35 protein-coding genes are annotated in these 45,049 nt (G+C 60.3%); 16 read left to right on the top strand and 19 right to left on the bottom strand.

Annotation, left to right across the window (positions count from 1 at the left end; all coding sequences use genetic code 11):
- Positions 1 to 118: 118 nt before the first annotated feature.
- The 3 genes from AC1D06_RS27885 to AC1D06_RS27895 form a co-directional block, all read right to left on the bottom strand.
- A complete protein-coding gene (locus AC1D06_RS27885) occupies positions 119 to 7,234 on the bottom strand; it encodes a cadherin-like domain-containing protein (RefSeq protein WP_477989061.1) in 7,116 nt (2,371 codons plus the stop codon).
- 84 nt (positions 7,235 to 7,318) lie between these two features.
- On the bottom strand, positions 7,319 to 8,278 hold the full coding sequence (locus AC1D06_RS27890; protein WP_477989062.1) for a hypothetical protein: 960 nt from the start codon (positions 8,276 to 8,278) through the stop codon (positions 7,319 to 7,321).
- A gap of 146 nt (positions 8,279 to 8,424) precedes the next feature.
- Positions 8,425 to 9,378: an AraC family transcriptional regulator gene (locus AC1D06_RS27895; protein ID WP_477989063.1), complete on the bottom strand. Its 954-nt coding sequence runs from the start codon at positions 9,376 to 9,378 to the stop codon at positions 8,425 to 8,427.
- A gap of 371 nt (positions 9,379 to 9,749) precedes the next feature.
- Between AC1D06_RS27895 and AC1D06_RS27900 the strand changes: the two genes are divergently transcribed.
- From AC1D06_RS27900 to ilvD, 7 genes are all read left to right on the top strand, one after another.
- Positions 9,750 to 10,394 carry a protein-L-isoaspartate O-methyltransferase family protein gene (locus AC1D06_RS27900; protein ID WP_477989064.1) on the top strand — a complete coding sequence of 215 codons (645 nt, stop codon included), beginning with the start codon at positions 9,750 to 9,752 and terminating at the stop codon, positions 10,392 to 10,394.
- A 313-nt stretch (positions 10,395 to 10,707) separates the two neighbouring features.
- Complete coding sequence (locus tag AC1D06_RS27905) at positions 10,708 to 12,120, top strand: TolC family outer membrane protein (RefSeq protein ID WP_477989065.1); 1,413 nt, start codon at positions 10,708 to 10,710, stop codon at positions 12,118 to 12,120.
- A gap of 189 nt (positions 12,121 to 12,309) precedes the next feature.
- Positions 12,310 to 13,068, top strand: coding sequence for a PopZ family protein (locus tag AC1D06_RS27910; protein ID WP_477989066.1), 759 nt, complete (start codon positions 12,310 to 12,312; stop codon positions 13,066 to 13,068).
- Positions 13,069 to 13,193: 125 nt separating this feature from the next.
- Entirely contained in the window at positions 13,194 to 16,025 is a 2,832-nt protein-coding gene (locus AC1D06_RS27915; protein ID WP_477989092.1) for a valine--tRNA ligase, read from the top strand.
- A 380-nt stretch (positions 16,026 to 16,405) separates the two neighbouring features.
- Positions 16,406 to 17,200, top strand: coding sequence for an exopolysaccharide production regulator ExoR (gene exoR / locus AC1D06_RS27920; protein WP_477882902.1), 795 nt, complete (start codon positions 16,406 to 16,408; stop codon positions 17,198 to 17,200).
- A gap of 85 nt (positions 17,201 to 17,285) precedes the next feature.
- On the top strand, positions 17,286 to 17,642 hold the full coding sequence (locus AC1D06_RS27925) for a hypothetical protein (RefSeq protein ID WP_477989067.1): 357 nt from the start codon (positions 17,286 to 17,288) through the stop codon (positions 17,640 to 17,642).
- Between the two features lie 153 nt (positions 17,643 to 17,795).
- On the top strand, positions 17,796 to 19,637 hold the full coding sequence (ilvD, locus tag AC1D06_RS27930; protein WP_477989068.1) for a dihydroxy-acid dehydratase: 1,842 nt from the start codon (positions 17,796 to 17,798) through the stop codon (positions 19,635 to 19,637).
- A gap of 72 nt (positions 19,638 to 19,709) precedes the next feature.
- On the opposite strand, the gene AC1D06_RS27935 is transcribed toward ilvD, so the two are convergent.
- The 5 genes from AC1D06_RS27935 to AC1D06_RS27955 all read right to left on the bottom strand — a co-directional run bounded on the left by AC1D06_RS27935 (position 19,710) and on the right by AC1D06_RS27955 (position 25,563).
- Positions 19,710 to 21,155 (bottom strand): hypothetical protein, encoded by a 1,446-nt coding sequence (locus AC1D06_RS27935; RefSeq protein ID WP_477989070.1) that lies wholly within the window; start codon positions 21,153 to 21,155, stop codon positions 19,710 to 19,712.
- Positions 21,156 to 21,302: 147 nt separating this feature from the next.
- Entirely contained in the window at positions 21,303 to 22,073 is a 771-nt protein-coding gene (locus AC1D06_RS27940) for an amino acid ABC transporter ATP-binding protein (RefSeq protein WP_477989071.1), read from the bottom strand.
- 15 nt (positions 22,074 to 22,088) lie between these two features.
- Positions 22,089 to 23,243: an amino acid ABC transporter permease gene (locus tag AC1D06_RS27945; RefSeq protein ID WP_477989072.1), complete on the bottom strand. Its 1,155-nt coding sequence runs from the start codon at positions 23,241 to 23,243 to the stop codon at positions 22,089 to 22,091.
- A gap of 1 nt (position 23,244) precedes the next feature.
- Entirely contained in the window at positions 23,245 to 24,438 is a 1,194-nt protein-coding gene (locus AC1D06_RS27950) for an amino acid ABC transporter permease (RefSeq protein WP_477877045.1), read from the bottom strand.
- A 96-nt stretch (positions 24,439 to 24,534) separates the two neighbouring features.
- On the bottom strand, positions 24,535 to 25,563 hold the full coding sequence (locus AC1D06_RS27955; protein ID WP_477989074.1) for an amino acid ABC transporter substrate-binding protein: 1,029 nt from the start codon (positions 25,561 to 25,563) through the stop codon (positions 24,535 to 24,537).
- A 321-nt stretch (positions 25,564 to 25,884) separates the two neighbouring features.
- Here AC1D06_RS27955 and AC1D06_RS27960 point away from each other — a divergent pair, with 321 nt between their 5' ends.
- The gene (locus AC1D06_RS27960; RefSeq protein WP_477989075.1) at positions 25,885 to 27,075 is read left to right on the top strand and encodes a cystathionine beta-lyase; all 1,191 of its coding nucleotides are present in this window, start codon (positions 25,885 to 25,887) and stop codon (positions 27,073 to 27,075) included.
- Between the two features lie 30 nt (positions 27,076 to 27,105).
- On the opposite strand, the gene AC1D06_RS27965 is transcribed toward AC1D06_RS27960, so the two are convergent.
- Both AC1D06_RS27965 and AC1D06_RS27970 read right to left on the bottom strand, forming a co-directional pair.
- Entirely contained in the window at positions 27,106 to 28,260 is a 1,155-nt protein-coding gene (locus tag AC1D06_RS27965) for an FAD-dependent monooxygenase (protein ID WP_477877042.1), read from the bottom strand.
- A 43-nt stretch (positions 28,261 to 28,303) separates the two neighbouring features.
- Positions 28,304 to 28,549, bottom strand: coding sequence for a zinc-finger domain-containing protein (locus AC1D06_RS27970; protein ID WP_477877041.1), 246 nt, complete (start codon positions 28,547 to 28,549; stop codon positions 28,304 to 28,306).
- 126 nt (positions 28,550 to 28,675) lie between these two features.
- Here AC1D06_RS27970 and AC1D06_RS27975 point away from each other — a divergent pair, with 126 nt between their 5' ends.
- The 7 genes from AC1D06_RS27975 (at position 28,676) to AC1D06_RS28005 (ending at position 35,043) form a co-directional block, all read left to right on the top strand.
- Positions 28,676 to 29,461 carry an alpha/beta fold hydrolase gene (locus tag AC1D06_RS27975; protein ID WP_477989077.1) on the top strand — a complete coding sequence of 262 codons (786 nt, stop codon included), beginning with the start codon at positions 28,676 to 28,678 and terminating at the stop codon, positions 29,459 to 29,461.
- Positions 29,462 to 29,588: 127 nt separating this feature from the next.
- On the top strand, positions 29,589 to 30,410 hold the full coding sequence (cysE, locus tag AC1D06_RS27980; RefSeq protein WP_477989079.1) for a serine O-acetyltransferase: 822 nt from the start codon (positions 29,589 to 29,591) through the stop codon (positions 30,408 to 30,410).
- 105 nt (positions 30,411 to 30,515) lie between these two features.
- Positions 30,516 to 30,719: a DUF3126 family protein gene (locus tag AC1D06_RS27985; RefSeq protein WP_477877038.1), complete on the top strand. Its 204-nt coding sequence runs from the start codon at positions 30,516 to 30,518 to the stop codon at positions 30,717 to 30,719.
- A gap of 222 nt (positions 30,720 to 30,941) precedes the next feature.
- Positions 30,942 to 31,325: a phasin family protein gene (locus AC1D06_RS27990; protein WP_477877037.1), complete on the top strand. Its 384-nt coding sequence runs from the start codon at positions 30,942 to 30,944 to the stop codon at positions 31,323 to 31,325.
- 233 nt (positions 31,326 to 31,558) lie between these two features.
- Entirely contained in the window at positions 31,559 to 31,912 is a 354-nt protein-coding gene (gene clpS, locus AC1D06_RS27995; protein WP_477877036.1) for an ATP-dependent Clp protease adapter ClpS, read from the top strand.
- 10 nt (positions 31,913 to 31,922) lie between these two features.
- Positions 31,923 to 34,385, top strand: a complete 2,463-nt coding sequence (gene clpA / locus AC1D06_RS28000) for an ATP-dependent Clp protease ATP-binding subunit ClpA (RefSeq protein WP_477989081.1) — start codon at positions 31,923 to 31,925, stop codon at positions 34,383 to 34,385.
- Positions 34,386 to 34,527: 142 nt separating this feature from the next.
- The gene (locus tag AC1D06_RS28005; protein WP_477989083.1) at positions 34,528 to 35,043 is read left to right on the top strand and encodes a DMP19 family protein; all 516 of its coding nucleotides are present in this window, start codon (positions 34,528 to 34,530) and stop codon (positions 35,041 to 35,043) included.
- Here AC1D06_RS28005 and phnN read toward each other — a convergent pair.
- From phnN to AC1D06_RS28045, 8 genes are all read right to left on the bottom strand, one after another.
- Positions 35,015 to 35,617, bottom strand: a complete 603-nt coding sequence (phnN, locus tag AC1D06_RS28010; RefSeq protein WP_477989084.1) for a phosphonate metabolism protein/1,5-bisphosphokinase (PRPP-forming) PhnN — start codon at positions 35,615 to 35,617, stop codon at positions 35,015 to 35,017. The two genes, AC1D06_RS28005 and phnN, sit on opposite strands and share 29 nt — an antisense overlap.
- Complete coding sequence (locus AC1D06_RS28015; protein ID WP_477877032.1) at positions 35,614 to 36,747, bottom strand: alpha-D-ribose 1-methylphosphonate 5-triphosphate diphosphatase; 1,134 nt, start codon at positions 36,745 to 36,747, stop codon at positions 35,614 to 35,616. The genes phnN and AC1D06_RS28015 overlap by 4 nt, the downstream gene beginning before the upstream one ends.
- 1 nt (position 36,748) lies before the next feature.
- Positions 36,749 to 37,456: a DUF1045 domain-containing protein gene (locus AC1D06_RS28020; protein WP_477989085.1), complete on the bottom strand. Its 708-nt coding sequence runs from the start codon at positions 37,454 to 37,456 to the stop codon at positions 36,749 to 36,751.
- A gap of 73 nt (positions 37,457 to 37,529) precedes the next feature.
- Positions 37,530 to 38,864 (bottom strand): phosphonate ABC transporter, permease protein PhnE, encoded by a 1,335-nt coding sequence (phnE, locus tag AC1D06_RS28025; protein WP_477989086.1) that lies wholly within the window; start codon positions 38,862 to 38,864, stop codon positions 37,530 to 37,532.
- 10 nt (positions 38,865 to 38,874) lie between these two features.
- Positions 38,875 to 39,861: a phosphonate ABC transporter, permease protein PhnE gene (gene phnE, locus AC1D06_RS28030; protein ID WP_477877029.1), complete on the bottom strand. Its 987-nt coding sequence runs from the start codon at positions 39,859 to 39,861 to the stop codon at positions 38,875 to 38,877.
- Positions 39,862 to 40,014: 153 nt separating this feature from the next.
- Positions 40,015 to 40,920 carry a phosphonate ABC transporter substrate-binding protein gene (gene phnD / locus AC1D06_RS28035; protein WP_477877028.1) on the bottom strand — a complete coding sequence of 302 codons (906 nt, stop codon included), beginning with the start codon at positions 40,918 to 40,920 and terminating at the stop codon, positions 40,015 to 40,017.
- 85 nt (positions 40,921 to 41,005) lie between these two features.
- The gene (gene phnC, locus AC1D06_RS28040) at positions 41,006 to 41,845 is read right to left on the bottom strand and encodes a phosphonate ABC transporter ATP-binding protein (protein ID WP_477989087.1); all 840 of its coding nucleotides are present in this window, start codon (positions 41,843 to 41,845) and stop codon (positions 41,006 to 41,008) included.
- Between the two features lie 176 nt (positions 41,846 to 42,021).
- Positions 42,022 to 43,143: an LLM class flavin-dependent oxidoreductase gene (locus AC1D06_RS28045; RefSeq protein WP_477989088.1), complete on the bottom strand. Its 1,122-nt coding sequence runs from the start codon at positions 43,141 to 43,143 to the stop codon at positions 42,022 to 42,024.
- 112 nt (positions 43,144 to 43,255) lie between these two features.
- On the opposite strand from AC1D06_RS28045, the gene AC1D06_RS28050 reads away from it, so the two are divergent.
- The gene (locus tag AC1D06_RS28050) at positions 43,256 to 43,810 is read left to right on the top strand and encodes a winged helix DNA-binding protein (RefSeq protein ID WP_477877025.1); all 555 of its coding nucleotides are present in this window, start codon (positions 43,256 to 43,258) and stop codon (positions 43,808 to 43,810) included.
- 13 nt (positions 43,811 to 43,823) lie between these two features.
- Here the strand turns inward: AC1D06_RS28050 and AC1D06_RS28055 are convergent, their stop codons facing one another.
- A complete protein-coding gene (locus AC1D06_RS28055) occupies positions 43,824 to 45,008 on the bottom strand; it encodes an NAD(P)/FAD-dependent oxidoreductase (RefSeq protein ID WP_477989090.1) in 1,185 nt (394 codons plus the stop codon).
- Positions 45,009 to 45,049: the final 41 nt, after the last annotated feature.

The following is a 45,049-nucleotide window of genomic DNA, read 5'->3' on the forward strand; positions in this document are numbered from 1 at the left end:
GCCTGAGCGACAGCCTCACCATACATCAGCCCGAGCACCTGCGCGCGATCCAATTCCGCGGCCTTGCCCGTATGGATACCCTGAGGCCGCAACATGCTTCAGATATTCTCCACATCGATCACAGCACGAAGTCCCCTTGTTTGAGAGCCATGGCGTCATCGAGCATGATGGCGAAATCGGCCTTATGGTCGCCGTCGGTATCGGCCTGGATGAGTGTATGGCCGGATTTCGACTCGAAACGCAGCTCGCCAGCGTGGCCATCGAACTGATCCGTGCCGATGAACTTGAACGATTGGTTGCCGCTCTTCGTCTCGTCAGCGTCGATCAGATGCAGGTCGATCTGATCGTGCTGATGATGGGAGAAATCGAGGATGAGGTCACGGCCGCCAGCCTTTACCGTGCTTTCGGCGATGTCGCGGAACAGGAATGTATCGGCACCCTTGCCGCCGCTCAGCGTGTCGGCGCCGAGGCCGCCCCACAGCGTGTTGTCCGTCTTGTTGCCAGTCAGGAGATTGGCAAGCCTGTTGCCGTTGGCATCTGTGGCGGCTGATCCGGTCAGCTGCAGCCTTTCGATATTGTCGCCGAGCGTGAAGCTGACCGATGCCTTGACGAGATCCGTGCCCGCACCCTTGGCTTCCGAAACATTGTCCTTTTTGTTGTCGACGACATAGACGTCATTGCCCTTGCCGCCACGCATATCGTCGGCGCCGGTGCCGCCATCGATTAGGTCGTTGCCGCCCAGGCCGTAGACAATGTCGTCGCCATGGCTGCCGGTCAGGGTTTCCGCAGCATCCGTGCCCCTGAACACATCCGGTGAAACGCCGTTGACGGTGATGGTGATCGTCTCGGAAGTGTGTTCACCATGGCCATCGGAGACCGTATAGCTGACCTTGACCTGGCGGCTTTCGCCCGCGTCGATATTCTGGTTGGGCGCCGTCGTCGGATCATAGACCAGTTTACCGCCCACGATTGATACGGAGCCGAAACCGGAGGTGACGCCGGCAGAAATGATCGTCAGCGTATCGCCGTCAACATCGGTGGCGTCGGCGAGCACATTCATCGTCACAGCCTTGTTCTCGAATGTCGAAGCCGAATCGAAGTCCAGCACCGGCGCGTCATCGACAGCGGTGACATCAAATGTGAGCGTATGCACGGTACTGGTGTCGTTGCCGCCATGCGCCGTGCCGCCATTGTCACTGACCGTGAATGTCAGGCTGGCAAGGCCCGTGCCGTGGGCATTGGCCGCCGGCGTCCAGACGAGGCTGGAAATATCGGCGGCAGTGATGTGCTGATTGGCGGTCACGGCGACGCCGTCGAGCGTCAGCGTGCCGGACGCAGGCAGAGCCGTGATCGTCACATAGTCGAGGCTGTTGCCATCGGTGCTGTCCGAGAAGCCGAAATCGGCAACCGAGAAGGCATGGGAGCCATCCTCGAGCAGGGACAGGGTATTGTTTGATGCCGTCGGGGCATCGCTGACAGACGTGACATTGAACGTGATGGTGTGGGCGCTGGACGTATCGAAGCCGCCGCTCTCGGTGCCGCCGTCATCGACCACCTTGAAGGTCAGGCTGGCGAGACCGGTACCATTGGCATTCGCAGCGGGCATATAGAGAAGCTTGCCGGCGGCGATGTCGCTCGCATCGATGGAATCCCCTGCATGCACGGTGACGCCATTGAGCTTGAGCGTACCGGAGGTCGGCAGCGCGGAGATGATCACCGCCGACAGAGTGTCATGGCGATCGATTGCGTCGGCAAAGCCAAAGTTGACAATCGAGAAAGTGTAGGCCGTATCCTCGAGCGTTGTCAGCGTCACATCGGCGGCAGTCGGGGCATGGTTCGTGCCGTAGATCTGACCCTCCGCATCATAGCGCTGCTGATATACGCCATAGCTATTGCCGTGCTGGCCATTGGACGCCCAGGTGACCACCCAGCCGCCATCGACAAGCGCGGTGATCTGCGGAGAAAGTTGGCTGCTGGCCGTATAGGTATTGACTCGGGTCTCGCCCCCCTGCGTGGTGCCATCTGCATTGTAGGCCTGCTGGTAGACGCCGTCGCTGCTGCCGTCCTGACCCGTGGACGTCCAGGTGACCACCCAGCCGCCATCGGCAAGCGCTGTGATCTGCGGAGAACCTTGATAGCCGGTCGTATAGGTATTGACCTGGGTCTCGTCTCCTAGCGCAGTGCCATCGGCATTATAGGCCTGTTGGTAGACACCGTAGCCATCGCCGTCCTGGTCGATGGTCGTCCAGGTGACTGCCCATCCGCCATCGGCAAGCGCGGTGACGTGCAGGGAATCTTGAGAGCCGGTCGTATAGGTGTTGACTCGGGTTTCGACCCCCTGTGTGGTGCCGTCGGCATTATAGGCCTGCTGGTAGATGCCGGTGCCACTGCCGTCCTGGCCGTTGGACTCCCAGGTCACCACCCATCCGCCATCGGCAAGCGCTGTGATCTGCGCAGAGCCTTGAGAGTCGGTCATATAGGTGTTGACCCGGGTCTCGCCCCCTTGCTTGGTGCCATCGGCGTTGTAGGCCTGCTGGTAGACGCCGGCGCCGCTGCCGTCCTGGAGATAGGATTGCCAGGTGACCACCCAACCGCCATGGGCAAGCGCGGTGATCTGCGGAGAACCTTGATCGCCGGTCGTATAGGTATTGACTCGGGTCTCGTCACCTAACTTGGTGCCGTCGGCATTGTAGACCTGCTGGTAGACACCGTAGCCATTGAGGAGCTGTTGATAGACGTCCGAGCTATCACCGTCCTGGCCATAGGACTCCCAGGTGACCACCCAGCCGCCATCGGCAAGCGCGGTGATGTGCTGGCTGTCTTGATATCTGGCGGTGTAGGTATTGACCCGGGTCTCGACACCTAACGTGGTGCCGTCGGCATTGTAGGCCTGCTGGTAGATGCCCTCGTCGTCGCCGTCCTGGCCATAGGACTGCCACGTGACCACCCAGCCGCCATCGGCAAGCGCAGTGATCTGCTGGAAATCCTGATAGCTGGTCGTATAGATATTGACCTGGGTCTCGTCACCCAGCGTCGTCCCATCAGCATTGTAGGCCTGCTGGTATATGCCGGCGGCACTGCCGTCCTGGCCGTTGGACTGCCAGGTGACCACCCATCCGCCATCGGCAAGCGCGGTGATCGTCTGGTTGAATTGCGCGCTGGCCGTCTCGGTATTGACCTGGGTCTCRGCGGCGGGCACCGCGACGACATCGAAAGTGATCGTGTGGCTAGCAGAGGTATCGGTGCCACTGGCGCCGCTATCGTCGACGACCTCAAAGGTCAGGCTGGCAAGGTCGCGCCCACTAGCGTCGGCGGGCGGCACATAGGTGAGCTTGCCGGCGGCGATGTCGCTCGGATCGATCGAATCCCCTGCATGCACGGTAACGCCGTTGAGCGTCAGCGTGCCGGAGGCCGGCAGTGTCGTGATGATCACCGCCGACAGGCTGTCGCCGTCGACATCCGAAAAGCCGAAGTTGGAAATCGCGAATGTATATGAACCGTCTTCGAGCATCGAGACGGTGTGGTCCGATGCTGTYGGGGCATCGCTGACGGACGTGACGTTGAAGGTGATGGTGTAGGAGGCAGACGTATCGAAGCCGCCGCCCTCAGTGCCGCCATTGTCGACGACCTCAAAGGTCAGGCTGGCGAGGCCTGTGCCATGCGCATTGGCGGCAGGCACATAGACCAGTTTGCCGGCGGCAATGTCGCTGGCATCGATCGAATCGCCTGCATGCACGGTGACGCCATCGAGCTTGAGCTTGCCGGAGGCCGGCAGCATCGTGATGATCACCGCGGACAGATGGTCGCCATCGATTGCATCGGCAAAGCCGAAATTGGCGGCCGAGAAGGTGTAAGAGGTATCCTCGGTCGTTGTCAGCGTCGCATCAGCTGCCGTCGGGGCATGGTTCGTGCCATAGATCTGGCCCTCCGCATCATATCGCTGCTGGTAGATGCCCCTGCCGCTGCCGTCTTGGCTGTCGGAATTCCACGTCACCACCCAGCCGCCATCGGCAAGCGCGGTGATCTTCGGGCTCTCCTGCGAGCCGGCTGTATAGGTGTTGACCTGGGTCTCGTCACCCCGTGTGGTGCCGTCGGCATTGTAGGCCTGCTGGTAGACGCCATAGCCGTCGCCGTCCTGGCCATAGGAGATCCATGTGACCACCCAGCCGCCATCGGCAAGGGCGGTGACCGGCTGGTTCTCCTGCGAGCTCGCCGTTTCAGTATTGACGCGCGTCTCGCTGCCATGCGTGGTGCCGTCGGCGTTGTAGACCTGCTGGTAGACACCGTAGCTGTTGCCGTCCTCGCCAAAGGACGTCCAGGTGATCACCCAGCCGCCATCGGCAAGCGCGGCGATCTGCGGATTGTACTGGTAGCTGTCCGTATAGGTATTGACCTGGGTTTCGACACCATAAGCGGTGCCATCGGCATTATAAGCCTGCTGGTAGATACCGTAGAGATCGCCGTCCTGGCCATCGGATATCCAGGTGACTACCCAGCCGCCATCGGCCAAAGCGGTGATCTGCGGGTCGTGTTGATTGCCGGTCGTGTATGTATTGACCCGGGTCTCGTCACCCAGCGCGGTGCCGTCGGCATTGTAGGCCTGCTGATAGGTATCACTGGTGGTCCATGTGACCACCCAGCCGCCATTGGCCAGCGCGGTGATCTGCGGGTCCTCCTGACTGTTGGTCCATTGGGTATTGACCCGGGTCTCAACCCCTTGCGTGGTGCCGTTGGCATTGTAGACCTGCTGGTAGATGCCTCCGTCATCTCCGTCCTGGTCACGGGAGCCCCAGGTGACGACCCAGCCGCCACCGGCAAGCGCGGTGATCTGCGGGTCGGTTTGATCGTCGGTGATGTATGTATTGACCCGAGTCTCGACACCCTGCATGGTGCCGTCGGCATTGTAGGCCTGCTGGTAAATGCCGGTGCCGCTGCCGTCCTCGTATTTGGAAGTCCAAGTGACCACCCAGCCCCCATCGGCAAGCGCCGTGATCTGGGGATTATCCTGGGAATCGGCCGTCACTGTGTTGACGCGCGTCTCGTCTCCCAGCGCGGTGCCGTCGGCATTGTAGGCCTGCTGGTAAATGCCGGTGCCGCTGCCGTCCTGGCCGTAGGATATCCACGTCACCACCCAGCCGCCGTCGGCCAGCGCGGTGACATGCTGGTCGTACTGATCGCCCGTCGCGTAGGTGTTGACCTCAGTTTCAACGGCAGGGACCCCGACGACGTCGAAGGTGATCGTGTGGCTGGCGGACGTATCGACACCGCCATTGGCTGTGCCGCCGTCGTCGACGACCTCGAAGGTCAGGCTGGCAAGATCGCGGCCGTTGGCGTCGGCGGCCGGCACGTAGACCAGCTTGCCGGCGGCGAGATCGCTCGCATCGATGGAATCACCCGCCTGGACCGCAACGCCATTGAGCGTCAGCGTGCCCGACGCCGGCAGCGTCGTGATGATCACAGCCGACAGGTGGTCGCCCTCGCTATCCGAAAAGCCGAAATTGGACGTCGCGAATGTATAGGAGCCGTCCTCAAGCAGTGAGACGGTGTGGTCTGATGCGGTGGGTGCATCGTTAACCGCGGAGACATTGAAGGTCAGCGTGTGGGAGGTGGAGGTATCGTGACCGCCGTCCCTGGTTGTGCCATCGTCGACAACCTCGAAGGTGAGGCTAGCGAAATCGTCGCCGTGGTCATTTGCCGTGGGCGTATAGACAAGCTTGCCGGCGGCGATGTCGCTCGCACTGATCGAGGTGCCTGCAGTCACGGCGACGCCATCGATGGTCAGCGTGCCGGAGGCCGGCAGCGTCGTGATGATCACCGCTGACAGACTGTCGCCATCGGTGCTGTCCGAAAAGCCGAAATCGGAAGCCGAGAACGTGTAAGGCGTATCTTCCAACGCGGTTAGTGTGGCATCGGATGCTGTCGGGGCCTGATGCGGATCGTAGATATGACCGTCCGAGCTGTATCGTTGCTGGTAGATCTGGGCGCCGCTTATCCAGGTGACCACCCAGCCGCCATCGGCAAGCGCAGTCATTTTCGGACTGTATTGATCGCCGGCGGTGAATGTATTGACCTGGGTCTCGCCACCCAGTGTGCTGCCATCGGCATTGTAGGCTTGCTGGTAGATGCCGCTGCCATCGCCGTCTTGCCCGCCGGATACCCAGGTCACCACCCAGCCGCCATTGGCAAGCGCGGTAATCTGCTGGCCGGATTGGTCGCCGGTTGTGTATGTATTGACCTGGGTTTCGCCGCCTTGCGTGGTGCCGTCGGCGTTGTAGGCCTGCTGGTAGATGCCGTTGCCATCGCCGTCTTGCCCGGCGGACACCCAGGTCACCACCCAGCCGCCATCGGTAAGCGCGGTGACATGCTGGTCGGATTGCGCGCCGGTCGTATAGGTATTGACCTGGATTTCGACACCCCGTGAGGTGCCGTCGGCGTTATAGGCCTGCTGATAGACACCATAGACATCGCCGTCTTGGTAGTCGGAACGCCACGTCACCACCCAACCACCGTCGGCAAGCGCGGTGATTTGCGGGCTGTCTTGCTCAACGAAGGTGTATGAGTTGACCAGCGTCTCGACACCTAACGTGGTGCCGTCGGCATTATAGGCTTGCTGGCGAATGTCGTAGATGCTGACGCCTAAGCCGTAGGAGCGCCACGTCACCACCCAGCCGCCATCGGCAAGCGCGGTGATCTGCTGGCCGGATTGGTGGCCGGTCGTAAATGTATTGACCCGGGTCTCAACACCCTGTGTGGTGCCATCGGCATTATAGGCCTGCTGGTAGATACCGTAGTAACTGCCATCTTCTCCGTTGGATTGCCACGTCACCACCCAGCCGCCATCGCTAAGCGCGGTGATCTGTGGGGTGTCTTGCGAGTCGGTGACATATGTGTTGACGAGAGTTTCGCCACCCAGTGTGGTGCCATCGGCATTGTAGACCTGCTGGTAGACGCCGAAGGGGGCGCCACCGTCCTGGCCCCAGGCTTGCCAAGTCACCACCCAACCGCCACCGGTAAGCGCCGTGATCTGAGGGGTGTATTCGGATGTTGCTACGGTATTGACCTGAGTCTCGACACCCTGTTTGGTGCCGTCGGCATTGTAAGCTTGCTGGTAGATGCCGTTTCGGCCATCGGCCTCCCAGGTGACCACCCAGCCGTGATCTGCAAGCGCCGTGATCTGGTGACTGTCATCGGCGGAGGCGGTGACCTGGGTCTCGGCGGGTGAGCTATGCGTCATGGCGCAATCCTATTCCGTAATTCGTTCCGATCTCGGCCGCCTGGATCGGCCTTGAAGCGTTAGACAGCCTCGTCGGCGCGAAACCTATTGAGGCGGCGGTGAACTGTCTCCGCCCATTTTTGACACGCGATCGGAGTTGGCTTGACAGGGTGCCATCGAGGGGCCGTCATCGGATGCGAAGGCCAATGCGAAGGCCGCATCGATGATCACCAATTTGAACGCCTGGGCGCGCGCATAATCCTTGCGGAAATCGCTGGATAACCACATCGCGGAATGGCCGCGCCGTCCGGTCCAGCCGATATGACCGGTTCGCTCGCCGTTCACGAGTTTGCGCGCGGCATGCGATCTGGAGAGGCCATAGGCCCGGGCGATTTCGGAAATGGAGGTGATATCGGTGATCGACCGTTCCCCTTCCGTCGCGGTTGTACAGTCGATCCCGGCCATCAGGCGATCCATCAGCAGGCCGCCCTGGTCCATCCAGGTAAAAAGCGAGTAGACCGGCCCAGGATTGCGCACATCGGCGCAAGTCAACAGTTCGCCGCAGACAAACGGTTCCATTGCGGCGAGTGCGGCAGACAGGTTTGCGGAAAAACGGGGCAGCCGTGGCGCTCCGCCGAGCGCATCCAGGGCCTGCAGATGCGCAGAATACCACTCGGCGAGAAGCGCGATCGTCGCCTCCGTCGGCTCGATCGGCAACATGCTGTTCGGCAAGCGTGGCTGGCCTTCGAACGGGACAGGCCGGGCGAAGCCGTATTTTACCGCTTCGGCCAGGAAGGCCCGCGCCGTGTTGCGGCTGGCGAGCTCATGGCCGACAACGTCCTGCATGAAATTGTACAGCGTCAAACCGCTTTCGGCGGAAACCGATCGGCGAAAGTGGAGCGAAATCGCGATGTGAGACATCAACCAGCGCTGCTGGCTGGCAAACAGCGAAGATGCACGCGGCGAATTGTCATGGGTGCGCATGAACCCCCTGGCAAGTTCACACATGACGCGAAGGCAGCCGGGCTTGGCCAGCAATTGTTCGGTCCGTGCACGCCACGGCATTCACCACTCCGTCCATCCTGCTGCCGAACAAGGATTGGACGCTTAACAGAGGCGTGGGTTACCGTCTTCTCATTGCGCGCACGCGCCCAGCTTAAGCTCAGTGCAGAGCCCAATTATCCAGCCCGAAGGCGCAGATCCGCAGCAGATCAATGTCGGGAAAGGGAGCGCATATCCGTCGGCGTCATGCCGGAGGAATCCCGGAACGCGCGATAGAATGTCGCAAGACTGTCAAAGCCGCTGGCAAAGGCGATATCGGCGACAGACCGTGCCGGCATCGTCTCCAGCAGCAGGCACGCGGTGCGGATTCGGATGGCCGTCAACGTCCTGGAGAAAGACAGGCCCGTCGGCTCGAACAGGACATGGATCTGCCGCAAGGAAATTCCGAGCTCACGCGCGACCGCTCCCGGCGACAGGTTCGGGTCATGGTGATCGCGTGCGAGAACCTCATGCGCGGCATGGAAGAAGCCTGCGCGCAGCGCTGCCCGGCATTCCGGCATGCCCGGCGGCAGGCGTCCGCGCTCAAGCATGGCGAGCCTGGCGACATGCGTAATCGCAGAGAAGGGATCGGCGAGATCGCGCCATCCGCCGATTATGGCGTTGAAGAGCGCCGAAAGTGGTCGGGCGAATGTGCTATTCGGCGCGGACACCGCCGCGAAAAGATCATGTGCGGGTGCTGCCAACAGAATGTCGCCCGAGAGCGGAATCTTCAACATCCGATAGTGGAAGCCGTCGGCACGCTGCGGGGTGCCGGTATAGGGCAGATCGGAATGATTGATGGCGAGATCGCCCTCCCGCACGGACAATATGCGCCCGCGGCCGACATCCACCCAGCCTGGCCCACGCACCTGGCGCGAGATGCACAGGCTGTTGCCGGCCACCCGGCCGATATCCTTGTCGGTCCGGCTCAGTTTGTAAGACGAGGCCTGCATTTCCGAGACCACCGCACCGCCGACCTGGGCGGCGCTGAATCGCCCGAAAAAATCGGCTCGACGCTCGCGCGGCAATTCGATCGTGACGCCAAACAAGTTCCTGCCGCGCGTCTCGCACCAGTGATCGAAACGATCCCGCAGAGGCAGGTCATCGGTGGAGAAATGGAGCATCGTGGTATTTTATCCGCGAAACATATAAAGTTTTCCCAGAGCGTGGCCATTTCCAGTGAACTGAACCGAACAATTCATCTAATGTCTGATGTTGCGCGGCATCAATGATCAGCATTCTGCCTGTGACAGAATTCGAAAGCCTCGGTCCGAAAAGGTGATCGGGGGCGGGGACGGGGGATTCACGCCGCTTATGAACGCCCTGCGCCGCAGAGGCGAGGCATTTTTCTTTCGGCACAGACGATAAGCCGGCTCTACCCGACCGCGCCGAAATTTGCCGCAATGCCGCACGCTCCCTTGAAAGCTGCGCAGAGGGCAAGTAAGACCGGCAGTGATCCCGCCGGTTTCAAGGCATGTAGTAGGGGCATCCGACCATGGACTATTCAGCGCAGCGCACCAAGATGATCGACAGCCAACTCCGGACAACGGATGTGACGTCGCATTCCATCCTGACGGCCTTCTTCAATGTCGAACGCGAGAAATTCGTCGCGGACCGCCTCAAGGCCGTCGCCTATATCGATACCGACCTGGAGATCGGCCCGGGACGTTATATCATGGCGGCCTCGCCGCTGGCCAAGATGCTGCAGCTGGCGGCGGTGAGCAAGTCCGATTCGGTACTCGAGGTCGGGACCGGAACCGGTTACGCCACGGCGCTTCTCGCGCAACTCGCCGGCACGGTGACGTCCGTGGAGAGCGACGCATYGCTGCTCGACGCGGCGAAAGCCAATCTGGAGGGTGTCGCCAATGTGACGCTCGTCAGCGGCGCGCTTTCGGCCGGCTATCCGGGCAAGGCGCCTTTTGACCTGATTTTCGTCAACGGCGCCGTCGATACGCTGCCGACCGCGCTTTTCGATCAGCTCAAGGAAGGCGGCAGGCTCGTCGCGGTGGTTGGGCAGGGGCTGTCTTCCGGCGCGCGCATTTTCGTCCGCGAGCAGGGTCGCCAGTCCGAGCGCTTCGCTTTCAACGCCTCCGTCGGCAAGCTGCCGGGCTTCGACAAGGTTGCCGAATTCGTTTTCTGACATCGTTTTGACACAAACAAGCCGCGCGATCGACGCCTGCCGACAGCGTGGTTTGATTCTTATCAATGTACTAAGCTGTTGATTCAGCCATTAACCTTGTTGCCCACTGGCAATGTGAATTCATATTGTACCATAAAGATTCGCATGGGCGGTTGCGGATAGGGCTGTCGCCTCTGCTATAATGCCGAAGCAGCCCTGATGCGGGATTTGCAGACTGAATTGCCGGCGCATGAGGTGGCGGCAGTCGAATCGTATCGCCGGCATGGCGATCGGGCGGCGAAAGCTGCGGACGGGGTGACTTGACGTGTGGAAAATGAGAACGGCCTTGCTTGCCGCGATCGTGGTGCCGGTTTCCCTGGCTGTCTATGGCCCTGCGAACGCCGGCAGCATTACCGAGGCGATGGAAAAGGCCTATCTGAACAACCCCGACCTAAATGCAGCCCGCGCCGGGCTGCGCGCCACCGACGAGAGTGTGGCGATCGCCAAGGCTGGCTGGCGGCCACAGATTTCGGCTTTTGCTCAGAAGACGTATAATCAATATGACATGAACGTGCATGGCGTCACCTCGCAGACCGGGCTTGATGGGAAGCCGGTGGCCATCCAGGACAAACACGACTTTCAGAACGCTTCGATCGGCATCACAATCACGCAGCAGGTCTTCGACGGCTTTCAGACCCTGAACAACGTCAAGGCCGCCGAAGCCAGTGTCTACTCCGAACGGGCCTCGCTGAAGGCGCGGGAGATTCAGACATTGCTCTCGGCAGCGCAGGCTTTTGCCGATATCGCGCTCAATCAGGATATCGTCGTCATCCGCAAGCAGAACATGGCCTTCCTGCGTGAGCAGGTGAATGCTGCCAAGTCACGACTCGCTGTAGGCGAAGGGACGAAGACGGATGTCAGTCTGTCACAATCGGAACTGGCGCAGGCGCAGGCTCTGCTGGCCGGCGCGGTATCTCAACTCAGGCAAAGCCAGGCGGTTTACGTTCAGATCGTCGGCGATGCGCCGAAGGGCATCAAGCAGGCGCCACCGCTTGCCAGGGTGATTCCTGCGAGCATAGACAAGGCGGTCGCCACAGGCTGGCGGGATCATCCGCAGATTCTTGCAACGATGTATTTGATCGATCAGGCAGGATTCCAGGTCAAATCCGCCGAAGGTCAGATGTTGCCGGGCGTCGTTATTCAAGGACAGATTGCAGGCAACACCGGCAACTCGCCCTTTACCGATCTCAACGACTACTCAACCTCGTCATTGACCGCCCGCCTCAATATCCCGATCTACCAGGGCGGCGCCGAATATGGCCAGATCCGCCAGGCCAAGGAACGACTCGGCCAGCAGCAGATCCTGCTCGATTCGGTCCGGCTCGACGTGCAGAAGACGATCGTCGCCGGCATGGCCCAGTATCAGGCGTCCGAGGCAACGATTTCGGCCGGCATGGTGCAGTTGCGCGCGGCCAATGATGCACTTGCCGGCGTGATCGAAGAGCGCAAGGTCGGGCAGGCGACCACATTGGACGTCCTCGACTCCCAGGCCAAGGTTCTGCAGGCCAGGGAGACCCTTGCCCAGGCGCGCCGCGATTCGGTGGTTGCCAGCTATTCCACCGTCGCGGCAATGGGACATCTGACGATCGAGGACCTCCGCCTCAAGGTGCAGAAATACGATCCTGAAGAGCACTACAATGCCGTCAAGGACAAGTGGATCGGATTGCGGACGGTCGACGGCCGTTAATTTCATTCCGGCTATCGGACGGCCATAAAACTGTGCATCATATCATTTTATTGATTCGTAGCGGTTTTTTCCGATCGGGTGATGACATAGTCTGCTATCGGTTGCGTCGGTCGGGGCGCAAATCGTCAATGCGGCAGAATATTACCGGGGACTGAAATGGCTCAGCCAAATGTAGTGCGTGAACCCTCCATGGACGAGATCCTGGCTTCCATTCGCAGGATCATCGAAAGCAACGAGCCGGTATTGCAGGCTGGTGTGGCGACCCTCGCTGCTGAACCGGCGGGCTTCAATGGCCGTCCCGCAAATGACGATTCCGACGATGTCAGCCTGACCGTCGATGACCACTTCACCGACACCCGACAGACCTATGCGCCGGCCGAAGTCGTCTCTCCGCCGCTCCTGCGCGCGGTCGCGGATGCGGATGTCCGAGATCACGAACAGCAGCAGCCGAACAGCCTGCATGCCGCCAACCCGGCGCCGCAGAAATCGCTGTCGCTCGCCGATGTCGCTGCCCGCGTGCGTGCAGCTTCCGAGCGCGGCGCTGCCGTCCGCGAGCAAGCTCCGTCGCAGGCCGCAGCGGATGAGCAGATTGCGCGTCCTGCCGTGGAAGCCGCCGCGATGCCGATGGCCGCCGAGCGGATGCACGAGGTTGCTGCGGAGCCGGAGACCGATACCCGCATGGCGCCGGTCGAGATGCACCGCGAGGAACCGCCGTTGCGCGACGAGCCCACGTCGCTGATGTCGTCCATGGCCGGCGAACAGGTAGCCCGCTCGTTCCAGGATCTGGCGCTCGCCGTCGAAAGCGCTGAGCGGCGCTCGTTCGACGAGATCGCCGAGGATATGCTCAGGCCCATGCTGCAGGAATGGCTGGACGACAATCTGCCGACGCTGGTGGAACGGCTCGTGCGCGAAGAAATCGAGCGCGTGGTGCGTGGTCCCCGGCGCTGAATTCCGGAATGCTTTTGACCCCGTCGAAGCCGCCTCCGGGCGGCTTTTTCATTGACCGCGATTGACTTGCCCATCGCGTTACCGCTACGGAGTGCGCAAAAATCATGACCAGCGACGGTATCCCCATGCTCGACAAAACCTATGATTCGGCGTCCGTTGAACCGAAGATCGCCAGGAAATGGGAAGAGGCCGATGCCTTCGGGGCAGGGGCCAATGCCAAGCCGGGCGAGGACACTTTCTGCATCGTCATCCCGCCGCCGAACGTCACCGGCTCGCTGCATATGGGCCACGCGCTCAACAACACGCTGCAGGACATCATGGTCCGCTTCGAGCGGATGCGCGGCAAGGACGTGCTCTGGCAGCCGGGCATGGACCATGCCGGCATCGCCACGCAGATGGTGGTCGAACGCCAGTTGAAGGAACGGCAGGAGCCGTCGCGCCGCGACATGGGCCGCGAAGCCTTCGTCGATCGCATCTGGCAGTGGAAAGCCGAGTCCGGCGGCATGATCTTCAACCAGCTCAGGCGCCTTGGCGCGTCCTGCGACTGGTCGCGCGAGCGCTTCACCATGGACGAAGGCCTGTCGCAGGCCGTGCTCGAAGTCTTCGTCCGGCTCTACAAGGAAGGCCTGATCTACAAGGACAAGCGGCTGGTCAACTGGGACCCGAAGCTCCTGACCGCCATTTCCGACCTTGAAGTCGAACAGGTCGAGATCAAGGGCAATCTCTGGCACCTGCGCTATCCGCTCGAGCCCGGCGTTACCTATCAGCATCCGATCGCCTTCGACGAAGAGGGCACTCCGACGGAATTCGAAACCCGCGACTATCTCGTCGTCGCGACCACGCGACCGGAGACGATGCTGGGCGATACCGGCATAGCCGTTCATCCCTCCGACGTCCGCTATCAGGCACTGGTCGGCAAACATGTGATCCTGCCGATCGTCGGCCGCCGCATTCCGATCGTCGCCGATGAATATCCCGATCCGACGGCCGGCACCGGTGCGGTCAAGATGACCCCGGCGCACGATTTCAACGACTTCGAGGTCGGCAAGCGTGCCGGTCTCAGGATGATCAACGTGCTGACGGTCGAAGGCAATATCACCATCAAGGACAACGAGGATTTCCTCGAAGGGCTGGAAGCGAGCGCACTGGAGCTTCCCGGCGTCTGGGATCAACTCGAAGGCCAGGATCGCTTCGCGGCGCGCAAGCTGATCGTCCAGGTGCTGGAAGAGGCGAACCTGCTCGACAAGGTCGAGCCGCATACACATATGGTCCCGCATGGCGACCGCGGCGGCGTGCCGATCGAGCCGCGTCTCACCGAACAATGGTATGTCGACGCCAAGACGCTGGCGCAGCCGGCGATCAAATCGGTCCGAGAGGGCTGGACAAACTTCGTGCCGAAGAACTGGGAAAAGACCTATTTCGAATGGATGGAAAACATCCAGCCGTGGTGCGTCTCCCGTCAGCTCTGGTGGGGCCATCAGATTCCGGCCTGGTATGGCCCTGATGGTTCGGTCTTCGTCGAGAAGACCGAGGAAGAGGCGCTGCACGCCGCCATTCAGCATTACCTTGCCAATGAAGGCCCGTGGAAGGCCTGGGTTGGGGAAAAGCTGGAAGAGATGAAGCCCGGCGATATCCTCACCCGCGACGAGGACGTACTCGACACATGGTTCTCCTCGGCGCTCTGGCCGTTCTCGACGCTCGGCTGGCCCGACAAGACGCCGGAGCTCGATCGCTATTATCAGACCGATGTGCTGGTCACCGGCTTCGACATCATCTTCTTCTGGGTTGCCCGGATGATGATGATGGGCCTGCATTTCATGAAGGACAAGGACGGCACTCCGGTCGAACCGTTCCACACGGTCTATGTGCATGCGCTGGTGCGCGACAAGCACGGACAGAAGATGTCGAAGTCCAAGGGCAATGTCATCGACCCCCTGGAGCTGATCGATGAATATGGCGCCGATGCGCTGCGTTTCACGCTGGCGATCATGGCCGCGCAGGGCAGGGACGTGAAGCTCGATCCCGCCCGCATCGCCGGCTATCGCAATTTCGGCACCAAGCTCTGGAATGCGACGCGCTTCGCCGAAATGAACGGCGTCAAGCCCGATCCCGCCTTTACGCCGGCCGATGCCAAACAGACGGTCAATCGCTGGATTCTGACCGAGCTCGATAAGACCATCGCGGAAGTGACGGCGGGGATCGAGCAGTTCAAGTTCAACGAGGCGGCCGGTGCGCTTTACCGCTTCATCTGGAATCAATACTGCGACTGGTATCTGGAACTGCTGAAGCCGTTGTTCGGCGGCGAAGACGAGGCGGCGAAGGCCGAATCTCAGGCCTGTGCAGCCTATGTGCTCGACCAGACCTACGCTCTCCTGCACCCGTTCATGCCGTTCATGACCGAAGAGCTCTGGGCGCATACGGCAAGCCGCGAGACGCTGCTCTGCCACGCAGAGTGGCCGGTGCCGACCTTCGCCGACAACACGGCGGCCGACGAGATCAACTGGCTGATCGAACTGGTCACCGGCATCCGCTCCGTGCGTTCGGAAATGAACGTGCCGGCCGGCGCCACTGCGCCGCTGATTCTCGTTGACGCCAGCCCGACGACGCGGGCGCGGGCGGAACGCCACGATGCCGCCATCAAGCGGCTGGCGCGCGTGGAAGTGATCTCCTTTGCCGACGAGGCCCCCAAGGGCGTGGTGCAGATCGTGCTGGGCGAAGCGGTCGCCTGCCTGCCGCTCGGCAGCCTGGTGGACGTTGCCGCGGAAAAGTCGCGACTCGAAAAGGCCAAAACCAAGGTGGAAAGCGACATCACCCGCACCGCGGCCAAGCTCGGCAACGAGAAATTCGTCGCCAATGCCGATCCGGACGTCGTGGAAGCCGAGCGCGAAAAACTGGCCGAACTCGACCAGCAGCTCATCAGCCTGAAGATTGCGCTGCAACGTATTTCCGAAGCCTGAATTCAATCTCTACTGTGCCGAACTTGATGCGGGCAGATTTCTATCTGCCCGCAATTGTTTTGTGACGATTTCGCAACACATTTGGCGTTATTGTCCGGGGCGCGCCGGGGCTCTGGAAAGGTTGTCCATTTCCTGCCACAAACCAAGCGCAGCGAGGATGCACAGAGATTGCACGGCGCCGCGGGTGGGGCCGTGGCAAGGCTAGAATGATACGCTTGGAATCGAAGAACACAGTCACTCCGCCTGTTATTTCCGGCTCAACGGAAAGGGTGGTGCGGATTCTTGCGTTCGCCATTTTGCGTACCCATTTGAGCCCAACTCGTGGATTAGAGATGTCGGGTTGCGTTTTTTTGCCCGACCCCGGGAGAGTTTGAGTAGCGATGCCGCAGCTTGCGTTGAAGAGACTGAATGGAATGATCGTCGCCGCTGCACTTATCGTGCTCGGCGCCGCCAGCTCGGCTTTTGCGCTCGACCCCAATGCCGTTTCCAAGGATTCCGGTCCGTTCGACCTGTTCAAGCTTGGTTTCAAAGCCTATCACGAGGGCAACAAGCAGGAAGCCGTCGAAGCCTACCGCTATGCAGCCGAGAAGGGCCATACCGGTTCGCGCTGGGCGCTTGCCACCATGTATGCCGATGGCGACGGGGTGACGAAGGACGATTTCGAAGCCTTCAAGATCTATTCCGAAATCGCCAACCAGGGCGTCGAGCCTGGCTCCAACGATACCGGCTTCTTCGTCAACGCGCTGATGGCGCTCGCCGAATATTATCAGAAGGGCATTCCGGAAAGCCCGGTTCATATCGATCTCAGCCAGGCGCGACAGCTCTATTTCCAGGCTGCATCGGCCTTCGGCGATGCCGAAGCACAGTTCCGGCTCGCCAAGATGCTGCTGGCGGGCGAGGGCGGTTCGGTCAACATCAAGCAGGCCAAGAAATGGCTGAACCACGCCCGCCGCGACGGCCATGCCGGCGCCATGGGCATGTTCGGCAATGTGATCTTCCAGGAGGGCCAGACGGTGCGCGGCCTTGCCTATATGACCGCCGCACTCGATAACTGCGAACCTCGCGACCACGACTGGCTGCAGGCGATGCAGGAACAGGCATTTTCGATCGCCAGCGAGGATGATCGTCGCAAGGCCATCGCGCTTGCCGTCAATATCAAAAAAGGCGACGACTGAACGTCCGACGGCCAAGCTTCTTTTTCCCAGTATCGGTTGGTCCGTCAAATCCGTGATGATACAGCCCTTGCCAGCGGATTGTCCGATGCCGGCCGAAAAAGATCCTGTCTACAAAGTCACAAAACGCATTGCGGTCATAGTCCTGGTCGGCAGCATACTGATGGGGATCATCGCCGCCTTTATTCCCGGAATGCCTGCTGGATTTCCAGTCATGATTCCCGCGATGGGGCTGATGATCGCCGCAGGCCTCTATCGCCTGACGCAGGAGCCGCGCGGCTCAGTCACCCGGCGCGCGGTCAGGAACTTCAACAGCGCTTATCGTCCGCTCACACCGCTTGAGCCGAAACGCTGGGAGCGCCACCCGAGTGAGGGTGAGGATCTGTCCAAGATCGATCCGGAAAAGCTTCGAGCAGAGATCGAAGCGCTGAAGCGACGCATGTGACGAATCCCTGGATGGCAATTCGGGCCGGGCGTACCGGATCAGCCCTCTCCGATAGTGACACACCCCCGCATTTGGAGTACCACGGCGAAATTTCGGAAAAAACCGATGTTTCCGGCCGCAATGTTGGCCGATGAGGAAGCCGAGGATCACGTCATGCCTGCATACCGTTCGAGAACCACGACCCATGGACGCAATATGGCCGGAGCCCGCGGGCTTTGGCGCGCCACGGGCATGAAGGACAGCGATTTCGGCAAGCCGATCATTGCCGTGGTCAATTCCTTCACCCAGTTCGTGCCAGGCCATGTGCATCTGAAAGATCTCGGCCAGCTCGTGGCGCGCGAAATCGAGGCCGCCGGCGGCGTCGCCAAGGAATTCAACACGATCGCCGTCGACGACGGCATCGCCATGGGCCATGACGGGATGCTCTATTCGTTGCCGTCGCGCGAACTGATCGCCGACAGCGTCGAATATATGGTCAACGCCCATTGCGCCGACGCCATGGTCTGCATCTCCAATTGCGACAAGATCACGCCCGGCATGCTGATGGCGGCACTGCGCATCAACATCCCCGTTGTCTTCGTCTCCGGCGGGCCGATGGAGGCAGGCAAGGTCGTGCTGCACGGCAAGACGCATGCGCTCGACCTCGTCGACGCTATGGTTGCCGCTGCCGACGACAAGATCAGCGACGAGGACGTGCAGGTGATCGAGCGCTCGGCCTGTCCGACCTGCGGTTCATGCTCCGGCATGTTCACCGCCAATTCGATGAACTGYCTGACTGAAGCGCTCGGCCTGTCGCTGCCAGGCAATGGCTCGACGCTAGCCACCCATGCCGATCGCAAGCGCCTGTTTGTCGAGGCCGGTCATCTGATCGTCGATCTGGCCCGGCGTCATTACGAACAGGACGATGCATCGATCCTGCCGCGCTCCGTTGCCAACAAGAAGGCTTTCGAAAATGCCATGGCGCTCGACATTGCCATGGGCGGCTCGACCAATACCGTGCTGCACATCCTTGCCGCCGCGCATGAGGGTGAGGTGGATTTCACCATGGCCGATATCGACGCGCTGTCGCGCCGGGTACCCTGCCTCTCCAAGGTGGCGCCGGCCAAAAGCGACGTGCATATGGAAGACGTGCATCGCGCCGGCGGCATCATGTCGATCCTCGGCGAGCTCGATCGTGGCAACCTGCTCAACCGCGACTGCGTCACCGTGCATTCGGCGACGCTCGGCGACGCCATCGACCGCTGGGACATCACCCGCACCAACAGCGAGTCGGTACGCAATTTCTATCGTGCTGCCCCTGGCGGCATTCCCACGCAGGTGGCCTTCAGCCAGGAAGCGCGCTGGGACGATCTCGACACTGACCGCGAAAAGGGCGTCATCCGCTCGGTCGAGCACCCATTCTCAAAGGATGGCGGTCTTGCCGTGCTCAAGGGCAACCTTGCCGTCGATGGCTGCATCGTCAAGACGGCCGGCGTCGATGAAAGCATCCTGAAATTCTCCGGTCCGGCAAAGGTCTTCGAGAGCCAGGACGCGGCCGTCAAGGGCATCCTCTCCAATGAAGTGGTTGAAGGCGATGTCGTCGTCATCCGCTACGAGGGGCCGAAGGGCGGGCCGGGCATGCAGGAAATGCTCTATCCGACCAGCTATCTCAAGTCCAAGGGTCTCGGCAAGGCCTGCGCGCTGATCACCGACGGCCGTTTCTCCGGCGGCACGTCGGGCCTGTCGATCGGCCATGTCTCGCCGGAAGCCGCCAATGGCGGCCTGATCGGCCTCGTCCGCGAAGGCGACCGCGTCGAGATCGACATCCCCAATCGGACGATCACGCTTGCCGTCGACGAAGCAACGCTTGCCGCCCGCCGTGCAGAGCAGGATGCGTTCGGCTGGAAGCCGGAGGCTCCGCGCAAGCGCAATGTGACGACGGCGCTGAAGGCCTATGCGGCCTTCGCCACCAGCGCCGACCGCGGCGCGGTGCGTGACCTCAACGCCTTCAAGTAATTTATCAACCATCAAAGAAGAGGGGCGCGGTGATCAGCCGCGCCCCTTTTGCATTGTCAGGTCGGTGACGGCTCAGCCGCCATCATCGTCACCGCCGCCGTCGTCACCACCGGAATCATCGCCACCGCCATCATCCGGCGCGGAATCATCACCGCCATTGTCCTCCGGCTCGGCCTGATCGTCCTGACCGCCATCATCCGGTGCCGCCTGGTCGTCATTGTTGTCGTCCGGCGCGGCTTGATCGTCGTTGTTATCGTCGGGTGCCGCCTGATCGTCATTGTTGTCGTCAGGAGCGGCCTGGTCGTTGTTGTCGTTGTTGTCGTCCGGCGCAGCCTGATCGTTGTCATTATCGGCAGGGGCTGCATTGTCTTCATCGGCTTCGTCCGGAGCGGCTGCATCCTCGCTTTCGTTATCGTTCAGGTAGGACTGGTCATCTGTCGCCTGATCGTTGTCTTCGACATTGGACTGTGCATCCGCTTCCGGATCGGGATTGTCGCCGACGTCATCGATCTTCTCGTTGTCATCATGGTCTTCGGCGGTGTCGATCGCCTTGTCTTCGTCGGTTGCCTGGTATTCCTGCTCGACCGAAGCCTCGGTCGTTTCCTCGGTCTGCTCGTATTCCGATTCGAACGAGCTATATTCTTCCGACGTCTGCTCGAAGTCGTAGCTTTCGCTCGTCTCGACTGATTCCTCGTAGGATGCCCAGGAATAGGATTCATAGTAGGAGGAGGATTCGGAATAGCTGTAGCTGACCTGTTCGGAGTAATACTGCCACGAATCGGCGTAGAACGAGACGTAAGCCGGTTCATAGGCGGCATAGTAATAATAGTAGCCGGCATAATAGCCGGCGAAGTCGGCCAGGATGAAGGCCGTGTACCATTGCTGGTTTGCGAGGCGATTGGCATTCTCTGCCTTGGCAAGCAGCTTGCGCAGGCGGTTGATCTCGGCCTGCTGGCGCTTGGTCGCCTTCTTGTTGGCGGCCATCTTGTCGAGATGGCGCTGCATGTCGTGGATGCGCCGGCCATTCGACTTGGCGAGATCCTTGTCATTGGCCGCCTTGCCGCCCTTGACGCGCTTCAGATAGGCGCGCCAGGCCTTGTTCAGCGTATCGACGCCGATCCCGACCTTCTTGTCCTTCAGATTGGCCAGGCGATAGGTCTGGTTGAGCTGGGCGATCTCTTGGCCGAGCTTCGGCAACGAGGCTGCCAAGGCCTTGCTGTCCTTCGCCTGCGCAGCCTGCTTGACCACTTTGATCGCCTTCATGGTCGAGGCGAGCGATTTCAGGAAGGGTGCGCTCTTGCCGCGCTCTGGCTTCGGCAATTGCTTGAACGCCTTGTAGATGAAGGCGATCGATTCCTGCTGCTTGCGCAGCAGTTGGTCGGCATTGAGCTTCTTGGCCTGGAATTCGGCCCGCGTCTCAGCCCGCGTGTCCACAGCAGAGGGCGCCAGGATGGCGACGCTCAGTCCCAGGGAAAGYAGAAATGCCGAGACCATTGATGTAGATTTGGATTTTGTCATGTTTCCCCCAAATACCCTCGTTGGCGCGCCAATGCCTAGCACGCCAAAGCTTTACGTTTTCGACTTTGTTTGGGGGGAAATCGATCTTTAACCGGAATTTTCTGCAGAGGCCGTTACTTGGCCTCCGCAGATTGATATCCGTCAAAACTAATGCAGGATCTGGCTGAGGAACAGCTTCGTCCGTTCATGCTGGGGGTTGTCGAAGAACTGGCCAGRCTCGTTCTGCTCGACAATCTGGCCCTGGTCCATGAAGATCACCCGATTCGCCACCTGGCGGGCAAAGCCCATTTCGTGGGTGACGCAGAGCATGGTCATGCCTTCTTCTGCAAGTCCCACCATGGTGTCGAGCACTTCCTTGACCATTTCCGGGTCCAGCGCCGAGGTCGGTTCGTCAAACAGCATGATCTTCGGCCGCATGCAGAGCGCACGTGCGATCGCCACGCGCTGCTGCTGGCCGCCGGAAAGCTGGCCGGGATATTTCTTCGCCTGTTCGGGGATTTTCACCCGGGTGAGAAAGTGCATGGCAACTTCCTCGGCCTGCTTCTTCGGCATCTTGCGCACCCAGATCGGTGCGAGGGTGCAGTTTTCCAGGATCGTCAGGTGCGGGAAGAGGTTGAAGTGCTGGAACACCATACCGACTTCGCGCCGCACCTCGTCGATGCGCTTGAGATCGTTGGTCAGTTCGATGTTGTCGACGACGATCCGACCTTTCTGGTGCTCTTCCAGCCGGTTGATGCAGCGGATCATCGTCGACTTGCCGGAGCCGGACGGGCCGGCGATGACGATGCGCTCGCCCTTCATCACCTTGAGATTGATGTCACGTAGCACATGGAATTCGCCGTACCATTTGTTCATGCCGACGATGTCGACGGCAATTTCCGTCGTCGAAACGGTCATCTTTTGAGCGGCTTCAGCCATGGATTTCCCCTTTTGTTATCGTTTGTGTCCGGTGTCGAGGCGCCGCTCGACGAATGCTGAATAGCGCGACATGCCGAAGCAGAACAGCCAGAAAGTAAAGCCTGCAAAGATCAGTCCGGTCAACGGCGTCACTGGCGTGACCCAGCGGGCGTCGCCGAAACTGGCTTTGACGATGCCGAGCAGGTCATACATGTTGATGATCGATACCAGCGACGTATCCTTGAACATGCCGATGAAGGTGTTGACGATACCCGGAATGACCAGCTTGATCGCCTGCGGCATGATGATGAAAGTCATTTTCTGGAAGAAGTTCAAACCGAGGGCGTCAGCGCCTTCGTACTGCCCCTTCGGAATCGCCTGCAGCCCGCCGCGAATGACTTCGGCCATGTAGGCCGATGCGAATATCGAAACGCCGACCAGCGCGCGCAGGAATTTGTCGATATTGGTACCGGGCGAAAGGAAAATCGGCAAAAGCACGCTCGCCATGAACAGCACGGTGATCAGCGGCACACCGCGGATAAGCTCGATGAAGGCGACACAGGCTGCTTTGAGGATCGGCATCTTCGAACGCCGCCCGAGGGCCAGCAGGATGCCGACAGGCAGTGACACGACGATGCCCACAAAGGACAGGATCAGTGTCACCATCAGCCCACCCCAATTGGTGGTCTCGACCGGAGAAAGGCCAAACCAGCCGCCGAGGAGCAGAAAATAGGCGATGATCGGTAGGGCAACCAGCAGGAGAATGGCGTTCAGACCCTTGCGGGGAAGCGAAGGCATCAGGAACGGCACCAGCAGCCCGACGAACAGCAGCGCAACCAGGATCGGCCGCCACAGTTGATCGCGTGGATAGGAGCCGACCATGAACTGGGTAAACCAGTTGCCAACATAGGCCCAGCAGGCACCGCTCCATCCGTCCGGTCGTGTGCCGCCTTGGGCAATCGTCGCGCAAGCGGTGCGGTCGGGTCCACTCCAGATGGCCGATATGAAAAGCCAGTCGAAGACCGACACAACGAACCAGACGATGACGAGAATGACGACCACGCTGATGATCGTATCCTTTATCGACGCAAACAGGTTCCGGCGCGCCCACCCCCAGGCAGTCTTGTCATTCGTCGGCGCGCTTTGCGCAGCGATGGCTTGGGTGCGTACATAAGCAATGTTCTCAGCCATCTCAGCGCTCCACCAAAGCCATCTTGGCATTGAACCAGTTCATGAACAGCGATGTGGCCAGACTGGTCGACACATAGAGCAGCATCCAGATGCCGATGATCTCGATCGAATGGCCGGTCTGATTGAGGATCGTTCCGCCCACCGCGACCAGATCGGCATAACCGATCGCGACCGCGAGCGACGAATTCTTCGTCAGGTTCAGGTATTGCGATGTCAGCGGCGGAATGATGATCCTCAGCGCCTGTGGCAGCACGATGAGGCGCGTGGTCAGACCCGGGCGGATGCCCAGTGCATGCGCCGCCTCCGACTGTCCCTTCGAAACGCCACGGATACCGGCGCGGACGATCTCGGCGATGAAGGAGGCTGTGTAGAAGGAAAGGGCAAGGTAGAGCGACAGGAATTCCGGCCCGACCACCGTGCCGCCCTGCATATTGAACTTACCGAGCTTGGGCACGTCGAAACTCACCGGGAGGCCGAGGCCGATGAAGGCAAGCAGCGGCAGGCCGACGATCAAAGCGAGGTTGACCATCAGCACCGGAGAGCGCTGGCCCGTCGCCATCTGCCGCTTGCTGGCCCATCTGGAATAGATGATCGCGCCGATGAGACCGATCACGAAAGCCACTGCCACGATCCAGATGCTATCGCCAAAGATCGGAGCAGGCATGTATATGCCGCGATTGGTGACGAAGACCGAAAGCGGCAGCGCCAAAGCTTTCCTTACCTCCGGCAGCAGCGACAACACGCCCTTGTACCAGAAGAAAATAACCAGAAGCGGCGGGATATTGCGAAAAACCTCGACATAAATGGTCGAGAGTTTTGCGATCAGCCAATTGTTGGACAGGCGTCCAAGACCCACCAGCAATCCGACGATTGAAGCCGTGATGATGCCGGTCACCGCGACGATCAGCGTGTTGATCAGGCCAACGACAAGCGCGCGCAGATAGGTGGAGTCGCTGGAAAAATCGATCGGCGTCTGGGCAAGTTCAAAGCCGGCGCGACCGCCCAGGAAGCCGAAGCCTGCCGTCATGTTCGCCTTGGCGAGGTTCTCTGCGGCATTTGACCACGAGTACCAGATAAGCCAGGCAATGAGGACCACCGTGAGCGCCTGATAAACAAACTGGCGCAGTTCCGGATTATACACCAAAGATTGCAACGATCGGTTCGTTCCGCCCCGTTCTACGGCGTCGACTGCCATTCATTTTCCCCTGTTCCGTCGCTCTTTTTTCCGAGCGTTTCATCGGAATATGCGGAAAGGCGGATGCCGCCTTTCCGCGAGTCAGTCAGACCAGCCTCAGCGGATCGGCGGTGCGTATTGCAGGCCGCCCTTGTTCCAGAGCGCGTTCAAGCCACGCTTGATCTTCAGGGGGCTGCCTTCGCCGACGTTGCGCTCGAAAGCTTCGCCGTAATTGCCCACCTGCTTGATGATATTATAGGCCCATTTCTCGTCCAGTCCGAGATCCTTGCCGATCGTCTCGTCCTTTTCCTCTCCGAGGAAGCGCTTGATGTCGGGATTGTCCGACTTGACCATTTCATCGAGATTGGCCTGGGTAATGCCGAACTCTTCAGCGGTTACCATGGCATAGTGTGCGTAGGAGACGACATCGAACCACTTGGAGTCGTTCTGGCGCACAGCCGGACCCAGCGGTTCCTTGGAGATGATTTCCGGCAGGATGACGTTGTCGGCCGGGTTGGCGAGGTTCAGCCGGATCGAATAGAGGCCGGACTGGTCGGTCGTGTAGACGTCGCAACGGCCGGCGCCATAGGCGGCATCGACTTCTTCCTGCTTTTCAAACACGACAGGCTTGTATTCCAGCTTGTTCGCCTTGAAATAGTCGGCAAGGTTCAGTTCGGTGGTCGTGCCGGACTGGACGCAGACGGCTGCGCCGGAGAGTTCGAGCGCCGACTTTACGCCCAGGCTCTTGTGAACCATGAAGCCCTGGCCGTCATAGTAGTTGACGGCGCGAAAATCGAAGCCCAACTGGCTATCCCGGCTTGCGCTCCAGGTCGTGTTACGGGCAAGAACGTCAACTTCGCCGGACTGCAGAGCCGGAAAACGATCCTTTGCCGAAAGCGGCGTGTACTTGACCTTGGTGGCATCACCAAACACCGCGGCTGCAATGGCCCTGCAGAGATCGACATCGAGGCCCGACCACTTTCCGGTGGAATCCTGTGCGCCAAAGCCCAAAAGATTGGAACCGTTGACACCGCACTGTACGAAACCCTTGGCTTTGACATCGTCAAGCGTGCCGGCATGAGCACTCACCGCGCCGAGCGCGACTACGGCGGCGCCGATCACACCGGTCAATAGCGTTTTGGACATTTTTCCCAACCTCTTGTTTGTCGTTGTTTCCCCGTGGATCCCCAATCGGGGATGTTCCAGCACCAACCGTTTTCCCTTCCGGAAGGCGGACCATTAAGACAATCTTAAACGCCACGATAGTCAAGACCGCACTGAGCATTTGCGGAAAATTATGCGCGAAATCTCGCCAATGGTAGAAAATGTGCAAAAATTCGCTGTTGATTTGGGCAGCTTGGCGAATAATTTTGCGCGAGCGCACGGGGCGCCTCACCGGAACGCCGACTTGACGCTTCTCCCGGCCTATGGAATGGCATTGCGATCACCAGAACATGGACTTGGCAGATGGCAATCGAGAAGCAGGCAGACGATTTCGGACCGAATACGAAGCTCACCCACCAGGGCTGGAAGCCCGGCGAATTCCACGGTTTCGTCAACCCGCCGGTCGTGCATGCCTCGACCGTGCTGTTCCCGGATTCCAGCACGATGGACCGGCGTGCGCAGAAATATACTTATGGCACGCGCGGCACACCGACCACGGATGCACTCTGCGAGGCGATCGATGCGCTCGAAGGCTCGGCCGGCACGATCCTGGTGCCGTCGGGGCTGGCTGCAGTTACCGTGCCGTTCCTGGCCTTCGTTGCCGCCGGCGACCATATCCTGGTGACCGATTCCGTCTATTATCCGACGCGCAATTTCTGCGACACGATGCTGAAGCGGCTCGGCGTGGAAACCGAGTATTATGATCCAGGCATCGGCGCCGGAATTTCCGCATTGATCCGGCCCAACACGACGCTGGTGCATACCGAGGCGCCGGGCTCGCTCACCTTCGAAATGCAGGATATCCGCGCCATTGCCGATGCCGCGCATGCGGCCGGCGCGGTCGTGACCATGGACAATACCTGGGCAACGCCGCTTTATTTCAAGCCGCTCGATTTTGGTGTCGATGTCTCGATCCACGCGGCGACGAAATATCCGTCCGGCCATTCCGATATATTGATGGGCACGGTGTCCGCCAACGAGACATACTGGCCAAAGCTGCATGAAGCACAGATCACGCTCGGCACCTGCGGCGCGCCTGACGATGCCTATCAGATTCTGCGTGGCCTACGCACCATGGGGATACGCCTGGAACATCATCAGAAAAACGCGCTCGAGATCGCACGCTGGCTGGAGGGCAGGGCGGATGTCGCCACGGTCCTGCATCCCGCGCTGGAATCGTTCCCGGGACACGCGCTCTGGAAGCGCGACTTCACGGGCGCGTCCGGTGTTTTCTCCTTCGTGCTCAGCGAGAGCGACCCGGCGAAGTTCAAGCCGCGGGCTTTCGCTTTCCTCGATGCTTTGAAACTATTCGGGCTCGGCTATTCCTGGGGTGGCTTTGAGAGCCTTGCGGTCTGGTGCAATCTCGCCGACCGCAAGGTCGCGAAAGCGCCGGCGGAAGGACCGGTGCTGAGGCTGCAGATCGGTCTCGAAGACGTGCCCGATCTGATCCGCGACCTCGAAGCCGGCTTCAAGGCCGCGGCGGAACTAGGCTGAAGAAGTACGGGCGCCAGCCGAGACGAAAGTTCAGCCCGGCGCCTTGTAGCCATAGAGCCAGTCGAGGTCGGAGGCGACGTTTTCAGGACTGCGCACTTTGAGCACCATGTCACGTGCCCAGCGGACAGGTCCGCGCGCATGGTAGGCGAACTTGTTGAAGGCTGCGCGCGAGCGGACGCGCGAGACACGGCTCTGACGGTGATGTTCGAAGAAGGCAAGGCCATCGGCAAGCGCCACATCAGCGGTTGCGATACCGGCCAGTTCATAAGCATCCTCGATCGCCATGGCCGCACCCTGCGCCGCAAACGGCGTCATGGCATGGGCGGCATCGCCGATCAGCACACCATTCCTGCCGTCGGTCCAGCGGCCCTCAGTGACGCCGAAAAGCGGCCACCAGGTGGGTTTCGGCGCATAGGACAGAAGTGTGCGGATATCGCGGTGCCAGCAGGCGAACTGGGATGTCATTTCCGAGCGGTGGCTGGGATTGCATTCCGCCGCCCAGGTCTCGCCCGGATTTTTGCCCATCGACAGCGCCACGACGTTGAACGCCCCGGCATCCTTCAGCGGATAGGCGACGATATGCGCCTTCGGCCCGACAAAAGCGGTGACATTGCGCGGGTTGAGGAAGGACGGCGCGTCCTTTTCGGGAACGATGAAGCGCCAGGCGACCATGCCGGAAAATTCAGGCGCGCCGGCATGCGGAATGCGGCTGCGAAATTTCGACCAGACGCCATCAGCGCCGATCGTCAGATCCGGCTTCATGTCGGCCAGCGCATCGAGATCGGCGTCATCCTTGATGCCTGAATCGAGTTTCAGGGTGATCAGCGGCTCGTCCTGGGCGGACTCGATCAGCACTTTCTGCAACGTTGCCCGGTGCAGCGAGGCATAGGGCGAGCCCCAGCGCTCGTGGGCGATCTTCTTGGCCGAAATCGAGGCGATCGGCGCCAGAGTCTGGCCGGAGACCAGACAGATATTGTCCGGCTCCCGCCACAGGTCCTTCAGCCTATCGGCTACACCGAGCCGGTCCAATACATAGGTGGCGTTCGGCGAGAGCTGCAAACCGGCCCCGGTCCCCTGCAGCGTCGCGGTTCTTTCCACCACCGTCGAGGCGACACCTTTTTTTGCAAAGGCGAGCGCACTCACGAGTCCGGCAATGCCGGCACCAACAATAGCGACAGATTTCATCTGGTTCCAACCTCGCGCCACTCTGGGACGCGGAAAACGTTCGTCAGGCTGCCTGGTCAGCGAAGACACAGCCCGCAGGGTCAGACTGACCGGCCTTGAGCGACGGCTCATATTGATAGAGCGTCGAGCAATACGAGCAGACCTTCTCGTTGTCGTCACCCATATCAATGAAGATATGTGGGTGATCGAAAGGAACCGATGCGCCTGTGCACATGAACTCCTTGACCCCGATCTTGATCGTCCTGTATCCGCCATCATTCTGGAAGTGCGGAATGCTGTGACCAGCCATGCAAGTCTCCGAACCGATTTATTTTGTGGTGCAACATAATGGGTCCCGAGACAAAAGTGTAGGGCCAAAACGCCGCAAACTACACATGTCAGCTATAACATTTTTGCTAGTCCGGATCATCAAACCATGCATCTCAATGCGCCAAAATTCTCGCATTTCTCCCATGACGGGTTTGACTTCGCCTATTTCGACGAAGGTGAGCGACAGGGTGCACCGACGCTGCTGATCCATGGTTTTGCCTCTTCGGCAATGGTCAACTGGGTGCAGCCGGGCTGGCTGCAGACGCTCGCTCAGGCCGGGCGCCGGGTGATTGCGATCGACAATCGCGGCCATGGCGGCAGTTCCAAGCCTCACGATTCTGCCGCCTACCATCCGGCCCTGATGGCGTCCGATGCCGCCGCGCTGCTTGATCATCTCGGCGTCGATTCGGCTGATGTCATGGGCTATTCGATGGGCGCACGCATTTCCGCCTTCCTGGCGTTGGGACATGGCGAACGGGTCCGCTCGCTGATCTGGGGCGGGCTGGGAATCGGGCTTGTGCATGGCGTCGGCGACTGGGATCCGATTGCCGATGCCTTGCTCGCGCCCTCCGTGGAGACGATCAGTCACGAGCGCGGGCTGATGTTTCGCAACTTCGCCGACAAGACCGGCAGCGACAAGCTGGCGCTCGCCGCCTGCATCGCCTCCAACCGTGTGCTGGTGACGGAGGCGGAGGTGGCGCGGCTGATGCAGCCGACACTGATCGCAGTCGGCACCCGGGACGATATTGCCGGCGACCCGCACGAATTGGCGGCCCTGATGCCGGATGCACGCGCCATAGACATCCCCAACCGCGATCATATGCTCGCTGTCGGCGACCGTGTTTTCAAGAAGGCGGCACTCGATTTCTACCAGGAAACCGGTGGTCGCTGAACGATCTGCCGCCAACGGCATTCCGTCTTCGAAGGGGTGGTCGGACTTTCACGTTCCGGTGACCCCATTTCACTATGATGCGAAATCACCTATAGTATCTGGCAGAGGAACACGAAGGAGAGCCGCAATGGCCCTGAAGCATGATGTCCGTAGCGATGCCATTGCCAGCGTCGACCCTATCTGGGATACGCTGAGGCAGGAAGCAGAGATTGCCGCGGCACACGATCCCGTCCTGGGCACCTTTCTCTATTCGACGGTGATCAACCACAAGACACTCGAAGACTGCGTGATCTATCGGATCAGCGAGCGGCTGGACCATGCCGATATCCCCTCGGTCATCCTACGCCAGGCGTTCACGGAAATGCTGAGCGATTGGCCGGAATGGGGTACGATCATCCGCGTCGACATTCAGGCCTATTTCGACCGCGATCCCGTCTGCACCCGCTACATCGAGCCCGTGCTCCACTTCAAGGGCTTCCACGCCATCCAGACCTATCGCCTGTCGCACTGGTTGCTCAACAAAGGCCGCAAGGATTTCGCGCTCTATCTCCAGAGCCGTTCCTCCAGTGTCTTCCAGACCGACATCAATCCCGCCGCCCGAATCGGCAAGGGCTTCTTCCTCGACCATGCGACCGGGCTGGTGATCGGCGAAACGGCTGTGGTGGGCGACAATGTCTCGATCCTGCAGGATGTGACGCTCGGCGGCACCGGCAAGGAGAGCGGCGACCGGCATCCCAAGGTGCACGATGGCGTGCTGATCGGGGCAGGGGCCAAGGTGCTCGGCAATATCGACATCGGCCACTGCTCACGCGTCGCCTCTGGCTCGGTGGTGCTGAAGCCCGTGCCGCCGAAGACGACGGTGGCCGGCGTGCCCGCGCGCATCGTTGGCGAGGCAGGCTGCTCGGAACCGTCACGCGCCATGGACCAACTCCTGTCGGCGATCGAGTGATATCCCTTTCGGTCGATCCTGCGCGGCTGTGAGCTTTGGGGTTTACAGCCGCGGTACACGCGTGGCAAAAGCGCCGCAAATCGGAACCGATATGGAGTGAATGCCGTGAAGCCTGATGAACTGAAGAAACTCGACGCCTATTTCAAGCGCACTCTCAACCCGAACATCGTCGTCAAGGCCCGGCCGCGCAAGAATGATTCGGCGGAAGTTTATCTCGGCGAGGAATTTCTCGGCGTCATCTACAAGGATGAGGAAGACGGCGATCTTTCGTATAATTTCTCGATGGCGATCCTCGACGTCGATCTCTAAGCGGAATTTCCCGCTTGGCCTCGCGTTTCCGGCGGGGCCAGCATGCTGCGACGCGATAAATTTTAACGAATGCCAACTCACTTCGGAAATTAGTATTACAAATCAAATATTTAAGATAAGCTACTGATTTTGCAACAAACTCTTTGGTTGCGTAGATGTTGACTTTTTTGTGCAGTGCACCTATATATTAGTGACCACTTTATGGCAAAGGGAACCCATCCAATGTTCAAATTTGACGAAGCTAGCCTGTATGGCAAAGATGCCATGGACAAGGCCCTGAAGTCCTATTCCACGACGTCCCGCGGCCTGCAGGCCATCGCGACGGAAACCACTGACTACGCCAAGAAGAGCTTCGAAGCGAGCGTTGCTCACTTCCAGAGCCTGATGGGTGCCAAGAGCTTCGAGGCCGCGATCGAGATGCAGACCTCCTATGCCAAGTCGGCAATGGAAGGCTACGTTGCCGAAATGACCAAGCTCGGCGAAATGTATGCCGATGTCGCCAAGGAAGCCTACGAGCCGGCCAAGGCTGCCGTCGCGACGGCAACCGAGGTCGTGAAGACCCGGGCGGAGAAGGTTGCCGCTGCCGCACAGAGCACCGCTGCCTGATCATACCCGCTTTTCGAATTGCGAAAGCCGGCAACCCGATGGGTTTGCCGGCTTTTATTTTTCGCCATAGCGGGAACTCTCAATTTCGCCAATCCATTTCCGGATAAGTTTCATCGAATAATATTGCAGGCTCAGAAAAGGGTCTTAAAATGGCGCGTTAGAATACCACATAACGGTCAGTGGATTAGGTTAAAATGCCTCGGCATTCATGGAATTCGGATTTGAAGGAAACGATGACTGATTTTGCATATCGGATGCAAGCCGGTGAAGAGCGGGACGCCAGTACCGGCGGTCGCGGCACGTCGGTAATCACCCGCGTTCAGCCGAAAGTGAAGAAACCGAGCCTCTACCGCGTATTATTGTTGAATGATGACTATACCCCGATGGAATTCGTGATCCTCATCCTGGAGCGCTTTTTCCAGAAGGACAGGGAGGCAGCGACAAGGATCATGCTGCAGGTCCACAATCACGGCGTGGGCGAATGCGGCACCTACACATACGAGGTCGCGGAAACGAAGGTCATGCAGGTCATGGACTTTGCGCGAGAGCACCAACATCCGCTTCAATGCGTTATGGAAAAGAAATGAGGTTCTGAACGTGCCCACATTTTCATCAAGCCTGGAAAAGGCCCTTCACCGGGCACTGACTCTCGCCAATGAACGTCGTCACGAATATGCTACTCTCGAACATCTGCTGCTCTCCCTGATCGATGACAGCGATGCGGCCGCCGTCATGCGCGCCTGCAATGTCGATCTGGACAAGCTCAAGAAGACCGTCAGCGATTACGTCGACAACGACCTGGCCAATCTCGCAACTGGTTATGACGAGGATTCGAAGCCGACATCCGGCTTCCAGCGCGTCATCCAGCGAGCGGTGATTCATGTCCAGTCGTCCGGACGGGAGGAAGTGACTGGCGCCAATGTGCTCGTGGCGATCTTCGCCGAGCGCGAGAGCCATGCTGCCTATTTCCTGCAGGAGCAGGACATGACCCGCTACGACGCGGTCAACTATATCTCGCACGGCATTGCCAAACGTCCCGGTTCCGCCGAAACCCGTACCCCCAAAGGTGTGGATGAAWGCGAGCAGGAGGCCAAGCCCGCGACCGGCAAGGAGACGGAGGATGGCCAGAAGAAGCCGCTCGACGCGCTCAAGGCCTATTGCGTCAATCTCAACGAGAAGGCCAAGAACGGCCGCATCGATCCATTGATCGGCCGCCAGTCCGAGGTCAACCGGACGATCCAGATCCTGTGCCGCCGCTCGAAGAACAACCCGCTCTATGTCGGTGACCCCGGCGTCGGCAAGACGGCGATAGCCGAAGGCCTCGCCAAGCGCATCGTCGAGAAGCAGGTGCCGGAAGCACTGCAGAACGCCACGATATTCTCGCTCGACATGGGCACGCTGCTTGCAGGCACGCGCTATCGCGGCGATTTCGAAGAGCGGCTGAAGCAGGTGGTCAAGGAGCTCGAGGATTTCCCGGGCGCGATCCTGTTCATCGACGAGATCCATACGGTGATCGGGGCTGGCGCCACCTCGGGTGGCGCCATGGATGCCTCGAATCTGTTGAAGCCGGCTCTGTCCTCCGGGGCGATCCGCTGCATCGGTTCGACCACCTACAAGGAATACCGCCAGTTCTTCGAGAAGGACCGGGCGCTCGTCCGCCGCTTCCAGAAGATCGACGTCAACGAGCCGAACATCGACGACGCCATCGAGATCATCAAGGGCCTGAAGCCTTATTTCGAGGAGTTCCATCACCTGCGCTATTCCAACGACGCCATCAAGGCGGCGGTGGAACTGTCGGCCCGCTACATCACCGACCGCAAGCTGCCGGACAAGGCGATCGACGTGATCGACGAGACCGGCGCCTCGCAGATGTTGCTGCCGCTGTCGAAGCGCCGCAAGCTGATCACCGAAAAGGAGATCGAAGCGACGGTCGCCACCATGGCCCGCATCCCGCCGAAGACGGTGTCTCGCGATGACGAGGAACTGCTCTCCAATCTCGAGCAGGAACTGCGCGCCGTGGTCTACGGCCAGGAAGTCGCCATCGAGGCGCTGACGTCCGCGATCAAGCTGGCGCGTGCCGGCCTGCGCGAACCGAACAAGCCGATCGGCTCCTATCTGTTCTCCGGCCCGACCGGCGTCGGCAAGACGGAAGCGGCCAAGCAGCTTGCCTCGTCGCTGGGCGTTGAACTGCTGCGTTTCGACATGTCGGAATATATGGAACGCCACACCGTGTCGCGGCTGATCGGTGCCCCTCCCGGCTATGTCGGCTTCGATCAGGGCGGCCTGCTGTCCGACCAGGTCGACCAGCATCCGTATAGCGTGCTGCTGCTTGACGAAATCGAGAAGGCGCATCCGGACATCTACAACATCCTGTTGCAGGTGATGGATAACGGCTCTCTCACCGACAACAACGGCAAGAAGATCGACTTCCGCAACGTCATCCTGATCATGACCACCAATGCCGGTGCGCAGGACATGGCCAAGTCGGCAATCGGCTTTGGCTCTTTGAAGCGCGAAGGCGATGATATCGAGGCGATCAACAAGCTGTTCACGCCGGAATTCCGCAACCGTCTCGACGCGATCATCCCGTTCGCGCCGCTGCCGATGACGGTCGTCCACAAGGTGGTGCAGAAGTTCGTCTTGCAGCTGGAAAGCCAGCTGGCCGAGCGTCACGTCACCTTCGAACTCACCGAGGAGGCCACGACCTGGCTGGCCGAGAAGGGTTACGACGAAAAGATGGGTGCGCGTCCGCTGGGCCGCGTGATCCAGGAAAGCATCAAGAAACCGCTGGCCGAGGAAATCCTGTTCGGCAAACTGAAGAAGGGCGGCATTGTCCGCGTCTCCGTCGCCAAGAAGGAAGACGGCAAGACCGGCATCGTGCTCGAGGCCCTACCGGATACGCCGGTCAAGCCGAAGGACGAAGCCGAAGTCGCCGCCACGCCGCCGGTTGGTCGGAGCGGCAAGGGTAAGCCGGAAGTCGAGGAGGCTGTTGCGGCGGCCGAACCGGTTGACGAGCTACCCAAGCCGAAGCGCCGGCCGTCGGTGCGGAAGGACGATTGAGGTCGTTTGAGTGAATGACGGGCGGGCGGGATGCGAATCCCGCCCGCTTTGTTTTGTCGGGGCGACAGCCATCATGGCCGGCGAGCATTGACAGTTTGCGTTGTAGATCGTGAATATGCCTTGTTCCATGAGGCGGGTAGCGATGGCATCATGTTCAGTTGAGGCATGGAATAATTTCGTTCTTTGGAGCGAAGCATCGGCTTATGAAAAGGACTCCGTCCAATGGGCCGCGGCCACCGCCAATCGCTACATGGGATCCGTCAACAGCGGTGGCCTCAACTCATTCTTGAGCCAATCCTGGGATCTGGATGCCCAGGATGTCGTCGACGCTCTCCATGTTGTCGGTGCGCAGGCCGCTGCAAAGCAACTTGAATATGTACTTCAGAGACTTGGCGTGCCCTTGCCGGTGTCATCGCAGCAGGAAAGATGGGATGCTGTCGGTTGGTGCTGGAAGGACGAGCTTGACCCAATCGACTGTCTTTCAGACGAAGCGGAAGCCGAACTGATGGTTGCGCTGCAAGCCCACGTCGCCAACGAGGAAGACTTCTATGTTGAACTGGGAGCCGGTCGGACAAACACTGCCGATCTTGAAGATCGACCTGCCAGTGACCGCTCCTACATCGATCGCCTCAGGCGCTTCTTAAGGCGTGTTCGGTGATGCTGCGGCTTGCGGCTCGCATGATGACCTCGACAAAGGCGTTGCCCGCTGCCTCCAGCGTCCCGCTATTGTCAATCTCTACTGCGTGGCAGTCGATCGACCAAGACTGCTCCTGGGAGCGGGCCAGCCGCTTTGAGATAGCCGCATCGTCCTCRCGGCCGCGCGATTTCAAGCGCTCGGCAATGATTTCCGGTGCGGCGGTTACCGTCACCACGAGCAGGTTGGAATAGGCCTTTTGAAATTCGGGAAGCGCAGCGCGGGAACCGTTGGCGATCAGCGTTTTGCCACTGGCAAGCTGGTCGCGGGTTTCGGCGGGAATGCCATAGTAGAGATCATGCGCTCCCCAGTGGACAGCAAATCGGCCGGCGTCGCGCATGGTTTCGAACTGCGCCTGCGTCACCGCATGGTGATCCTCGCTGCCAGCATCGGCATCACGGGTGATGAAGCGGCGTACGAAGCCGATATCGGCCTCATTGACCAGGTGCCGGCGGGCGAAATCGATCAGGCTGTCCTTGCCGGCGCCGCTTGGGCCGACGACGGCAATCATCGTACCCTGTAGGCGGTCGTCGCTCATATCACCCGCTGCCCTTCGCGCCAGACGGAACGGACCACCGGCACACCGCTCTTGCGGTCGATGCGGGCGAGGTCGGCGCGCAGACCTGGCGCGATGCGGCCGCGGTCGTTGAGGCTCACCGTCCGGGCCGGGGTCGAGGTGACCATGGCGATCGCCTTTTCCAGCGGCATGCCGGCATCGGCGAGCACGAAAGGCGCGTGGATCAGGCTGAGCGGCACGTAGTCCGACGACAGCACATCGAGAATACCGTGGTCGGCCAGATCCTTGGCGGTGATGTTGCCCGAATGCGACTTGCCGCGAACGATGTTGGGGGCGCCCATCAGCACGCTCATTCCTGCCTGGTGCGAAGCGCGCGCGGCTTCATGGCTGGTCGGGAATTCGGCAAGGCGGACGCCGTAGCCGATGGCTTCCTCGACATGCTCCACCGTGGCGTCGTCATGCGAGGCGACGGTGATGGCATGGCTGTTGCAGAAGGCAGCGATGATGTCGCGATGCTTCTTCGCGTGACGCTCGGAGGCTTCAAGGCGACGTGCGACGAATTCGGCGAACTGCTCGTCCGTCAGCCCTCGCTTGGTCTTGTAGTAGAAGGTATACTGATCCATCGTCTGGAACTGGCGCTGGCCTGGCGCATGGTCCATCATCGACACCAGCTTTACCTGCGGGTCATGCTCGAATGTCTCGAAATGGTCGATGACGTCGGATGACGAGACTTCGCAGCGCAGGTGGATCAGGTGCTCCGCCTTCAGGCGGTTTTCCGTCCGCGCCGTCATCAAAGCATCGGCCATGTCACGCATCTCGCCCGTCTCAAAGCCACCGTCTTCATCCGAGCCCATGCGCAGGCAATCGAAGACAGTGGTGATGCCCGAAGAGGCGACCTGGGCGTCATGTGCCTGGATCGCGGCGATCTTGTCCCAGCGGACGCCGGGGCGGGGCGAATAGTGGCTTTCGAGATGGTCGGTGTGCAGTTCGATCAGGCCCGGGATCAGATAGTCGCCTTCGAAATCCTCACCGATAGCCGAAAACCCTTCTGACAGTTCGGCGATCTTGCCATCGCGGATCACGACCGATCCGTTGAGGATCTTGTCGTCGAGGACGATGCGCGCATTTCTGAAGACGGTATCCTTGGACATTTCAGGCGGTCTTTCTTTGGATCAGCGGACGGAGGGGCGTGATCCTTTTCATGACAAAAGGACTTCCGCGTTCGGGTTCGATAAACAGGGCAAGGTGGGAAATGGCAAGCGGCCGGTCGAGGAAATCGGCGAAGAAGGCCTCGATCGCAGCGCGCATGGCCGTCTGGCGTTCAACCGGCACCTGGCCGGTCAGCGTCATGTGAAAGCGGAAATCCTCGAAAACGTAAGGATAGCCCCATTGCAGGAGATGATTGCGCTCGCTTTCGCTCAGCCGCTCCGGCCGGCGGCGGGCGATGTCGCCTTCCGAAAGTGCTGCGCGGAAGGGCTCGAAATGGGTCACGCTGGCATCGGCCAGCGCCTGCAATTCGTCACTTTCAGTGCCCGGAATCAGGGCCAAGAAGGCGCCGAGTTGGCCGAGCACGATCTTCGGGAGGTCGAACGCATCGATCTCTGCGGCAAAGTCGTCGAATGCGGCGAACAGGTCCGCCTCGCTGCGCCCAGGCGCCAACTCGATCGGCGCCTTCAGCGTCGCATGGAAGCCGTAGCGGCGCGGCTCGTCGGTCAGCGCCGCCAGTTCGGCGGCATCGAAGCCATCAGCGACAGGCTGGTCAAGCGGGCTGCCATCGAAGGCGTCCCGTCCCAGCCAAGTTGCAGCACGGATCGAAAGCGGATCATTCTCCGGGGGAGCAAAATAGAGTGCGTAGCGCATGACCTCTGTCGGACTCGGGTGTCGCGAGTCGACCCTGTTTAAGAAGCCGTTGCTCTATAGCCGCACTGTGACATTAACGTGAAGATGGGCCGATTAATCTCGACCGCAAAGCCGTCGACAAGGTGTCGAAAATATAGACGACGAGGAAGATCAGCAACACCATATAGGCGACATTTGCCCAGTTGGCATTGGTGCGCATCGCCTCCCAGAGTTTCAGACCGATACCACCGGCGCCGACGGCACCGATGATCGTGGCTTCGCGCACATTCGATTCCCACTGGTAGAGCGTCTGGCTGACCGTCACCGGCACGATCTGCGGCATGACGCCGAAGCGCTGCACGGCGATCGGCGAGGCGCCGACCGAGCGGATGCCCTCACGCGGCTTGTTGTCGATATTTTCCAGGCCTTCGGAATAGAGCTTGCCCAGCGTACCGGTCTCAGTGAGGAAGATCGCGCCCGAACCGGAAAGCGGGCCGGGGCCGAAGGCGCGGGTGAGGAACAGCGCCCAGATCAACATGTCGACGGAGCGCAGGAAGTCGAAGAAGCGCTTCAGCGCCGTGTTCAACGCGCGGTTCGGCGTGATATTGCGGGCTGCGAGGAAGGCGAGCGGGAAGGCGAAGATCGCGCCGAGCAGCGTGCCGAGGAAAGCCATGGTGATCGTCTCGAACATCTTGGTCCAGACATCGCCATGCTGCCAGGCATTGTTGTTCCAGATATTGTCCCAGGCCAGTGACAGGTTGGACTGGTCGGGGTCGATGCGCGGACCGGAGACGATGAGGCTCGCCACTTCGCCGGTCGACTTGTTGAAGAACGGCGACTGCGTGTCGAAGAGGAAATTCGCCCAGCCCCAGAAGCGCTTGCGCACCTTGACGCGGTCGACGTCGACGCTGACATCGCCGGACAGGCCGAGGTCGACGAGAATGGTGTCGGTATAGACGGTGACATAGCTCGGAATCGGGCCGACCAGTTTCGGGCTACCGCTGGTCACGTCGATACGCAGATCCTGTCCGTGGGTATGAACGGTCGTGCCAGCCTTGGTGATGGTGATGCCGCCGCTGATGTCGACATGGACAGTACCGTCGGGATTGTTCCTGACCCAGTCCGGATGCGGGTCACTGCCCAGCACCGAGAAACGCGAATATTTGGCCTGGATCGTGCCGTCGTCCTTGATGCGGAAATCCGGTTGGACGTCATAGCTGATCCATTGGATCATATAGATGCCGAAGCGTTCCCAATGCGCTTCTGAAACCAGCTTCGGCAGGTCGAAGAACCAGACGGCGTAGATCGCATAGATGAGCGTGCCGATGACGATCAGCAGGCCACCAAAGCGCTGGCGCGGCGAGCGGTAAAGCAGCTCCGGATAGCGCTGCTCGATTTCCTGCATGCGGATTGCGTCGAGAGTCGCCATGGCTGACCTCTTAGTGCTGGAGGAGGAAGGCATGCTCGCCGACGAGGCGACGGCGGAGCCAGGCGGAGAACTGATCGACAGCGACAATCGTGATGAACAGCAGCAGCAGGAGCGCGATCGTCTTGGCGCCGAAGCCGCGCGAAATGGAGAGCTTCAGCTCTTCACCGATACCGCCGCCGCCGACCGCGCCGATGATGGTGGAGGCACGCACATTGATTTCCAGGCGCAGCAGCATGTAGGAGGTGAAGTTCGGCAGCACCTGAGGCAGGGCGGCGAAGCGCACGCGCTCCATCCAATTGGCGCCCACCGCCTTGATGCCTTCGTCCGGCTTCATGTCGATGTTTTCGACGACTTCATAGAAAAGCTTGCCGAGCGCGCCGATCGTGTGCAGGCCGACGGCGATGATCGCGGCGACCGGGCCGACCGAGAGGATCGCGGAAAACAGGCCGGCGATCACCAGTTCAGGGAAAGCGCGCAGGATTTCGCAGGTGCGCTTGGCAAACGTGCGCGGCAGGAAGGACGGCGTCATGTTGCGGGCGGCGAGGAAGGCGAGCGGCACAGCGAAGACGAAGCCGATGATCGTCGCGACGAGTGCGACGTTGATCGTGATGATCATCAGTTCGAAATATTCGGGGATATAAAAATCGCCCCAGACATAGACGCGCCCCTTGGCGAAGTTGAATTCCTCGCCACCGTTGTCATGGATGCTGGGCCTATCGAACAAAGCACGCCAGACGTCGTTCCAATCCTTGGGGATCAGCCATTCGAGAAAGTCGAACAGATGCGGCAGGCGCTCGAAGAAGTGACCGGCATTGGCCTCGTCGGCGAATTTTACCGAGCCGATGAAGCCGGCGACCAGGATCACCAGCCCAAGGATCGTGTAGAACCGGCGCCGGGCGACCATCTTGTCCCAGGCGCTGACGATTTCGCGAGTTTCGTCCTTCAATTGCCCATGCATATCGGCACGCAAAGGCGGTTGAGTATCGGCAATGGTCATGGACGTTCCGCCCGCTGGAGCATGTCTGCCGAAATTCGGGTCCCGGTTAAGAGACAAGACATGCATAGAAACAAGAAGCCAAAGCTACGCTCTGCTCGTGGTCACGCGAAAAGGGCGGCTGTCTCCAGCCGCCCTTCCATTCCATGGTTCCGATCAGCCGCCGATGGCCTGCTTGCGGACGTCGACGATGGCATTGTAGAACTCGTGCTTGACCGGGACGTAGCCCTTGAAGTCGCCGCCTTCGATGGCGGTGAAGCAAGCATGGTCCTTGGCCGGCAGTGCGGTGAAGAAGGCGGCCAGCTTGGCCTGCCATTCCGCACCGAGTTCGTTGCGGACAACCAGCGGGCCGTTCGGGATCATCGGCGAACGCCAGACTTCAACCAGCTTGTTCGGGTCGACGGCGCCCTTTTCGACTTCCTTATGGAACGTGCCCGAGGTGAAGCCGTCCTTGAAATCGCCAATGCCCGAGGAATCGTCGACGGCAACGTCGACCTTGCCGTCATAAGCGGCGAGCAGGTTGTTCTCATGGCCGCCGTTGAACTGGGTCTTGGCGAAGAACTTGTCGTTCGGCACGCCAGTGGTCTTCGGAATCTGCGTCAGGGGCACGAGGTAGCCCGAGGTCGAATCCGGATCGGCATAGCCGAGGACCTTGCCCTTGGCGTCCTTGATGTTCTTGATGCCGGAAGACTTAAGAGCGAGACCGATCGAATAGTAGCCGGTCGCGCCGTCTTCCTGCTGCGTCGTCAGGATCGGGGTGACGGCCTTCGGATTCTTCAGGTAGACGTTGGCATAGCCGGACGCGCCGAGTTCGGCGAAGTCGAGCGTGCCGCCGAGCAGGCCCTGGATAACGCCGTCATAGTCGGCGGCCGGGAAGAGCGAAACCTTCTCGAAGCCGAATTCCTTTTTCAGGTGATCCTGAAGGCAGGCATAGTTGCGCAGGCGGTCAGCTTCGTTCTCACCGCCGAGAATGCCGACGCGGAATTCCTTGATGTCTGCAGCATGCGCAGCGCCGGCGAGAGCGAACAGCGCCGTTGCGGCAAAGAGTGCTTTCTTCAACATGGGTTCTCTCCTGGTTGACCATTGTCAGGTCGTCTTGCTTATGAAGAAGTGCCCTTGACGCGGGCGGGCGATCGCAGCCAGCCTGTCAGTGGCCGGCGAGTACCAGCGGTTCAACGCCGGCAGATTTTTGTGCGGCATTCGCAATGTTGATCGCGGTCGAGGTCATCGTTTCGTCGATGCCGGCGCCATCCTTGTCGGTGCCGTAGATGGTCCTGACAGCCTCGGCGTTGAGGTCCTCGGGCCTGCCATCGAAGACGACGCGGCCCGCGGCCATGCCGATGATGCGCTCGCAATAAGCGCGGGCGGTGTCGAGCGTGTGCAGGTTGGTGACGACGATGATGCCTTCGCGCTCATTGATGTCGCGCAGCGCATCCATGACGATCTTGGCGTTCATGGGATCAAGCGAGGCGATTGGCTCGTCGGCGAGCAGCACCTTCGGCTCCTGCAACAGGGCACGGGCGATGGCAACGCGCTGCTGCTGGCCGCCCGACAACGTGCCGGCGGCCTGCAGCGCCGTCTGCTCGATGCCGAGGCGCTCCAGGGCGGCAATCGCCATGATGCGTTCTTCGCGGGTGAACATGCTCAACACGCTCGACATCGTCGAACGATGATTCAGCCGGCCGAGCATGACATTGGTCAGCACGTCGAGGCGCGGCACGAGGTTGAATTGCTGGAAAATCATGGCGCAATCACGCTGCCAATGGCGAAGGCTCGGGCCGCGCAGCTTGGTGACATCCTTGCCGGAGAAGGAGATCGAACCCGACGACGGATCGGCCAGCCGGTTGATCATGCGAAGCAGGGTGGACTTGCCGGCGCCGGAGCGGCCGATGATGCCGACCATCTGGCCGGCGGGGATATCGAGCGTTACGTTGTCGACGGCGATCTTGGCGCCGAACTGCCGCGCGACGTTCCTGAATTCGAACATCCCTGCCATTCCCTGTTATATCTATAAGTTAGGGGATGATCTAATGCCGCTAAATTACGGAGCCGTGTCAGTGCGATGACAGTTGGATGACAATCCACATTGGCGCAATGCGGTGAAATAAAAGGAAAATCCGCCGAAAGAACCGGCGGATTCACGATAAAGTTGCGCAGAGGCGGTCAGGCTGCCGCAACGATCCTTGCAGCGGGCTGGCGGATGCCTTCACCCTCGAGGATCGGCAGGACGCGGTCGCGGAAATAGGGGAATTCCTCGGCATAATCGACGAAGGACAGGGTAGTGCCGCCAAAGCCTGCTTTATGCAGCGCGATCATACCTTCGGCCACCTGTTCCGGCGTGCCGACAAGCGGGAAACCGCCATGACCGGCGGCCATGCGGTCGCGGATCAGAGCCAGGAGATCATGCGGGAAGGACTGCGCATGGGCGAATTGCAGGCGCACGAGATTGTCGACCGCTTCCCAATCGGCATTGTCCTTGCCGAAATGCTGCAGATAGTCCTTCGCCTCCTTCTCCGTCGGCCGGCAAACGACATGCGAGAAGGTCAGCACACCGACATCGCGTCCGATATCCTTCGCCTGCTGCTTCAGTGCGGCGATCTCCTCAGACGAACGGGCGAGATCAATCGCCGGCGTGAACAGGAAATCGGCCTTGCGCACGGCAAAGGTGCGGCCTTGGCCTGACCCTGCGGCATTGAGGATCGGCGGCTTGCGGGCAGGGCGGGGATCGCCGAGCACATTCTTGAGCTTGAAGAATTCGCCGTGCCAGTCGAAGGCTTCGGTCCGTTCCCAAAGCGCGCGGACGATGGCGAACCATTCGTCGGCATAGGCGTAGCGATCTTCATGACCGGCGGGCAGCTCGAGACCCAGCGCCTCATATTCCGGCTGGTTCCAGCCGGCGACGATGTTGAGACCGATGCGGCTGTTGCTGATCTGGTCGATGGTCGCGAGTTGCTTGGCAACCACGACCGGATGGTTTGCCGCCACATGGATGGTAGCGAAGACGTTGAGGTCGCGCGTATGGGCCAGAAGTCCGGCGGCCCAGGTGACGGTCTCCAGCACACTGCCGTGGAAATTGGTCTCGCCGCCATAGCCGATCCAGCGGGCGATCGGCAGCATGAATTCGATGCCGGCATCATCCAGCATTTTTGCCAGGCGAAGATTGTTCTCCCAGGAATTGACCCAGCGCTTCGGCACTTTGGTGACCGACATGCCGCTGGAGCAGTTGGAGGCGAATGTGCCGAGCACGAACTGGTTCGGTGTGAACATGCTGTTCTGACTGGTCATTTTGTTCCCTCGAAATTATGATAGAATTTACAATAAAAAGTCTATCTTAAAATCGACTGTTGTCAACCAGCCAGACCGGCTAGGTTGAGACGATTGAGAAGGAGAAGTCTGGATGGCCGAGAAAGGCAAGACGAGCGGCAAAACAACGGAAGGGCTCGATCGGAGCTGGCATCTGGCGCGCACGCCGGTGGAAATCGATGTTGCCGAGATCGAATATGCGCTGATGCGCACCAACCAGGCGTTCGAGCGCTGGCAGACGGAATGCCTGGCATCAGTGATCGATTTCGCAGCGAGCGGCGAAGAAAATGCCATGCTGCACATCATCCGCATGAACGATCGCCCCAAGACGATCAAGGACCTGGCGCGGCTCGCCAATCGCGAGGACATTCCCAACATGCAGTACAGCCTGCGCAAGCTGATTTCCGCCGGCCTGGTGGCCCGAGAAGGCAGCGGCCGCTCCGGCGTCACCTATTCGGTGACGGAGCTTGGCCGAGAGGTCACCGACCGTTATGCCGAAGTGCGCGGCACGCTTTTGATTGACGCGATCTCATCGGTGCCGAACTTCCCGCAGCGGCTTGAAGAGGCGACGCGGACGCTCGAACTGCTGACCGGCATCTATGAGCAGGTGGCACGGGTGGCGGCGACACACCGGCGGACGTATAAATAGTGCGTAGATCGTTTTAGGCGCGGACTGTTTGCCGGCTGTCGAAGTCGGCGAGCGAGGATGGCGAACTCGGCCGGAACCATCTCGCCAGAAGTCCACGATTGGTCAGCTGCCGCATCGTCATCCCCGCTGCGGTTCCCCTGAGCAGCGCCACCTTGCTCAACGGCAATCGGGCAAGGCTGAAACCGATCCCATCCATGTGCGGATAGAAGAAGGACTTGAGCTGTTCGCAGCGGCGTAGGTCTGCCGTGATCGGCGAGAGCGCTTCGCGGTAGGCAGCGCCGGCGGACGTGGCGCGCCCGGTCTCTGCGGCATGGATCGCATCGGCAACCGCCAGGCCGGAACGGACCGCATTGTGCAGTCCTTCGCCAAACAGCGGCTCGACAAGACCGGCCGCATCGCCGGCAAGCAGGATGCGGTTCGAGCGCGGCAACCCRTTCGCACCGCCGAAGCCGAGCGGAAAGCCGACGATATGCTCGAGGTCATCGAGGCCGAGCCGGGCCTTGCAATAGGCGCCTAACAGGTCCTTGCTCAAATGGACCTGGGCGTCATGGGTATAGATCCCGACATTGACGTGATCACCCTTCGGGAACAGCCAGCCATAGCCGTTGTCGACATAGCCGAAGAAGAACTCCGCATCGGGCATGCGGCCGATTTTCGCGAGCGGCATCAGGCCTTCGATGGCGAAGCCTCGCTTGAACGGGATGCCGGCGATGGTCAGCCGCCTCACCGTGCTGTTGGCGCCATCGGCGCCGACGAGATATTTCGAACGGATCGTGCGGTTCCTGAAACGAAGCTCGACTGCGTCCACCTGCTCCTTGATCGCTTCCAGTCTACCGTCCACCTCGAAGTCGACGCCTGCCGCAATCATCTTCTCGACATTGAACGCGTCGAATTCTTCGCGGACGACGAAGGCGCAAATCGGATCGGCGCCAGCAAACATTTCGAGGCGCTCTCGCCGGTCGCTCTTCACGCCGATCGCAAAGCGGTCCGTGACACTGCGGATGATCGGGCCGACCGAATGGGGCAGGGCATTCAACGTCTTGACCGTCAGGCCGCCGGCACAAGGTTTTACCCGCGGGAAGGCGGCCTTGTCGACGACGAGCACCTTGAGGCCAAACGACGCCAGCCGAATGGCCGCCATCGCGCCGGACGGGCCAGCGCCGATAACCGTGACGTCGAAATCTGTTTTGGCGCTCATGCGTTAGGCGACTTCCGAATTGGTTGCGCGCCCTGTTACAT

The organism is Rhizobium sp. P2_G2 (assembly GCF_056403555.1).

What these genes read in the sequence shown, in the direction of transcription:
- AC1D06_RS27925 (WP_477989067.1), top strand. Translation starts at nt 17,286, where the DNA reads ATGCCGGCCGAAAAAGATCCTGTCTACAAAGTCACAAAACGCATTGCG.
- AC1D06_RS27990 (WP_477877037.1), top strand. Translation starts at nt 30,942, where the DNA reads ATGTTCAAATTTGACGAAGCTAGCCTGTATGGCAAAGATGCCATGGAC.
- AC1D06_RS27965 (WP_477877042.1), bottom strand. Translation starts at nt 28,260, where the DNA reads ATGAAATCTGTCGCTATTGTTGGTGCCGGCATTGCCGGACTCGTGAGT.
- AC1D06_RS28005 (WP_477989083.1), top strand. Translation starts at nt 34,528, where the DNA reads ATGGCATCATGTTCAGTTGAGGCATGGAATAATTTCGTTCTTTGGAGC.
- AC1D06_RS27955 (WP_477989074.1), bottom strand. Translation starts at nt 25,563, where the DNA reads ATGTCCAAAACGCTATTGACCGGTGTGATCGGCGCCGCCGTAGTCGCG.
- AC1D06_RS27950 (WP_477877045.1), bottom strand. Translation starts at nt 24,438, where the DNA reads ATGGCAGTCGACGCCGTAGAACGGGGCGGAACGAACCGATCGTTGCAA.
- AC1D06_RS27975 (WP_477989077.1), top strand. Translation starts at nt 28,676, where the DNA reads ATGCATCTCAATGCGCCAAAATTCTCGCATTTCTCCCATGACGGGTTT.
- AC1D06_RS27945 (WP_477989072.1), bottom strand. Translation starts at nt 23,243, where the DNA reads ATGGCTGAGAACATTGCTTATGTACGCACCCAAGCCATCGCTGCGCAA.
- AC1D06_RS27970 (WP_477877041.1), bottom strand. Translation starts at nt 28,549, where the DNA reads ATGGCTGGTCACAGCATTCCGCACTTCCAGAATGATGGCGGATACAGG.
- clpS (WP_477877036.1), top strand. Translation starts at nt 31,559, where the DNA reads ATGACTGATTTTGCATATCGGATGCAAGCCGGTGAAGAGCGGGACGCC.
- AC1D06_RS27890 (WP_477989062.1), bottom strand. Translation starts at nt 8,278, where the DNA reads ATGCCGTGGCGTGCACGGACCGAACAATTGCTGGCCAAGCCCGGCTGC.
- AC1D06_RS28050 (WP_477877025.1), top strand. Translation starts at nt 43,256, where the DNA reads ATGGCCGAGAAAGGCAAGACGAGCGGCAAAACAACGGAAGGGCTCGAT.
- AC1D06_RS28015 (WP_477877032.1), bottom strand. Translation starts at nt 36,747, where the DNA reads ATGTCCAAGGATACCGTCTTCAGAAATGCGCGCATCGTCCTCGACGAC.
- AC1D06_RS27915 (WP_477989092.1), top strand. Translation starts at nt 13,194, where the DNA reads ATGCTCGACAAAACCTATGATTCGGCGTCCGTTGAACCGAAGATCGCC.
- phnD (WP_477877028.1), bottom strand. Translation starts at nt 40,920, where the DNA reads ATGTTGAAGAAAGCACTCTTTGCCGCAACGGCGCTGTTCGCTCTCGCC.
- AC1D06_RS27910 (WP_477989066.1), top strand. Translation starts at nt 12,310, where the DNA reads ATGGACGAGATCCTGGCTTCCATTCGCAGGATCATCGAAAGCAACGAG.
- phnC (WP_477989087.1), bottom strand. Translation starts at nt 41,845, where the DNA reads ATGTTCGAATTCAGGAACGTCGCGCGGCAGTTCGGCGCCAAGATCGCC.
- phnE (WP_477989086.1), bottom strand. Translation starts at nt 38,864, where the DNA reads ATGGCGACTCTCGACGCAATCCGCATGCAGGAAATCGAGCAGCGCTAT.
- AC1D06_RS27895 (WP_477989063.1), bottom strand. Translation starts at nt 9,378, where the DNA reads ATGCTCCATTTCTCCACCGATGACCTGCCTCTGCGGGATCGTTTCGAT.
- AC1D06_RS27960 (WP_477989075.1), top strand. Translation starts at nt 25,885, where the DNA reads ATGGCAATCGAGAAGCAGGCAGACGATTTCGGACCGAATACGAAGCTC.
- AC1D06_RS27905 (WP_477989065.1), top strand. Translation starts at nt 10,708, where the DNA reads ATGAGAACGGCCTTGCTTGCCGCGATCGTGGTGCCGGTTTCCCTGGCT.
- exoR (WP_477882902.1), top strand. Translation starts at nt 16,406, where the DNA reads ATGCCGCAGCTTGCGTTGAAGAGACTGAATGGAATGATCGTCGCCGCT.
- AC1D06_RS28020 (WP_477989085.1), bottom strand. Translation starts at nt 37,456, where the DNA reads ATGCGCTACGCACTCTATTTTGCTCCCCCGGAGAATGATCCGCTTTCG.
- AC1D06_RS28045 (WP_477989088.1), bottom strand. Translation starts at nt 43,143, where the DNA reads ATGACCAGTCAGAACAGCATGTTCACACCGAACCAGTTCGTGCTCGGC.
- phnE (WP_477877029.1), bottom strand. Translation starts at nt 39,861, where the DNA reads ATGACCATTGCCGATACTCAACCGCCTTTGCGTGCCGATATGCATGGG.
- cysE (WP_477989079.1), top strand. Translation starts at nt 29,589, where the DNA reads ATGGCCCTGAAGCATGATGTCCGTAGCGATGCCATTGCCAGCGTCGAC.